Annotated in this window: 57 protein-coding genes, 1 rRNA gene and 1 riboswitch (1 of these 59 running past the window's edge); of the genes, 2 read left to right on the top strand and 56 right to left on the bottom strand. The window is 49.5% G+C overall.

The genetic code is table 11. The features are described 5' to 3' along the window. The 44 genes from hslO to C557_RS0119285 form a co-directional block, all read right to left on the bottom strand. Positions 1–669 carry the 5' portion of an Hsp33 family molecular chaperone HslO gene (hslO, locus tag C557_RS0119505; RefSeq protein ID WP_026263582.1) on the bottom strand. The gene continues 231 nt to the left of window position 1, outside the view, so only the first 669 of its 900 coding nucleotides appear in the window; it begins with the start codon at positions 667–669; the stop codon falls past the left edge of the window. 32 nt (positions 670–701) lie between these two features. Further along, entirely contained in the window at positions 702–1466 is a 765-nt protein-coding gene (locus C557_RS0119500) for a type III pantothenate kinase (protein ID WP_018753555.1), read from the bottom strand. A 7-nt stretch (positions 1467–1473) separates the two neighbouring features. Continuing rightward, complete coding sequence (gene nadC / locus C557_RS0119495; RefSeq protein WP_018753554.1) at positions 1474–2340, bottom strand: carboxylating nicotinate-nucleotide diphosphorylase; 867 nt, start codon at positions 2338–2340, stop codon at positions 1474–1476. Continuing rightward, positions 2330–3946: an L-aspartate oxidase gene (nadB, locus tag C557_RS0119490; RefSeq protein WP_018753553.1), complete on the bottom strand. Its 1617-nt coding sequence runs from the start codon at positions 3944–3946 to the stop codon at positions 2330–2332. The genes nadC and nadB overlap by 11 nt, the downstream gene beginning before the upstream one ends. A 37-nt stretch (positions 3947–3983) precedes the next feature. Further along, positions 3984–4922 (bottom strand): quinolinate synthase NadA, encoded by a 939-nt coding sequence (nadA, locus tag C557_RS0119485; RefSeq protein ID WP_018753552.1) that lies wholly within the window; start codon positions 4920–4922, stop codon positions 3984–3986. A gap of 837 nt (positions 4923–5759) precedes the next feature. Further along, on the bottom strand, positions 5760–7844 hold the full coding sequence (gene ftsH, locus C557_RS0119475) for an ATP-dependent zinc metalloprotease FtsH (protein WP_018753550.1): 2085 nt from the start codon (positions 7842–7844) through the stop codon (positions 5760–5762). 99 nt (positions 7845–7943) lie between these two features. Continuing rightward, complete coding sequence (gene hpt, locus C557_RS0119470) at positions 7944–8483, bottom strand: hypoxanthine phosphoribosyltransferase (RefSeq protein WP_018753549.1); 540 nt, start codon at positions 8481–8483, stop codon at positions 7944–7946. Positions 8484–8557: 74 nt separating this feature from the next. After that, the gene (tilS, locus tag C557_RS0119465) at positions 8558–9991 is read right to left on the bottom strand and encodes a tRNA lysidine(34) synthetase TilS (RefSeq protein ID WP_018753548.1); all 1434 of its coding nucleotides are present in this window, start codon (positions 9989–9991) and stop codon (positions 8558–8560) included. Positions 9992–10012: 21 nt separating this feature from the next. Next, the gene (locus C557_RS0119460; RefSeq protein ID WP_018753547.1) at positions 10013–10966 is read right to left on the bottom strand and encodes a serine/threonine protein kinase; all 954 of its coding nucleotides are present in this window, start codon (positions 10964–10966) and stop codon (positions 10013–10015) included. Further along, on the bottom strand, positions 10938–11681 hold the full coding sequence (locus C557_RS0119455) for a vWA domain-containing protein (protein WP_018753546.1): 744 nt from the start codon (positions 11679–11681) through the stop codon (positions 10938–10940). Before C557_RS0119455 ends, C557_RS0119460 begins: the two co-directional genes overlap by 29 nt. A gap of 157 nt (positions 11682–11838) precedes the next feature. Beyond that, on the bottom strand, positions 11839–12306 hold the full coding sequence (locus C557_RS23820; protein WP_018753545.1) for a hypothetical protein: 468 nt from the start codon (positions 12304–12306) through the stop codon (positions 11839–11841). A gap of 47 nt (positions 12307–12353) precedes the next feature. After that, entirely contained in the window at positions 12354–13319 is a 966-nt protein-coding gene (locus C557_RS0119445; RefSeq protein ID WP_018753544.1) for an ABC transporter ATP-binding protein, read from the bottom strand. After that, positions 13312–14295: an ABC transporter ATP-binding protein gene (locus C557_RS0119440; protein WP_018753543.1), complete on the bottom strand. Its 984-nt coding sequence runs from the start codon at positions 14293–14295 to the stop codon at positions 13312–13314. The genes C557_RS0119445 and C557_RS0119440 overlap by 8 nt, the downstream gene beginning before the upstream one ends. 10 nt (positions 14296–14305) lie before the next feature. Further along, positions 14306–15232 (bottom strand): oligopeptide ABC transporter permease, encoded by a 927-nt coding sequence (gene opp4C, locus C557_RS0119435; RefSeq protein ID WP_026263580.1) that lies wholly within the window; start codon positions 15230–15232, stop codon positions 14306–14308. Positions 15233–15253: 21 nt separating this feature from the next. Next, a complete protein-coding gene (locus C557_RS0119430) occupies positions 15254–16210 on the bottom strand; it encodes an ABC transporter permease (RefSeq protein ID WP_018753541.1) in 957 nt (318 codons plus the stop codon). Positions 16211–16274: 64 nt separating this feature from the next. Beyond that, positions 16275–18026 (bottom strand): ABC transporter substrate-binding protein, encoded by a 1752-nt coding sequence (locus C557_RS0119425; protein WP_018753540.1) that lies wholly within the window; start codon positions 18024–18026, stop codon positions 16275–16277. A gap of 217 nt (positions 18027–18243) precedes the next feature. Beyond that, positions 18244–19155: an ArsR/SmtB family transcription factor gene (locus C557_RS0119420; RefSeq protein ID WP_018753539.1), complete on the bottom strand. Its 912-nt coding sequence runs from the start codon at positions 19153–19155 to the stop codon at positions 18244–18246. A gap of 102 nt (positions 19156–19257) precedes the next feature. After that, entirely contained in the window at positions 19258–21759 is a 2502-nt protein-coding gene (gene spoIIE / locus C557_RS0119415; RefSeq protein ID WP_018753538.1) for a stage II sporulation protein E, read from the bottom strand. Positions 21760–22156: 397 nt separating this feature from the next. Then, the gene (locus tag C557_RS0119410; RefSeq protein ID WP_018753537.1) at positions 22157–22636 is read right to left on the bottom strand and encodes a S1 domain-containing RNA-binding protein; all 480 of its coding nucleotides are present in this window, start codon (positions 22634–22636) and stop codon (positions 22157–22159) included. A 116-nt stretch (positions 22637–22752) separates the two neighbouring features. Next, positions 22753–23115 carry an FtsB family cell division protein gene (locus C557_RS0119405; protein WP_018753536.1) on the bottom strand — a complete coding sequence of 121 codons (363 nt, stop codon included), beginning with the start codon at positions 23113–23115 and terminating at the stop codon, positions 22753–22755. 18 nt (positions 23116–23133) lie between these two features. Next, positions 23134–23721, bottom strand: coding sequence for a spore cortex biosynthesis protein YabQ (gene yabQ / locus C557_RS0119400; RefSeq protein WP_018753535.1), 588 nt, complete (start codon positions 23719–23721; stop codon positions 23134–23136). Continuing rightward, positions 23718–23999 (bottom strand): sporulation protein YabP, encoded by a 282-nt coding sequence (gene yabP, locus C557_RS0119395; protein ID WP_018753534.1) that lies wholly within the window; start codon positions 23997–23999, stop codon positions 23718–23720. Before yabP ends, yabQ begins: the two co-directional genes overlap by 4 nt. A 134-nt stretch (positions 24000–24133) precedes the next feature. Beyond that, the gene (locus tag C557_RS0119390; RefSeq protein ID WP_018753533.1) at positions 24134–24415 is read right to left on the bottom strand and encodes an RNA-binding S4 domain-containing protein; all 282 of its coding nucleotides are present in this window, start codon (positions 24413–24415) and stop codon (positions 24134–24136) included. After that, positions 24415–24687: an HU family DNA-binding protein gene (locus C557_RS0119385; RefSeq protein WP_018753532.1), complete on the bottom strand. Its 273-nt coding sequence runs from the start codon at positions 24685–24687 to the stop codon at positions 24415–24417. The genes C557_RS0119390 and C557_RS0119385 overlap by 1 nt, the downstream gene beginning before the upstream one ends. A gap of 183 nt (positions 24688–24870) precedes the next feature. Further along, positions 24871–26370, bottom strand: a complete 1500-nt coding sequence (gene yabN / locus C557_RS0119380; RefSeq protein ID WP_018753531.1) for a bifunctional methyltransferase/pyrophosphohydrolase YabN — start codon at positions 26368–26370, stop codon at positions 24871–24873. 100 nt (positions 26371–26470) lie between these two features. Next, complete coding sequence (locus C557_RS0119375; protein ID WP_018753530.1) at positions 26471–28168, bottom strand: putative polysaccharide biosynthesis protein; 1698 nt, start codon at positions 28166–28168, stop codon at positions 26471–26473. A 158-nt stretch (positions 28169–28326) separates the two neighbouring features. Then, positions 28327–28869 (bottom strand): stage V sporulation protein T, encoded by a 543-nt coding sequence (spoVT, locus tag C557_RS0119370; protein ID WP_018753529.1) that lies wholly within the window; start codon positions 28867–28869, stop codon positions 28327–28329. Between the two features lie 311 nt (positions 28870–29180). Beyond that, positions 29181–30284, bottom strand: coding sequence for a peptidylprolyl isomerase (locus C557_RS0119365; RefSeq protein WP_018753528.1), 1104 nt, complete (start codon positions 30282–30284; stop codon positions 29181–29183). Next, positions 30271–33795 carry a transcription-repair coupling factor gene (gene mfd / locus C557_RS0119360; protein ID WP_018753527.1) on the bottom strand — a complete coding sequence of 1175 codons (3525 nt, stop codon included), beginning with the start codon at positions 33793–33795 and terminating at the stop codon, positions 30271–30273. The genes C557_RS0119365 and mfd overlap by 14 nt, the downstream gene beginning before the upstream one ends. 157 nt (positions 33796–33952) lie before the next feature. Further along, the gene (locus C557_RS0119355) at positions 33953–34183 is read right to left on the bottom strand and encodes an anti-sigma-F factor Fin (RefSeq protein ID WP_018753526.1); all 231 of its coding nucleotides are present in this window, start codon (positions 34181–34183) and stop codon (positions 33953–33955) included. A gap of 105 nt (positions 34184–34288) precedes the next feature. Then, positions 34289–34849, bottom strand: coding sequence for an aminoacyl-tRNA hydrolase (gene pth, locus C557_RS0119350; protein WP_018753525.1), 561 nt, complete (start codon positions 34847–34849; stop codon positions 34289–34291). A 110-nt stretch (positions 34850–34959) separates the two neighbouring features. After that, positions 34960–35913 (bottom strand): ribose-phosphate diphosphokinase, encoded by a 954-nt coding sequence (locus C557_RS0119345; protein WP_018753524.1) that lies wholly within the window; start codon positions 35911–35913, stop codon positions 34960–34962. 98 nt (positions 35914–36011) lie between these two features. Further along, entirely contained in the window at positions 36012–37415 is a 1404-nt protein-coding gene (gene glmU, locus C557_RS0119340; protein ID WP_018753523.1) for a bifunctional UDP-N-acetylglucosamine diphosphorylase/glucosamine-1-phosphate N-acetyltransferase GlmU, read from the bottom strand. Between the two features lie 136 nt (positions 37416–37551). Continuing rightward, the gene (spoVG, locus tag C557_RS0119335; RefSeq protein ID WP_009226349.1) at positions 37552–37836 is read right to left on the bottom strand and encodes a septation regulator SpoVG; all 285 of its coding nucleotides are present in this window, start codon (positions 37834–37836) and stop codon (positions 37552–37554) included. Positions 37837–38012: 176 nt separating this feature from the next. Then, the gene (gene purR, locus C557_RS0119330; RefSeq protein WP_026263578.1) at positions 38013–38849 is read right to left on the bottom strand and encodes a pur operon repressor; all 837 of its coding nucleotides are present in this window, start codon (positions 38847–38849) and stop codon (positions 38013–38015) included. 125 nt (positions 38850–38974) lie between these two features. Then, entirely contained in the window at positions 38975–39829 is an 855-nt protein-coding gene (gene ispE, locus C557_RS0119325) for a 4-(cytidine 5'-diphospho)-2-C-methyl-D-erythritol kinase (protein WP_018753521.1), read from the bottom strand. A gap of 199 nt (positions 39830–40028) precedes the next feature. Beyond that, entirely contained in the window at positions 40029–40205 is a 177-nt protein-coding gene (locus tag C557_RS0119320; RefSeq protein WP_018753520.1) for a small, acid-soluble spore protein, alpha/beta type, read from the bottom strand. A gap of 174 nt (positions 40206–40379) precedes the next feature. Next, entirely contained in the window at positions 40380–40655 is a 276-nt protein-coding gene (veg, locus tag C557_RS0119315) for a biofilm formation stimulator Veg (RefSeq protein WP_018753519.1), read from the bottom strand. Positions 40656–40867: 212 nt separating this feature from the next. Beyond that, positions 40868–41770 (bottom strand): sporulation peptidase YabG, encoded by a 903-nt coding sequence (yabG, locus tag C557_RS0119310; protein ID WP_018753518.1) that lies wholly within the window; start codon positions 41768–41770, stop codon positions 40868–40870. A 38-nt stretch (positions 41771–41808) separates the two neighbouring features. Next, entirely contained in the window at positions 41809–42705 is an 897-nt protein-coding gene (rsmA, locus tag C557_RS0119305) for a 16S rRNA (adenine(1518)-N(6)/adenine(1519)-N(6))-dimethyltransferase RsmA (protein ID WP_018753517.1), read from the bottom strand. Further along, complete coding sequence (rnmV, locus tag C557_RS0119300) at positions 42696–43256, bottom strand: ribonuclease M5 (RefSeq protein WP_018753516.1); 561 nt, start codon at positions 43254–43256, stop codon at positions 42696–42698. The genes rsmA and rnmV overlap by 10 nt, the downstream gene beginning before the upstream one ends. Positions 43257–43396: 140 nt before the next feature. Next, complete coding sequence (locus tag C557_RS0119295) at positions 43397–44530, bottom strand: 3D domain-containing protein (protein ID WP_018753515.1); 1134 nt, start codon at positions 44528–44530, stop codon at positions 43397–43399. A 262-nt stretch (positions 44531–44792) separates the two neighbouring features. Further along, a riboswitch (cyclic di-AMP (ydaO/yuaA leader) is annotated at positions 44793–45005 on the bottom strand. A 213-nt stretch (positions 45006–45218) separates the two neighbouring features. Continuing rightward, complete coding sequence (locus tag C557_RS0119290) at positions 45219–45992, bottom strand: TatD family hydrolase (RefSeq protein WP_018753514.1); 774 nt, start codon at positions 45990–45992, stop codon at positions 45219–45221. Positions 45993–46006: 14 nt separating this feature from the next. Further along, positions 46007–47296 (bottom strand): HD domain-containing protein, encoded by a 1290-nt coding sequence (locus C557_RS0119285; RefSeq protein ID WP_018753513.1) that lies wholly within the window; start codon positions 47294–47296, stop codon positions 46007–46009. A 311-nt stretch (positions 47297–47607) separates the two neighbouring features. On the opposite strand from C557_RS0119285, the gene C557_RS0119280 reads away from it, so the two are divergent. Further along, positions 47608–47862 carry an AbrB/MazE/SpoVT family DNA-binding domain-containing protein gene (locus C557_RS0119280; protein WP_018753512.1) on the top strand — a complete coding sequence of 85 codons (255 nt, stop codon included), beginning with the start codon at positions 47608–47610 and terminating at the stop codon, positions 47860–47862. Positions 47863–48007: 145 nt separating this feature from the next. Here the strand turns inward: C557_RS0119280 and rsmI are convergent, their stop codons facing one another. The 10 genes from rsmI to C557_RS0119230 all read right to left on the bottom strand — a co-directional run bounded on the left by rsmI (position 48008) and on the right by C557_RS0119230 (position 55888). Continuing rightward, positions 48008–48907, bottom strand: coding sequence for a 16S rRNA (cytidine(1402)-2'-O)-methyltransferase (gene rsmI, locus C557_RS0119275; protein WP_018753511.1), 900 nt, complete (start codon positions 48905–48907; stop codon positions 48008–48010). Continuing rightward, entirely contained in the window at positions 48904–49659 is a 756-nt protein-coding gene (locus C557_RS0119270) for a tRNA1(Val) (adenine(37)-N6)-methyltransferase (protein WP_018753510.1), read from the bottom strand. Before C557_RS0119270 ends, rsmI begins: the two co-directional genes overlap by 4 nt. Positions 49660–49721: 62 nt before the next feature. Beyond that, positions 49722–50093, bottom strand: a complete 372-nt coding sequence (locus C557_RS0119265) for an initiation-control protein YabA (protein WP_018753509.1) — start codon at positions 50091–50093, stop codon at positions 49722–49724. Between the two features lie 49 nt (positions 50094–50142). Continuing rightward, positions 50143–50943, bottom strand: a complete 801-nt coding sequence (locus C557_RS0119260; protein ID WP_018753508.1) for a PSP1 domain-containing protein — start codon at positions 50941–50943, stop codon at positions 50143–50145. Between the two features lie 162 nt (positions 50944–51105). Then, positions 51106–52089, bottom strand: a complete 984-nt coding sequence (holB, locus tag C557_RS0119255; RefSeq protein WP_018753507.1) for a DNA polymerase III subunit delta' — start codon at positions 52087–52089, stop codon at positions 51106–51108. Between the two features lie 56 nt (positions 52090–52145). Next, positions 52146–52589 carry a YaaR family protein gene (locus C557_RS0119250; RefSeq protein WP_018753506.1) on the bottom strand — a complete coding sequence of 148 codons (444 nt, stop codon included), beginning with the start codon at positions 52587–52589 and terminating at the stop codon, positions 52146–52148. A 285-nt stretch (positions 52590–52874) separates the two neighbouring features. Further along, entirely contained in the window at positions 52875–53204 is a 330-nt protein-coding gene (locus C557_RS0119245; protein WP_018753505.1) for a cyclic-di-AMP receptor, read from the bottom strand. Positions 53205–53258: 54 nt separating this feature from the next. Continuing rightward, entirely contained in the window at positions 53259–53909 is a 651-nt protein-coding gene (gene tmk, locus C557_RS0119240) for a dTMP kinase (RefSeq protein ID WP_018753504.1), read from the bottom strand. A 45-nt stretch (positions 53910–53954) separates the two neighbouring features. After that, positions 53955–55550 (bottom strand): aminotransferase class I/II-fold pyridoxal phosphate-dependent enzyme, encoded by a 1596-nt coding sequence (locus C557_RS0119235; protein ID WP_018753503.1) that lies wholly within the window; start codon positions 55548–55550, stop codon positions 53955–53957. A 152-nt stretch (positions 55551–55702) separates the two neighbouring features. Continuing rightward, positions 55703–55888 (bottom strand): sigma factor G inhibitor Gin, encoded by a 186-nt coding sequence (locus C557_RS0119230; protein WP_018753502.1) that lies wholly within the window; start codon positions 55886–55888, stop codon positions 55703–55705. A gap of 215 nt (positions 55889–56103) precedes the next feature. Here C557_RS0119230 and C557_RS0119220 point away from each other — a divergent pair, with 215 nt between their 5' ends. Next, on the top strand, positions 56104–56628 hold the full coding sequence (locus tag C557_RS0119220; protein WP_018753500.1) for a hypothetical protein: 525 nt from the start codon (positions 56104–56106) through the stop codon (positions 56626–56628). Positions 56629–56708: 80 nt separating this feature from the next. Here C557_RS0119220 and C557_RS0119215 read toward each other — a convergent pair whose 3' ends face one another. Together C557_RS0119215 and rrf are read right to left on the bottom strand one after the other, a co-directional pair. Then, a complete protein-coding gene (locus C557_RS0119215; RefSeq protein WP_240472987.1) occupies positions 56709–57086 on the bottom strand; it encodes a hypothetical protein in 378 nt (125 codons plus the stop codon). Positions 57087–57396: 310 nt separating this feature from the next. Further along, positions 57397–57513: ribosomal RNA gene (rrf, locus tag C557_RS0119210) — 5S ribosomal RNA — on the bottom strand. Positions 57514–57671 lie beyond the last annotated feature (158 nt).

Raw genomic sequence — 57671 nt, 5'->3', positions numbered from 1 at the left:
CAATATCCATCTCAGCATTTCCTCTAGCTCCAAGCCCTGGTCCAGCAATGAAGTCACTGGCGGAAGCTGGCCTACGGCACGCTCAATTTCATCAATTTCTTCATCCTTTAACCCCGGCAGCAATTGAATAATAAAGCCACCCGCGACAATAACGGAGTTATCGACATCCACCAATACGCCCAGACCTACCGCCGACGGAGTTTGCTCCGATACAGCAAAATAGTAAGTGAAATCCTCGCCCAGTTCGCCGGAGATCAAAGGGACACTGCCCCGGTATGGCTCCTTCAAGCCTAAATCCTTGGTAACGTTGATAAAGCCTTCGGTCCCTACGGCCCCGCGCACATCCAATTTGCCCTGGCTATTGCTTGGCAACTGTACATGAGGGTTCTTAACATAGCCTCGAACCTCGCCACGCGCATTGGCATCCACGACTATTTGCCCAACAGGCCCATCGCCTTTGACTTGTATTGTTAACTTCTCATCACCCTTCAGCATCGCGCCCATCATGGCGCCAGCCGATAATGTGCGGCCAAAAGCTGCGGTTGTGGTGGGATAAGTATCATGACGGCGGCGCAATTCTTCCACCAATTCTGTGGTCCGTACCGCGAATGCACGCACCTTGCCTCCCATGGCAATCCCCCGAATCAACCGATCCTTTTTCTTGTTTATGCTAGAGTCCATCGCTTGGACCTCCTTCCCGATTATTGATTCCGTTCATAAATGAGACGAAGCCCCTCCAGCGTAAGCTGAGAATTGACCTCTTCAATCGTGCGGGTCTCACTGGCAATCAGCTCAGCCAAGCCGCCCGTGGCTACTACCTTCGGTTTGGCATTCATCTCGCGGGCAATACGTTCCACGATCCCATCCACCTGACCGGCATAGCCGAAAATAATACCCGCTTGCATGGCATGCACGGTGTTCCGCCCAATGACCTTCTTTGGCTTCTCCAATTCAATACGCGGCAGCTTGGAAGCTCGTTGGTAAAGTGCCTCGGTGGAAATTCCAATTCCCGGTACAATGGCTCCTCCCAAATAGCTGCCCTCGGCATCAATGCAATCAAAGGTTGTAGCCGTTCCGAAGTCGACAACAACAAGGGGTCCCCCGTATTGCTCAATGGCAGCCACGGCGTTAACAATCCGATCGGCGCCTACCTCGCGGGGATTCTCATAACGCAGGTTAAGTCCCGTTTTGATGCCAGGTCCTACGATTAGCGGCTTGCGGCGCAAATATTTCACACACAGCTCCTCCAGCGCATGCATCAATGGAGGGACTACAGAGGATATAATAACTCCCTCAATCTCGCTTTCGTGGATTCGGGCCATGTCAAATAAATTATGAATCAGGACGCCGTATTCATCCACCGTCGCCTGGCGATTGGTGCTGATACGGAAATGGTGGAGCAGCTCCTTGCCCCGATACACCCCTAATACGATATTGGTATTGCCTACATCGACTACAAGGAACATCGGCTGGTTAACCCTCCTTCTTAGCGTTCAGATCCAGACTGATATCCAGGCTCTCGAACGAATACGTCAGCCGTCCGACGGAAATGACATCCACACCACTCTCGGCGATGTCGCGAATGGTCTCCAGCGATACGTTGCCGGAGGCTTCGACGATCACATGCGGCGCCACTTGCTTGATTCGATGAACCGCTTCCTTCATGAGCACAGGCGCCATGTTATCCAGCATAATAATGTCAGCGCCCGCCTGCAAGGCTTCATTCACCTGCTCCAGATTCTCCGTCTCCACTTCGATCGTCATCGTATGCGGAATAGCGGCGCGAGCACGGCTGACCGCCTGGGCAATACCGCCAGCTCCCTTAATATGATTATCCTTAATCATCACCGCATCATACAACCCGAAGCGGTGATTCGCTCCGCCCCCGGTACGCACCGCATATTTCTCCAGCATCCGGTGGCCCGGAGTCGTCTTGCGCGTATCCACCAGCCGTGTTGGCAATCCCCCCAGCGCTTCCACGAAAGTACGTGTACGCGTAGCAATGCCCGACATCCGTTGCAGCAAGTTCAGGGCCAGTCGCTCTCCGGTCAAAATCCGGTGTGTGCTGCCCTCCACTTCGGCAATTACGGTCCCCTTCTCCACTCGCTGACCGTCCTTCACAAGCGGTGTAAAGCGAAGGCTGGGGTCTACGATTTCAAACACCAGACGGGCCGCTGGCATTCCGGCAATGACCCCATCTTGTTTGGCGTGAATAATCCCCTTTGACTCGTGACCTGTCGGAATCGTTACGGCGGTTGTGACGTCGCCGGAGCCTACATCCTCTTGCAGCCAACCGCGAATACAGCGGGCTATCTCTTCATTATATCCGTTAAACATCATCGCTAACTTCCTCCATCATTCCTTTTTCCCGCTGCCATTGAAGATGCTTGAGCCACTTCTCGTCGCCGCGCTCCGGAAAGTCCTCGCGGTAATGACCACCCCGGCTTTCTTCCCGTACCAACGCCGACTGGGTTAATAGCAGCGCACAAGTTAGCATATTTGCGTATTCCCAGTGCTCCCGGGTACGAAGGGATTGGCCGAAAATCGGAATCTGCCGTTCCAATTCTTGAATGGCCTTGGCAAGCTCTTCTCCCGTACGGCGCAATCCGACCCGGCGAACCATCACCTTTTGCAGTTCAAGCCGTTTGGCCGTCATGGACACCGGAGCATCCTCTATACGCCCTCCCTGATAGGAGATCGCTTCCCCTGTGCGAGTCAACGGCGACAACTGGCTAATTTGTTCAATGATGCGTCTTCCAAACACCACTGCTTCAGATAGCGAGTTGCTGGCCAGACGGTTGGCTCCGTGTACTCCGGTGGACGAAACCTCCCCGCAGGCAAACAGGCGATTCACACTGGTCTCCCCGTGCTGTCCTGTCCGAACTCCCCCCATCATATAATGCGCGGCCGGGGCGACCGGAATCCAATCATTGGTCATATCCAGCCCATAGCTCATACACGTTTCATAGATTGTCGGAAAACGACGCCTTACCAATTCGGGGTCTTCATGGGTAATATCCAGATACGCCATGCTTGCACCCGTAGCCTCCATCTCGCTTACGATGGCCCGCGCCACAATATCCCGTGGAGCCAGCTCCATCAGCTCATGGTATTTGCTCATAAAGCGCTCGCCTTTAATATTGCGCAGCACAGCACCTTCGCCGCGAACAGCCTCGGAGATCAAAAATCTCGGTGCACCTGGGTAGCAAAGGGCCGTCGGGTGAAATTGAATAAATTCCATGTCCCGAACTACGGCACCTGCTCGGTAAGCAATCGCCACGCCATCCCCGGTGGCTACCTCCGGATTGGTTGTATACCGGTACAACTGTCCGGCACCCCCGGAGCATAGAACTGTTGCCTTGGCACGCAGGAATAATTGTTGCCCGTCAGGTCGCTCAACTAGTGCACCTAGACACTCGTTAGCTTCGGTCATTAAATCAATTACATAATGATTTTCCCACACTTCGATATGAGGATGCGAGGCAACCTGAGCCGATAAGGCTCGTACAATTTCATAACCTGTTGCATCGCCATTCGCATGCAATATCCGGCGGTGGCTATGCGCACCTTCCCGCGTCAACGCTAGCTCCCCATTCTCCAGATCAAATAAGGTGCCCATCGCCATCAATTCTCTGACGCCCTCAGGCCCTTCATTTGCCAGAATGTCTACCGCAGTTGAGGAACAAAGGCCCGCCCCCGCCAGCAGAGTATCCTGACGGTGATAAGCGGGCGAATCCTCTTCGGAAATCACCGCAGCAATCCCGCCTTGTGCATAACGGGTGTTGCTGTCCAGCAGCGATTTCTTGGTGATCATAATTACACGATGATGCTCACTGGCCTTAATGGCTGTGAACAGGCCAGCAATGCCCGAGCCAATGACAATAACATCCGTATCAACTTTGGGCAGCTTGCCAAGCTCAAAATCAGTCAAATATTGTGGAATCACGATTCGTCACCTATCTTAGACAAGAGAGTAGCGCATGCTATTGAACCTGCAGCATGCGCTCTAGAGATAATCTGGCTTTATCGGCAACGACCGGTGGTACATAAATCTGCGGTTGCATTGTCTCCAGACATTTGACCAGCTTCTTCAAATTGTTAACCTTCATATTAGGACACACCAGGAATTTAGTGGCAAAATGAAATTCTTTATCCGGGCTATCCAAACGGAGCTGATATCCGGTTCCATCCTCGGTGCCCACGATAAACTGCTTGGCAGAAGAATTTTTACAATAATTTAAAATTGCCGTAGTGCTGCCTACAAAGTCTCCCATCTCCACAACCTCAGGGCGGCACTCCGGGTGCACTACAAATTCAGCATTTGGATATTTAGCCTTCATTTCGACCACATCTTTAACCGTCAGCATATCATGCGTGTTGCAGTAACCTTCCCAAATAATCAGCTTCTTGTCTGTATGCTGCTGTACATAGTGGCCCAGGTTCTTGTCCGGTACCCAGATAATTTCATCTGCGTCCACGGAATTAATCACTTGAACGGCATTGGATGACGTACAGCAGATATCCGTCTCCGCCTTAACATCAGCCGATGAGTTAATATAAGTCACGACCTTGGCTTTGGGATGCTGGGCCTTTAGCTTCCGCAAGCCATCCACGTTAACCATATCCGCCATGGGACAACCGGCCCGTTCATCCGGAATAAGCACGGTCTTGCCAGGCGCCAGAATTTTGGCACTTTCCCCCATGAAATGTACACCACAGAAGACAATGGTCTCCGCATCTGTAGAAGCCGCCTTCTGGGCGAGTAGAAAAGAATCGCCACGAAAATCAGCCACCTCTTGAATTTCATCACGCTGATAATAATGCGCCAATATAATTGCGTTGCGTTCCTTTTTTAGCTGAGCCAGCCTTTCACGCAGTTCACGATTCATTTCCGCTTTCCGCTCTAGTGCTAAAGCCTCCACCTGAATTCCTCCCCCATAAGGTGCTTGACTTGTAGCAACGGTAACCCGCTGCTTCCCGTCCCTCTCGCATCGGCTGGCTTCTATTCTCTATACGCCACTCTTCCGCATCATCTTACAAGAACGTATCAAATTTCACACGGTGTTTAAGAACTAATTTACACAACGTCCATGACACTGTCAATGTACCAGAGAGGAGCGGATACCGGTGCTATCCTTGATTTTTGGCAGGAAAACCAGCATTACCACGCAGATACGACGATTGAGCATTTATCTAAAATTTTTAGCTTTCTGATGTCTTATGTAAGATGCAAAAAAGAATAGGGCCATTGCGGCCTTATTCTTAACTCGTTACTACTCTAATTACTATAAATAACGTGAAATAAATAAAAGTGAATACACCAATAGGGATTTTAGTTCTAGTACATATTTTTTTGATCACAATCCCTAAATAAGGATTAACATATTGATACAATAGGATAATTAAAACGAACTGAATGAGTCCAACAATAATGATATTTTTAAACGTAAATAATAAAAAATGATCTAGTCCCAAAAAAACAATCGTAATACTGACAAAGTTCCAGAAATTTGAATAGGAGTTATTTCTGTCAGCTTTCTCAACATTCTTCATAATGTAGTCCCCACTATTTGTCTTCCAATTTGCAAGTTTCAGATCCAACCTGGCCATATTCAGCACTAATAGTTAGTTAGATTGAGTACCTCATCGAGTTTAAAATAACCCATTATGTTCATATACCCTTATAGCATAAAAACGCAAGATGTTGGGATTTACATCACGAACATCTTGCGTTTTTTTAATGTATATAGTCATAGCCTTTATACCGTTGGCGTACTGCCTCCGTTATGGGAACCTTTATCGTCATCCGCATCAGGGTTCGTTCCCTCGGATGCCCCGTCGCCTGCCGCACCTTCTGGTGCATCGTTGGGAATATCTCCCGCAGGTGCGGAAGATGTCGTATCCTCAGGTTTGCCCTGAATGCGAACACGCACATCGCCCAGACTATCGACGGTTGGTTCGCCGGATTCCGAAGAACCGCTATCTCCACGCGGAACACTTTCGTAGCCTTCCAGTGAACCGTTCTCGATCAGGTACTTGATCTGATCCAGTTCCAACGTTTCCACTTCAAGCAGTGTTTCCGCAATGAGTCGAACTTCCCGAGCATGCTCGGTTAGCAGTGCACGACAACGTTCATACGATTCATTAATAAAACGTTGCATCTCTTGGTCGATATCATAAGCGATTTGATCGCTATAGTTCTGCTCATGCCCGATATCACGGCCCAAGAATACCTGGCCTTGGGATGTGCCGAACTGCATCGGTCCAAGCTTCTCGCTCATCCCGTATTCAACGATCATGCTACGCACAATGCTAGTTGCTTGCTGGAAGTCGCTATATGCACCGGTACCAATTTCACCGATGTAGATTTCCTCCGATACGCGTCCGCCAAGCAGGCCGGTCACTCTATCCAGCAATTCGTTTTTCGTAGCAAGCATACGATCTTCCTTCGGCAGCATAATAACATACCCGCCAGCGCGTCCCCGCGGAATAATCGTAACCTTGTGTACCATATCGGCATGCTCCAGATAGTAACCAACAATAGTATGACCCGCTTCGTGATAAGCAACGATACGCTTCTCGCGGTCGCTGATCACGCGGCTGCGCTTCTCTGTACCCACGATTACCCGGTCAATTGCTTCATCGACTTCCCGCATGGAGATGTCTTTCCGGTTCCGCCGCGCTGCAAGCAACGCCGCCTCATTCAGCAGATTCTCCAGATCGGCACCGGTAAAACCGGTGGTCCGCTTCGCAATGACATCCAGACGGACGTCCTTGGTCAACGGCTTGTTGCGTGCATGAACCTTCAACACCGCTTCGCGTCCCTTGACATCCGGACGGTCTACTGTAATTTGACGGTCAAAACGTCCCGGACGCAGCAAGGCAGGATCCAAAATATCCGCACGGTTCGTAGCGGCTATCATGATAATGCCTTCGTTGCCACCGAAACCATCCATCTCTACAAGCAATTGGTTCAACGTTTGTTCACGTTCATCGTGACCGCCGCCCAGACCGGCGCCACGCTGACGTCCAACCGCATCGATTTCATCGATAAAGATAATACATGGCGCATTCTTCTTCGCATTCTCGAACAAATCGCGAACACGTGATGCCCCGACCCCAACGAACATTTCCACGAAATCGGAACCGGAAATACTAAAGAACGGAACTCCGGCTTCACCCGCAACGGCGCGAGCCAAGAGGGTTTTACCTGTCCCCGGAGGACCTACGAGCAGAACGCCCTTTGGAATTCTGGCGCCCACTGCAGAGAACTTCCGCGGATCTTTCAGAAACTCAACAACCTCCACCAATTCCTGCTTCTCTTCGTCAGCCCCGGCCACATCTTCAAAGGTAACCTTCTTCTTCTCTTCATTGTAAAGACGCGCCCGGCTCTTGCCAAAGTTCATTACTTTGCCGCCGCCACCCTGCGCCTGATTGAACAGGAAGAAGAACAAGATGAACATAATCGCCAGCGGTATGATCGATGTCAGGAAGGTCAGCCAAATACTTTCCCCCCGCATCTTCTCCCAGTTAACCTCAAAACCGTTTTGTTCACTCAGGTCGGTAATTTCCTTCAACACATTCTCGTCATAAGGAACATACAGCGAGAACCTCTTTGTTTTCGCATCCCCAACCTCTTGTTTATATTCACCGGTTACCAGATAAGCATAACCGTCGAATTTACCGGTTAGTTCATTCACATTGTTATCCTTCAACTGCTGACGCAGTTCGGTATAACTAGGGGTGACAGTCGCTTCTTGTCCGCCGTTGAGGAATTGGACGATGCCCACCACGACTAAGAAAAGTATCAAATAAAAACCAGAATTCCGGATGAACCGATTCATCCCCTACCTCCTCTCAAGACCTTTAGTTATTTTAACATAGCCACTCTCGCGATTTCAAAACTCCGGCGAGTGGTTGTTTGCCCTAACAGGGCGCTGAGATTAATGGGTGTAAATTTCAGATTTCAACACGCCAATAAAAGGAAGATTACGGTATTTCTCCGCATAGTCAAGACCGTAGCCGACCACAAAGGCATCAGGCAGTACAAACCCCGACAGATCGGCCTCCAGCTTTACAGTACGGCGTGCAGGCTTGTCAAACAGCGTTACGATTTTGACAGATTGTACGTTGCGCCGCTCCAAAACATCGACCAAATAGCTTAGCGTTAACCCGCTGTCGATGATATCCTCCACAATCAACACATCGCGCCCTTCTACCGAGCTGTCCAGATCCTTGATGATCTTTACTTCTCCCGAGGAACGGGTCGAAGCCCCATAGCTGGAAACAGCCATGAAATCAAGCTCGATGGGTACGGTGATCTCTTTAACCAAGTCAGCCATAAAAATAAAAGCGCCCTTCAGAATACAGATGACCAGCGGGTTCCGGCCCGCATATTCCTCGCTCAGTTGTTTGCCAAGCAACGCAACCTTCTCCTGTATCTGTTCCTTTGTAATCAGCACTTCTTGAATATCGTTTAGCAAAATAAGTGAACCCCCTACGTTATACTATGAATGCCGGTCTTTCGCTAATCCTGAACTGGACATCGCTACTCTTACTACCCGAAAACCATGTGCACGACACAAATTGTGTCTCGATTGACCGCGGCAATCGCGGAACGCCGAACGCCAGGTATCCATAATATCCGGCCCGCAGCATCTGTCACGATGGGAATGCGGAAGCGAAGGGAAGGAGGTATTTTCGCATCGATGAAAATATCTTTTACCTTTTTGCTGCCGTTTAATCCCATGACTTTCATGACATCTCCCGGAAGGCGGGAACGTACTGTAAGCGGATAGACCAGCTCATCCGCATCAAATTTCGCCTCGTCATTGCTAGCTGCCACTATTCTTGCCTCATTCCTGTCAACCACAAGCCGCGTCATGCGCAAGCTTTGCCCCATACCAGCAATAGGCACTTCTGCCGGAAATTGCTCCACTAAATATGTATAGTGAGGAATCTGACTCTGCACAGCAGCGGGGACAAACCGGATTATGCCATACTCACGTAAGCACTGTATGCCGCCGCCCAGATCAAGACTCCACGTCGAGGGCTGATGCTGAATTGTCCCTTGACGAATGGCCTCAATCTTAACAAAATCGCTTTCATCTGTACTTAAAGGCAGATAATTTAATATTAATTTAATCAACCTCCGTTGTAAAGCAACATGTAGCTCGTTAAACACAGAGACTTCAAACAAGGGGTAATCATCTTCTTGCTGAATGATTTCGTTATAAAGCCGGAGCGACTCCTGGCCCAAATAATCATCCTCGGCAGATGCCAGTTCTGCCAACCGATTCAGCGATTCGGGTAGCTGACCATTATATTGCCCCAAAAATGGAAGTACATCCAGCCGAATTGCATTTCGTGTAAAGTCTGTTTGTTGATTGCTGCTATCCTCGACAAAGGCTATGCCCGATTCTTGACATGCCCGGAGCAAATCCGTCTTGTATATACGAAGCAAGGGCCGAATTAGTTCCACATTTTTTTCCTGCCGCTTAAACCTCATTCCAGCTAGACCGGACAACCCGCTACCACGTAAGAAACGCATCATTACAGTTTCGGCTTGATCATCTGCATGATGGGCTAAAGCGACGGAATTCGCCCCGTATTTCTGAGCAACATCCCGCAAGAAAGCATACCGGACCTCCCGTGCGGCAAGCTCCAGGCTCTTTCCTGTTTCCTTACTATAGGAATATACGTCGGCAAGCCCCAGTTCAAAGGGAATTTTCAACTCTTTAGCCAGGCTCTGGACAAACTCAGCATCCCGGTCCGCCTCTTCACCACGCAAGCCATGGTGCAGATGCGCACAGATTAATTCAAGCCCAAAGTTCGGGTCCATACCCAATTCTTTCATTATATGTAGCAGCAGCGTCGAATCTGCTCCACCGGAAACGGCAACCACGATACGATCTCCTGGATTCCACAGCCGCTCCTGTCTGGCCGTTCGCCGAACGATCTCTACCAGGCGGTGCATCATTCGTTCCTTCATCCCGAGAATTCCTCCATTCGTTCAGAAGCGCAAGGTTAAATAGATGGCACAAGCAAGCAGACCTAGGGAGACGGCAAAAGCCCCTACCATCCACTTTGGCGTCGTTCCCCGCTTACGTCGCGGCCGGGAAGCGAAGCGTTCCGCCACCTGCTCCCGCCATAAACGGCAAGCCTCCGATGTATCGCGGAACTCCCCCCGAAGAGCAAGTTGCAGCCACGCCCTATAAGGCTGGAGCGCCTCGTGATGGTCCACAATCGCAAGCAAGTCCTGCCTGCTGCGCATCTGCGGTAATTGCGTCGCCGCCCTCTTAAGCGGCTGCTCTGCAAGCATATGCAGACAAACTACAGCAAACGAAAACAAGTCATAGGACGGATCAGCCGTCCGGTTGCCTGCGTCCCAGAAGCCGCGATCATACCATTCCGTGAACTGCTTCACGCTTCTCCCTATACTGGTGGCGCCGCCGTAATCAATCAGTTCAACCTCGCCGTAGGGACCAACGAGCATATTCTCCGGCTTAAGGTCTCCGAACACCCACCCTGACTCATGCAGACGCTTTAACTGCTGAAGCAATTGCAGTCCCGCTGCATCCAGCCAGCGTGGTCCACGCCGGGCCAAGAACGCCCGCAGCGGCTCGCCCTGCACATAGCGCATAACATAAAACGGAACCTCCTTGCCTTGGTAAGCATAGTCGTCTACCTCCACCAGATAAGCAAGATCCCGTTCCGTTGGTCCCCGCCGCCTTTGACGTTGCAGCGCCTTCAGCACATTGATCTCCGATTGGATATCAAGCGTATCGAAGCCCAGCTTCAATGCATATAATTTGTTGTTTTTCTCCCGCTTTACCAGATATACAACGCCGTTCGCACCTTGTCCCAGCAAGCGCTGAATGATGTACTTCCCGCCATGCCAGCGTCCGCGAATTTGCGTCCCCTGCGGCAAGCTGATTTTAAACGACGTAGCCACCGAGGATTCCATCTTGTCCATCCGTCTCCTCACGCCAAGACTTTCCATGTCCATTCAGTGTACCATATTGAATAAATTCCATCACCTTCAAGATGGCCGGGCCTGTAGGAGTAGCGCCCTTCATGGCAATCCGCTGGAATATGGAGCGTGCGGCTCCCAGATCATCCGTCCAGTCCACATCAAGAACCGCATCCTCACCACTGTGCGAGCCTGGAAAGTGAAAAACGGCCAGCTTGCTCTCCCCTGCTCTTGAGCTGAGGCTCAACATCATGTCGCGAATCGCTTCCTCTACGGCACGCAGCTTGGGCTTCATACTCGCGCTGGCATCAATCAGAAGCGCCACCTGCAATGGACTGCTCTCGCTCAGTTCATCAATGACTTCGACAACCTGCGACCGGGTCTCCGGGGGTAAATCACCCACCGATTGGTCACCCAGAATATGCCTGATCTCCTTATTAACCGCATGTTGTATTGTCTGTACCACCGTTTTGCGCGTAAGCATCTGCATCGTTTGAGCCAAGTTCTCCGTACCGGCAATTCGGCTCATACCACCCCCAGCCTTAGCGATCTCACTGATCTCCAAGCTGCCCAGTTCCCCGATGGTACCGTAATCGACAATGCCGATCACGTTGACCGTAATCCCTTCCTGTCTAGCCAACGCCGCTGCCATAACCGGACTATCGCCCACGTTGGAACAACCATCCGTAATCAACATAATTTGCTTCATTCTGTTTCCCGCCCTTCTCGGATATAAAAAATACCTACTCTCGTATCTAGCATTTCCAGAGCAGGTAGATTTCAAACGAGTCAGGTGTAACGTTAGCGGGACATTCCCTCAAGGCAAAAGAACCTAAGGCCATGGCCTTAAGTTCTGTAGTCCTCAATTATTCGGTTGATGTTGCGTAGCGGTGCTCAATCCGGACTTGGAAATACCCTACTACAGCAGGGTCAGGCTGACTATCGATGACCCAGTAATCTGGAGTCAGTTGTTCTAATAGTTGATAGCTTGAGGTATCCAACATCAGCCCGGTTAATTTCGTAGCGTGCAGTTGATAATCTCGCTCAGGCTGGAGTCCGAATTTGATATCAAGCAAGCTGCGAAGACCACCTATCGTCATAAATTTGAACGTATAGCCACTCCGGACGGCTTCCGCGAACTCCGCAGCATGGACACTCGTATATTCCAGAAATTCAGTCCACCCCAGTTCCGCACTAATCCGTTCCTTGAACTCAGCTTCATGCCGGCGCCCAACCAGGTCCAACACCTCACGATTTGAATATCCCTTAGCCCGAATGAGCTCCAGACGGAGTGCATAAGGCTGTGGCAACCCCGCAGTCAATCCATCTCCCAAAAAGATCTCCCCTTCATCAAAAAGTAAAAGTAACTAATACATTCCAGTCAGACCCAGTGACAAGCGACGTAGTGATTACTGCCAACATTGCGCATGTTCGGTATTTGCTCCCGGCACTCCGACGTGGCGAACGGACACCTTGTATGGAATTTGCAGCCGGAAGGCGGATTCGCTGGGCTAGGGATATCCCCCTTCAGAATGATTCGTTCCCGCTTCAACCGCGGAATGGGCATCGGCACGGCCGACAGTAATGCTTTGGTATACGGGTGAAGGGGATGAAGGAACAATTCGTCCCGGGTCGCCGTCTCGACCATTCCTCCCAAATACATGACGCCTACATGCGAGCAAAGGTGCTCTACCACGCTAAGATCATGAGAAATGAACAGATAGGTCAGGCCCTGGCTCTCCTGTAGCTTGCGAAACAGGTTGATGATCTGTGCCTGAATGGACACGTCAAGCGCAGAGACCGGTTCATCAGCAATCATTAAGTCAGGATTCAGAATGAGCGCCCGGGCAATGCCAATTCGCTGACGTTGTCCACCAGAAAATTCATAGGGATAGCGGTCAATATGATATGAGGATAACCCGCAGGAGCTCAGCACCTCCAACACCCGCTCTCTGATCTCCCCTTTGCCCAGCAATCCGTGATCCAGCAATGCTTCCCCGATGGCATCGCCTACTCTAATTCGTGGGTTCAGGGAGCCGTAGGGGTCCTGAAAAATCATTTGCAGCTTCGGACGCAGTCTGCGCAATTCATCGCCTTGCAAGCTATGCAGATCTGTTCCCCGGAACAGGATTTCGCCATCCGTCTTCTCGGTAAGTCGAACGATGCTTCGACCCACCGTGCTTTTACCGCTGCCCGACTCGCCGACGAGCCCAAAGGTCTCTCCTTCTTGAATTGTGATGCTGATATCGTCAACAGCCTTGACTTGACCCGTCGTTCTTCCTAACAATCCCGTTTTGATAGGAAAATACTTCTTCAAATGCCTTATCTCCAACAAGGGTTCAGCCATGATGTGCTACCTCCCCATATAGCCAGCAGGCCGCCTTCTGCTGATGACCCACCGCGCCTAGCTCCGGCTCCTGCATCCGGCAAATCGCCATACAATGTTCGCAGCGGTCGTGGAAATAGCAAGACGGCTGTAATTCCAATAAATTAGGCACCTGGCCAGGGATAGAGAATAATTCCTCCTGCCGCTGGCCCAGCACAGGCTTGGACCTCAAAAGACCTTGCGTATATGGGTGCTTTGGGTCTTCGAACAGCTTGGTCACTTCGCCCTCCTCCACAATCTTGCCGGCATACATCACGACGACATAGTCAGCCATTTCGGCAACGACACCCAGATCGTGCGTAATCAGCAGAATCGCCATGCCCGACTCCTCCTTGATTTGACGCAGCATATCCAGAATCTGCGCCTGAATCGTAACATCGAGGGCCGTGGTTGGCTCGTCGGCAATCAAGAGCTTGGGGCCACAAGAGATCGCCATAGCAATCATAATCCGTTGCAGCATACCTCCACTCAGCTCATGGGGGTAACTATTCATGATCTGCTTGGAACGCGAAATCCCCACTTGTTCAATAAGTGCAGTCGCCCGTTCCCTTGCTACTTTTTTACTTAGCTTCAGGTGCTCCATCATCGGCTCGATTAACTGTTCACCAATGGTCAACACCGGATTTAACGAAGACATCGGCTCCTGAAAGATCATGGCAATCTCATGACCGCGAATCGCTCTGATCTCGGCTTTGTCCAGAGATAGCAAGTCGGTGTCCTGGAAGGTAATTCGCCCGTCAATGGCTACGCCAAGCCCACCTTGCAGCAGTCCCATTACGGACATAGCCGTAACACTCTTACCACAGCCGGATTCACCGACAATACAGACGGTTTCGCCTTGGAGAATTCGCAGGCTCACCTCGTCAACCGCCTTGATTCGGCCTTCTTCCGTGATGAAATGCGTGCTTAATCCTTCGATCTTTAGCAAAGCTGACATGATTGTTCACCTACCTCTTCAATTTGGGGTCCAGTACGTCCCGCAACCCGTCACCAAACAGATTAATAGCTATGACGGTAGCAAAGATGGATAGTCCCGGCGGAATCCATAACCAAGGCCGTTGCTGGAAGTCAATCATATTGTTGGCGGCATCGATCATATTGCCCCAGGTCGGCGTAGGTGGCATAACGCCAAGTCCGAAGAAGCTTAACACCGATTCGCTGAGAATGGCTCCGCCAATATTAAGCGTAGCCATGACGATGATAAGCGGCACCAGGTTGGGCAGCAGATGATGAAGCAGCTTGCGGCGATCTCGAAGTCCCAGCACCACCGCAGCATGCATGAATTCCTGTTCCCGCAGGCTAAGCAATTGACCCCGGATCATTCGGGCAAGCCCCGGCCAGTTCACCAGGCTTAACATCAGCATGACGATATACATCCGGTAGTCTGTAGGCACTTTCCATTCGGATAGCAGGGCCCCGGAAATAAATAATAGCGGCAAACCGGGAATGGTTAGCAGCAGATCTGCTATTCTCATAATGATCTGATCTACCATGCCGCGATAATATCCTGCGAGAGCCCCTAACAAAGTACCAAGAAAAACGGATAACGCCATAGAAGCGAGGCCAACGGTAAGCGAAATTCTGCCCGCTTGCAGCACACGCGTAAGCACATCCCTTCCCAGCTTGTCTGTACCTAACCAATGCTGCCAGCTAGGCGGCTTGTTCATGATGGACATATTGATCTTATTGTCGGCATAAGGCGAGAATAGGGGTCCGATAAAGCAAGCCAAGAACATAAAGGCAACAACGATAAAGCCCGACACCGCCAGCTTGTTGCGAAGTAAATGGCGTAGCGCTTGCTTCCAGAGCGATGGCTTCTTGTACCTTGTTTCCGATTTCTGTGATTCTGCTGCCCGCGCCGTGTGCGGTTCCATTAGTGTCATGTTGACTCCCTCCTAATGTAATCTGACACGCGGGTCAGCGAGATGATAGAGAAGATCAGATATTAAGGTCCCGATCACGGTCAGGATAGCAATCAGCATCGTAAACCCCATTAAGAGAGGATAATCCCTCACGGAGAAGGAAGACATATATAACTGCCCAATTCCCGGCCAATTGAAGATTTTCTCTATAATTAAAGAGCCTCCAAACAGTGCGGGCAATTCAAAACCAACCAAGGTTATGGCCGGAAGCAGGGCATTACGCAAAGCATGGCGATACAGCACCTTGCCCTCCTTTAACCCTTTAGCCCGGGCCGTTCTTATATAGTCCTGCTTGATCACCTCGATCATGTTGGTACGGAAATACCGTGTCAATGAACCTACACCCAGAATGGTCATGACGATGACCGGCAGCGCCATATGATGAATGACTTCCTTGATATAGGCCATCCCCGTTGCATTACTCCCCGTGGTCAGCATCCCCCCAGGCGGCAGCCATTTAAAGTCCACAGCAAGAACCTTAATTAGAAACAGGCCGATAAAAAAGGACGGTAGCGACATGGCTGCGAAGATAAGTACAAGCACCAACGTATCGAACCAGGAATACTGCTTATAGGCCGACACTACGCCCACAACCACCGCTATGAACCAGGTCAGAAAGGTAGATACCGCCGCTAGTAAGAAAGAGTTCCAAATATAATCGTTAAACAGGGTCAAGACCGGTCGTTGCTGAGCCAGCGAATAACCAAAATTCCCATGAAAAGCGTTGGTCATCCAAGTAGCATATCGCTCCAATAAAGGCTTGTTGAGACCATAAATCTCGCGGAGCTCGGCTTTTCTCTCAGGAGTGAGCTTGATGTTTCCGCTAATGAAATCCCCAGGGGTCAGGGCATATAGACAAAATATCAACAACGAAGCGGCAAGGAGAATGACCGCCATGTAGATCAACCGTTTGGTGATGTAAGTGCTCATAAGTAGCTCCTTAGACAAGCCACCCCCCTCGCGCGTTCATCAACGCGAGGGGGGGCGGATTTTTTTATTTAAGAGTCCAATTCGGCAGGCTGGAGGAGAGCCCCGTAAACGGACTAACAGATAAATTCTCGATCCGGCCATTGTAGGCGTAGACCGTCTTCTTGTAGTTCGTGAATATCACTGGCAACTCATCATTAAGGAGTTGGAATAGCTCCTGATATGCTGCTTTACGTTGCTCGATATCGCTGGTAGCCAGGGCTTTGTCGTACAACTCTTTTACCTTGGGATTGTCATACCCTTCAATTTCCCCGTTCACAAACTTCTGCACGCCCTCGGAAGGATCGGTGAGCATCGGTGTTGAGAATGAAGCGACATCATAATCTCCACTTTCCACCTTCGAGATTAATGCGTTGAAGTCGGCAAAGACCTCAGGTTGAAAATCAACCCCGATGGCCGCCAGGTTCTCGGTAGCGACGGCGATAAAAATATCATTTTGTGCATTCTTATAACCCAGGTAATGAAGCGTCAGCTTCTGACCATCCTTCTCACGGATACCGTTCGCTCCTACCGTCCACCCTGCCTCATCCAGCAGTTGGCCCGCCTGCTGAGAATCAAAGGCATAGCTATTGATCCCCTCTTCGGTGTAAGCCCATGAGATTGGCGATGCCGGGATGTTAGCCACACTGCCAGCCCCCTGGTTAGCATCGACATAGATACTTTGACGATCCAGGCCAACTGCCAGCGCTTGTCTTACTCTCTTATCCTTCAACTGTTCATGTTCCAGATTTAATTGCAGATATCCATAGGTGCTTGGCGTATACGGCAAAATATTAACAAAACCCAAGCTCTTTAATTTCTCAATATTCTCCGTAGTTGCACTGAAGGAAGAATAATCAACTTCACCTGTCTCCAGATACTGCCACACATCCCCTTCAGAGGTTTTATAAATAAAGCGCGGTGTTTTTGGAGGTCCCGCATAATAGTGCTCATTAGCTACATAACGAACCTCTTGGCCGGGAATAAACTTCTCCAGCACATAGGGACCGTTGCCCAGCGGCTTCTCATGTAGCTTCTTGATATAATCCAGTTCACCAAATGTATAATCCTTGCCATAATACGCCTTGGACAAGATATCTCCGCCAAGAATAACCAATGCGGTCGCATTAGGACTCTGTAATTGGGCCGAAACGGTCAACGGATCGGTAATGGTGATTCCAGAGATACCATCGGCAGTACCGGACTTGTAATCCTCCCCACCCTCAATACCCAGTGCCGGAATTTGAGAGTCTCCATCATAAGACTTGTCATGCAACAAGGTCCAGGTGAACGCAACATCCTCTGCGGTTAGTGGCGACCCATCGCTGAACTTTAAATCCTGACGTAAATGGAAGGTATAGGTAAGCTGATCGGATGAAACCTCCCAGCTCTCCGCCAGTCCCGGTGTAGGCAGGCCGCTATCATCGACGGTAACCAATGGCGTATACAGCAGAGACGAAACATTGCCATCGTAGCCGCTTTGCTGGAAGTACGGAGTGAATGCCCCACTTGGATCAGTTAACCCGACAATAATGGTATCCGTTCTCTCCTTGGCTACGTTGGGTAGCTTGGATAGATCGCTAGCTGCAATAAGCTGTAAATCCTCCGTTAAATTCTCGGTATCGCCGCCCGTCTCCCCCGCTGTATTTTGGCTATTTTGAGCTTGCATTGCTCCTGCGTTCGGTGCAGCAGAATTGCCCCCTTTACTCGCGCAAGCCGACAATAGCAGCACCCCAACCAGCATAATGGTAAACCATACCGTAGATCTTTTTCTGTCCATCTCCCTCACTCTTCCCCTTTCGCAAGCTAATTTCCAAAATTCAATACTCTTAAATTCCGATAAGATAACAAGGCTATATGATTTCAATATTATACGCAACTCTATATGTTCTGTAAATAGAGAACTGTTTTATTTTTCTTTATATAGAGAATAAACAAAAAACTCCCTTCCGTCCTCGGAAGAGAGTCACTTATGCGTTTCAATCTGTAAATAATGGCTAATTGGTCAAGATAAAGTCCATCAGTTTGCCATGCATCTCGCTTAGCATCTCGGGCCGCAGGCTATATTCAGCAACCGTCTCACCTTCAAAGTGGGCCCGGATAAAACCTCCGCTCCGCAGTTTGGATACATGATCATGCGTAATCCCCTTGGATAGCTTCAAATGGCGAACAATCTCGGTAAAGGTCCGTGGGCCTTGACTTAAATATCGTAAAATTTTCAATCGACTTTGCTCGCTCAAAGCACGAATCATTCGGTACTCCTGTGGAGGGAAGTTCTTATCATCACCTAAATAAATCCTTGCGGAGTAGTGACACAGAGTGACTTGACCAAAATGATAAATGACATTCATAGGTTGAAAATGATATTGCGGGATTAAGACCAGCCTCTCCAAGCCTTCTTTTGGCCTAAATGCCAGCCCGTTTGTCGTTCGGTCTACAAATTGATCCGTCTTCATAGAAGGTTGCTCTTTCTTCCGTTGTTCGACCTCTTCACGCAAAGCACTCAGTACAGTGGGGTCCAGCCGGCAAAAATATTGCTCGTTCCAGCCTGACAGTAATTTCAAAGTACGGGAGCGAAACTCCCCCATATCCTTGGGAAATTGCTGGCTATATGCCGCAATCTGCTCGTACAAATCTCCTGGGGATTGAGCTTCAAGCCAAGCCAAGAAGCCTTCCGGAGACAACTCCCCCGGACAGACATAGTTCAGTAGGTAGGTTGTCTTCCAGTCGCTATCAATTTCTGCCTCGCCAAGCAAAGTAGCAAATTCCGGGGTTAGCTGATTCAGTGTGTCCTTAACCCATTTGGAGGAGATATCTATTTTTTTATGTGATTTACGGCAAATCATGGTATGTAAGCTGCTAAGCAGTTCGAACCGTGGCTCAAACGCTGTGTCAACAACGTAGTTCATTTCTTCAAGCCCCTTTCTGTCTCTATTATAACTTGCTCCCCCAATTTAGAACCAAGCTTATGACAAAAAAAGAGCTTGAGGTTTTCCACCCCAAGCTCTTGACTAACTGACCGTGCGCGGCCGCTCCAAGCGGCTGATGCCCGGAATATGCAGCGTAGACCACTGCGGACGAAAATGATCTATGGTCGCCACCACAACCGTCATATCATCATGAACTACATTCTTTTGATAGCGAATGACCGACTCAAGCAGACAATCGGCAATCTCTTGTGGCTCCTCGGCTCCAATCTCCTGAATCAGCCGTTTGATCCACAGCTCCTTGTTGACAGCCGGTCCTGGTGCATCATAAATGCCATCGGTCATCATAATCAACGTATCCCCAGGATACAATTGTACCGATACCAGATCCACCTCGATATCCTGAATAATGCCAATCGGCAGATTGCTCGCAGATATAGGAATGACCTCCTGACCCCGCTTGATAAAACTCGGCGATGAGCCAATCTTCATAAATGTCGTTCGTGCGGTGTACTGGTCAATCAGCGCCATGTCCACCGTAGCGTAAAACTCATCCGGCGAGCGCAGCAGCAGCACCGAGTTCACCGATTTGATCGCCAGTGTCTCTTCCATTCCCGATTGTAATAGTTGCTCTAAAATATTCAACGCGGTACTGCTCTCCAGCCTGGCCCGTTCCCCATTACCCATTCCATCGCTAATCGCTACCGCAAAAGTGCCGTTGCCCAGTTCCTTGGCACTGAAGCTGTCCCCGGATAGAATATCGCCCCCCTTGGCGGTTCCTGCTACGCCGGTCATAATCTCAAAGGTCTTGGCCGAGCCAAAGGTCACGGTGGCCAGCCCATCCTTGCCCTTATGCAGTGTCTCGTTCATGACGGCAATATGTTCTCCCAGAATATCAGACAGCAGCGGACCGATTATTTTCCGGCATTCATCATATCCTCGGGTATACGCATGCACGATCTCAATTTCCACATTGCCGTGATCCAGATTGATGATATCAATACCATGTATGGATAAGCCCATCTGCTCCAGCGCTTCGCGAATTTGCGCCTCCTGCCGGTACATCGCTTGTCCTTCGCGTTGAATCTCACGCGCCAAATCCTCCATCACTTGCGAGACACCGGATAACTGCTCGGCCACAAGCTGGCGGCTATCGTATATTTGCCGTTTCCAGTGCATATCATGTTGATACAGGCTGTACTCCTGCTTCATAATTTCCAGCACCTGGTCCGTCTTGACGCACAGCTTGGTCCATTTTGCCGGAATCTCTGCGGACGTAATATCCGGCTTCTCCTCGATCTCCGTCATCATGTCGGTCATCAGCTTGTAGGTTTGATAGAACTTCCCATCCCAGCACGTATTCCGCCGGAAGCAGGTAGCGCAGGCTCCTTCTGTCACCGCATTCATGAAATGGTCCATTTCCTCGCCCCGCTTGGCGATCTCCCCCGAGCTGGATACCTGTCCGAAGCTACGCGCCAACTGCTTGAACACCTGGGAGAATTGGGCCACGCGTTCTGCCGTGATATCACGTACCCGCTTGGCATACTCATGCTGCGTCTTGGCATGCTCCTGCGTACCGGGCACATACCCGGCAATAATTTGGATCGTTTTCTTTGGGGTCAACAAGAAGAACAGCACGGCGGCACAACTCTCCCAAGTGGAGGACATTACATCAGCAGGTCCGGCAATGTGAACAGATAGAATAGAAGAACCCAGCAGCATCCCGAATCCAACCGCCCATTTGCGGCCTTCCTTCAGCATACCGGCCAGCAGTCCTGAGAATGCCAGCAGACTCATCTGATATAACGCTCCGGTATCGGCCAGACTCAGGATGAGTCCGGTAATCACTCCGACAGACGCCCCCAAGGGCGCTCCCCCTACAAAAGCAAATAATAAGATCAAATACCGCGACAGCACATGCTCCGCCGACAATCCGCTAATCTCCCAGCCCACCGTCCCGGTCATGACCGAGGCTAGCAGAATAACCAGACACAATATCTCCTCGCCGCGTAATTGATAGTGCTTCTTCCTGTGCGTAAACACCGGGATCGCTTGAATAAAGACCAAGGTCAACACAAAGCTTAACAACGCATCCATAATGGTCATTGTCAAGGCATACCACGTCAATGAAGGACCAATGACCGCACTGAATAATCCAACAAAGAAGGTACTGGTAAATACCATGATCGGAGCATAGGAGATATCAGCCCGTTCAAACGATTCAAGTCCCCGATGGATGAGATAAAAAATCAGCAGCTCGATGGAAATCTGCAGCACATGAGCTTGAGTACCAGGCGCAAACGCTGCGCCAGCCAGCATAGCTACCCCTGTAATCCAGGCGATGTCCCCCCTCATAAACAACATGACTGCGAAGAAAGCGACAGCAAATGGAGCAAGCTCGTCCAAGATGGTGGCTTTACCTAGCAGGAAGCTCATCATAATCAGCAATCCATTCCATTTGTTGGCATTCAGCATGTGCTCAACTTTTTGTACGGCAGGCAGTTCAGCTATCGCTTTTCTCCACGCGCCTTGGTCCCACATTTTTCTCATCCCCATAAACAGGGTAATATTCCACTTGCTCAACATCCCGGCACCACCTTTTCCAGAGTTATTAAGGTATGTCCCATTATAGGAGGCCGCAAGCGGAAAGTTTGTCAGATACCGGAGCTTGTCCCAAAGAAATTTCCGACAAATTGAGAGCGAAGGGCGACAACAGCGCGAACACATGCGTCTCTAAAGGTTGAATGGACTGGGGGGTGCTTATGTTCGCATAAAACGGGTCAAGTCGGAAGCAAAAACACATTTTCCTTCACGCAGTCCTCGTAAAAACCCGTAACAACCTGTCGGCAAAAGTGGAGAGGCGACAAAAGCTGCTTTGTTTATAAAGAAAAAAATAAAGCGGCCTTGAAGAAAAGCCGCAAAGCATACAAAAAACCGCAGGCTAGTCACGCTGCCTGCGGTGGGTCTGATATTGGATTAGGGATTACATTCGTTTGGCTCCGCGTCCTCCACGCTTCCCTTCTGTATTCTTCTTCAACGAAGATATACGCTCCTCACTGTCCTTGAGGAAACGAGAAACCTTATCCTCAAAGGTAGCTTTGCCAGCAGGGGGCTTGAAAGAACGTCCTCCACGATCCCGGTTAAATCCGCCGCCTGGACGGTCTCCGTCTCTTCCGCTAGGCCGATCTGTTCTCGGTGCGCGAGGCGGTCTGCTAGCCTCTACCGGTTTGTCAACAGCCTGCTTGATGGAAAGTCCGATCTTGCCGTCCTTGTCGACATTGATTACCTTCACGGTAACTGTGTCGCCGATCTTCAGATGATCGTTGACGTCCTTGACATAGTTGTCGGCGATCTCCGAGATGTGAACGAGACCCGTGACACCTCCTGACAGATCCACAAATGCTCCGAAGTGTGTAATGCCTGTCACTTTTCCTTCTAACTTGGTGCCCACTTCAATTGCCATAAAATAAAATGATCCTCCCTTAAAAATATACAGCCAGGCCTCGAAATCATGACTGCGGTGATTTGATTATACCGAATGACTGAAACAAGGTCAACAGACGTCTATCCCGCACGGGGTCAGTCATTTTCGGCTTCAGACTCGGATATCCGAACCGGAATTTCACCGGGCTTGTACAGACCGTATTTCTTCATGGCAATTTGTCCAATATATTCGGGGTCATTCAGACGGTTAATTTCATATTTGAGTTGGTTCAGACTTTGCTCACTTGCATCCCTGGAAGCCTGCCGTTGTGCAAGCTGCTCGGATTTGGCATTGATCTCCCCGGATTGGGCGAAGAAGGTGTAACCGGCCCAGCCGAGAAACAACATCATCAATGTCATCCAGAGCCGCAGACGCCGCTGGGCTGAGACCGAGCCATTCTTGGTAGAAGACTTGGAACTGTTTGAATTTTTTGAACTTGTCGGCACAGCACGCCGCATCAAGGCACCTCCAGATGGTTATTCTTTATTGAACCAACGCAGCAAACGCAAGCTGCGATCCCGCCACATGGCCGCCCAATGCTGAACCTTGGTCCACCCTTCCGGAACTCTCAGCTTCCTCCAAATAGGCCCAAATGCCCACCGGATTAATTTCCAGACCGGCAAGAACGTTATCCGAAGCAAGAACACTATTCCGGTCCATAGGAAACCAAGCATAAGCCAGATCAAATTGACCAGCCATTTCAGCGGAGCGATCAATAAAATCTCAATCGTTCGTACGAGCATGCGATAAATTTTGTTAGATATCCTCATTAACATTAACACAAAACGCTCTGTTATAACACTTAGGAACAAAAAATAAATCCAAATGCCTATAAGCAATCCCAAGAAAACATAGAACCTCAATTCTCCCTGATTGCTATGATACAACACTCGAAACACAAACAAGGCCGCCGCTACCCAGTACAACAAATCGAGGACATGAATGCTCCACCGGGGAAAGTGAAGTTGTCCAGATATAACCCGATAACTGTCGAAGACTACCCCCAGTATGCCTCCAGATGCGAGCATCCATAGCAAAGTGATCCATTGTGTCTCCAGATTCATCGGAACAGCTTGCCGAGCAAGCCTTTCCCGGACGACTGGGAACCCGGCTCCAGATAGGACAGCGTATGGACCAAACCTTCAATGCTGACCAATCCTTGCTCTAAATTTAGATTTTTAATATGTAAATTCTGCCCTCGGATCGTTAAGTGCCCTAGCTCGGTCTGAAGCAGGAACTCCTCACTGTCAAAGCTCTCCACATTGAGAACCCCCGAAATCTCCAATAGCTTGCGATTTATCAAGTGCAGTTCCTGATGCTTGCCTTTATTAAGCTCGACCATAGCATGTACCCCTCCTTCTTATCCCTAGCTTATGGGGAGGAGGGAGGGTTTAGAACTCCAGAAGAACACTAAGTCTGAGTAGTAACACAGAAAGCCCCGCACATCATGTGGGGGCTTTCTGTCAGCTTCTCGCCTTACATCCAGTCGAGACCGGACTCCTTGGCGATTGGCTCTTCCTTGACCAAGGTATACATGGTGGCAGCTTCGTCCTTACGAGTAGTTTCGACCAAGCGTTCGACACGAACGGTCACCAGCTTTTGGCCGAATTGAACCGTGATCTCATCGCCTATCTTGACGTTACTGCTCGGTTTGGACTCACGTCCGTTGATCAGGACTCTGCCTTGCTCGGAGACATCCTTCGCCACCGTACGGCGCTTAATCAACCGTGACACCTTCAGGAACTTATCAAGACGCATTATTTTACAGCTTCTTTAAGCTTGTTGCCCGCTTTGAATGCCGGAACATTGGAAGCCGGGATTTCAATAGTTTTGCCGGTTTGCGGGTTGCGACCCGTACGACCGGAGCGTTTGCGAGTTTCGAACGTACCGAAGCCGATCAATTGTACTTTGTCTCCGCCAGCGAGCGCTTCGGTAATTTCACCGAGGAAACCGTTCAATACGGATTCAACGTCTTTTTTAGTCAAACCGCTCTTACTGGAAATGTTGTTGATCAGATCTGTTTTGTTCATTAATAATGCCTCCCAATAATAAAAGAAATAGGTGATACCTTGGTACTATAGGCATAAGCGCCTGATCTAGGCCCGTCGATATCTTTGTAAGAGTATTCTTGCTTGAGATGAAAAATCCTGCACCATCTGGAATTTTTTTTTGTTTTTTTCGCAAAAAAACCGATATTTAGGCCTTTTATCCCATTATTCCCGTTCTTTCGACTTAGCCTCATCCCATAGCTTGTCCATCTCCGCTAAGACGCTGTCATTCATGGTTTTTCCCCGCTCGCTCAATCGCTGCTCCACATACTGAAACCGACGGGTGAATTTACGAATCGTTTGCGTAAGTGCCTGCTCCGGATCGGCCTTGATATGACGAGCGACATTAACGACGGAGAACAATACATCGCCAAGCTCCAGCTCCTGTGCCTCCGGCTCCTGTCCTTCGGCTACTGCTGTTCTTAGTTCACCGATCTCTTCCTCCAGCTTGGCCCATACGGCATCAACCTGATCCCAGTCAAATCCCACCTTCGCCGCTTTCTTCTGCAGCTTGTAGGCCTTCATAAGAGCTGGCAAATCGCGGGGTACCCCGTTCAGCGCAGAAGGCAGTTCGGCAGTTACACCCTTGCGCTTCTTCTCTTCGGCCTTCATCGCCTCCCAGTTATTCAAGGCTTCTTCGGCATCCTCGGCGCTCAATTGCCCGAATACATGCGGGTGGCGATAAATCAGCTTCTCATTCAGCTCCTGAATGACATCATATACCGTGAAGACGCCTTCTTCCTCTTCCATTTGTGAGTGGAGCATAACTTGCAGCAGCAAATCGCCTAACTCCTCGCGCATATGGTCGGGGTCATCGTCGTCGATAGTTTCCAGAACCTCGTAGGTTTCCTCAATTAAATTCTTGCGGATCGATGTATGGGTTTGCTCCCGGTCCCAAGGACAACCACCCGGGCTGCGCAGGATGGATACAATCTCATGAAGCCGCTGAAAGCTGCGCATACGCAGTTCTTCATCGTTGCTTGCAGGGACATAGACCAAGCTCAGGTTGCCATATCCCTGGATACGGTCCAGCTCGTACAACGGAATTCGTTCAATCTGCTCCTGCCCTTCTACGCCCAGAGAATGTCCAACAACAATGGGATAATCATCCGGCAGCAGCTCCATCAATCCGAGCTTGACCTCAGATGCTGTATGCACATCATATACCTGGCCGATTAGCGTATGCTGGCGTGGATCAATGGCCCAGCCGCTACCAAGTGCGGACGCATCCAGTAATTGAAAGCCTTCAATGGGGTCAAAGCCCAGCCGGAGGAATGCTTCGTCCAAGAAGCTCTCTCCCCCAATGATAGAAAGGGGAATCCCTCTGTCCTCACAGCGCTCCCGCAGCAGCTTCACTGTGGCCTCCGCCACCATGGGGTGCCCGGGAACTGCATAAACAAGCTCGGAGCCCGGAGGGCCCGCCTCAGCATAGCCCAACAAACGGGCAGCAATCTCCTCGTATACCTCAGAGAATTGATCCTTGGCTTCATATATCTCATCAAACGAGGTAAACGTCACTCCCGTCTCCTCCAACCAGGAGACGACCGGATGGTTCTTCGTTCTTATGTAACGCTCCCTGGCGCCCTGTAGGCGCTTCAGACTCCCTAACGTTAGCTGATCGGGATCACCGGAACCGAGACCAATGACCGTAATGGTTGCGCTCATGCTCTTCTCTTCACTCCCTGTCCGTTCGTCATGTCCTTACTATACCATTGCCGGAGCCGAATATGAAATCGGCGAAGGTAATAGCGCTTGCTTAGCCGCATCAGGATGGCGGCAGCAAGCGCAGCTTCCGAAGCAGCGACAGCAGCTTCGGCCCCACCCGCGGCAGGGCGCCCAGCTCTGCCGCTGTGAGCAGCCGTGTGCGCAGCACGGCTGCAACAAATACGGCTGCGCCCAGCAGCACGCCGAGCAGGCTCTCAGCCGCCGCCAGGCTGCGGCCTGGGGGCAGCTCGGCGGCGGCGAGGCGCAGCAGCCCGAGGGCGGCGGCCATCGCCAAAGCGGCCGCCAAAGGGCGCAGCAGCGCGTCCCGCAGGCGCGGTCGCTGCCCGGTGCAGCGTAGCAGCAGCGCCAGGTTCAGCGCAGCTGCTACACCATAGGCGGCGATACCGGCCAACGCCGCCCCGGTAATGCCAAGCTGCGGCACGAGCAGCACGTTCAACGTGGTCTTCAGGATCGCCGCAGCGAGCAAGTGCCAAGCAGGGGCTCGTACATGCCCTAGCCCCTGCAGCAAAGCGCTTGTCACGGCAACCATAGCGCCCGGTGCCGCCGTCCAGGCGATCCAGGCTAACGTGCCGGTGCCTGCCGCATCCTCGTACAACATCACATTGATGGGCTCCGCCAGCATGGATAAGCCCAGCGAAGCCGCAAGCCCAATCAGCCAGAACCAGCGAAGGGCCAATTGCACCTGCTTACGAATAGCGGAGGTATGCCCTTTGATTTGCAATTCGGCCATTGCCGGAATAAATAACACCGACAGAGAACTGGCCAGCATCGTTACCAACTGTACCAGCGGAATGCCCCGATTATAGACCCCTACCTGAGCCATGACCTGCAACTCCCCGCCATGCCCAGGCAAGAGCCGCGGCAAAGTAAACGTATCTACCAGGCTTATCAGCGGTACAGCAAGCGCGGCAAGGCTAATAGGCAAGGCATACCTCCATAACGCCCTTAAGAGGGATATTCTGTCCATAGAAGACGCGGCAAAAGACTGCCCTGATCCATCTTCAAGCTTCACACCTGACTTCGCTACAGGATCCTTACCGCGAGGTACAGAGAGTCTTTCGTCAAATATCGCCCCTGCTGAACGCCACCCATGGTTTCGCCAATAAATCAGGATCGCCATCAGGCCTACCGCGGCTCCAGCGGCCGAGCCTGCCAGGGCCCCTCCGGCAAGTACATGCTCCGGCCTATGAAGCCCACTCAAGTAAAGCAATAACAGGATCATAACCGCCACGCGGGCAGCTTGCTCCGTTACTTGAGACAGAGCGGTCGGTATCATATTCTGTAAGCCCTGAAAATAGCCGCGCAACACAGCCGTCAACGGCGCAAATAACAGCGCTGGAGCGGCCCCCTGCAAAGCTGGAGTAAGCAAGCTGCTGCCGATAAGCCGAGACAACCCTGGCGCTCCAAAATACAGCAGAGCCGCGCAGGCGCCTCCAAGCAATGACATACCAATCATAGCTGTCCCCAGCACATCGCGTTGTTCGTTTTCCCGGCCACTAGCTTGTCGCTCTGCCACAAATTTGGCAACTGCCGCCTGGAAGCCTGTAGTTGTTAAAGTTAAAAATAGCAAATAAAAAGGATAAACCGTATTATAAATACCAAAAACACCGTCTCCCCCAATATTTTGCAGCGGAATTTTCTGCAGCATCCCGAGCAATTTGGTCAGCAGAGCCGCCGCGCTAAGTACAGCCGCCCCTTTCAACAGCTTGGAGGACAGGTTGTCCTTCGTCTTCATCATAAGTTACCTACTTTACCCATTAAGATGATCTTGCTTCACTCGCAGGTTTCATTATAAGATGAAACGCAAAAAACTTACACCTCCGTCCCTGTGGCAGACTAACGCCTTAGTACCCGGATGTGTAAGTTTATAGATGCCCTGCTTAAATCCCAATCGTCCTACTGCTCCATTTGTTTAGCCAGAAAACCTGCTGCTGTCTCAGCCATTTTAGACTCCAGATCAGACATCTTCACTGAGTCGTCTTTGTTGAGCAGTATCACCGTGCCAATTGGGTCGCCACCAGCGATAATGGGAGCGATGACAAAGGAAGAAATATTCTCAGGTTTGTCCTTGGTAATTTCATAAGATCCCGAATCGGTGTCCACAATGATTTTCCGGCTTTCCATACTACTCTCAAGGAGCAAGCTGATTTGCTTGTCCATATACTCTTTCTTGGAAGCTCCCGCTACCGCAATGATTGCATCACGGTCGGAGATCAGCGTGATATGTCCTGTACTCTCATACAGAGATTCTGCATACTCTTTAGCAAAATCGCCCAATTCACCAATCGGTGAGTATTTCTTCAGAATCACTTCTCCATCCCGGTCTACAAAAATTTCTAACGGGTCTCCTTCACGAATACGCAAGGTCCGGCGAATTTCCTTAGGGATAACGACACGGCCCAAATCATCGATACGGCGTACAATACCAGTAGCTTTCATTTACTTGTTGCCCCACTTTCTTCAGAAGTTTTGAACTACGGCTTTATAGACGTTCTCTATGCAAATCGGATGAACGCAGCTTTATGCGTCTTACACTTTAGCCAAAGCGCTGACCGAGGTTCGCGAATAGGGAGAGATGCCTCTGTGATTCTGACCATAGTATTCATCCGCGGGGAACACCTTATTCATCATAATGCACCATGATTTTTTATTATTGACTGTGCATAAGGATTTGTGTTTAGGGGAAAAGAAAACAGCACAAAACATGTTTGCGCTGTTTCAATTCCTTGCTCATGATCCGAGATTAATGTTTATTTACCCGCATTACTGCTGTTGCCTTCGCCATCAACGCCGTCGGTAGCACCATCGGTATCAGTACCTGTACTTCCAGATCCCTTGTTACCGGCATTAGTTCCCGCATCCGTACCTTCATCAGTCTTCACTGGAGGCAGTTCAACCGTCTTAATAATGTTCTTCTCCAGGTCCCCCGCCATGAACTCATCCAATTTATTCGAGGCCAGGTTCGTCTTAATCATTTCCTTCTCTTGTTCGCTCAAAGCATCGTATGTCTTCTCCGTACGTGCTTCAACACGGACAATGTGATATCCAAATTGGGTTTCGACAGGTTCGCCAATTTCATTCAACGGTTGTGTCAAAGCAGCTTCCTTAAATTCAGGAACCCATTGATTCACTAGAGCGTCAGCATACAATCCGCCATTATCGATATTCTGTTGCCCGTCACTGGAATACTCTTTAACCAGCTTAGCAAAGTCTTCACCTTTATCCAGCTTTGCCTTTACTTCATTAGCCAGCTTCAAAGCAGCTTCCTTAGAACGCTCTTTGCCTTCCTTATCGGTTAACCCAATCAATATATGACGCACTGATGCCGTAGTGTAATTATCCTTCGTAGCATCAAATTCCTTCTTCACATCATCTTCAGTTATTTCCTGCTGCTCGCCTTCCATGACCGTAAAGATTCGAGTCATATAACTGGCGAACTGAGCTTCGGTCAGCTTCTGGGAATCAAGCATTTGCTTAAAGCTGTCCTCACCATAAGCAGCCTTCATTTCTTTAAGCTGATCTTCAGCTTTTTTCTTGCCTGCATTCTTCGTCTTCTTATCAGCCTTGCCTTCCAGATATTCGTAAGCAATTTCCTGCTTGATCAGGAATTCCCGGAAATCCTCCATCTGAATCAACTGCTCCATTTGCGGTTGAAGAGCCAGGACCATGCGTTGCTCGAGGTCAAACTCATTCTCGGTAATCTCGCCGCCCTCATAGGTAGCAATCACTTTGCTGGTATCCTTGCCTTCTGTGCCAGCTTCTTTTTTCCCGCATCCCGCCATCACAGAGAAGGCTAGTACCGCCACGAGGGCAATCATTAGCGTTTTCCAAGAACGCTTTTTACTTTGAAACATCTTGTAGTTCCCCTTTCGCTTTGAACGCATCTTTTAGAGCATCCAGAAATTGTTCCAGTAAACTCATCAACTCTTGGTCGTTCATCCCTTTGACTTTAATGCGGATGAGCATCACGGACCCTTGACTAAATTGTACACGTCTTCCGAACAGATTTCCAATTTCCGCAAGTTTGCCCGGAATGACAACTTTCTCTCGCCCATCGTGGAACTTGAGAACAACCTCATCAGCACGTAGCGCGATGGACTCAATACCGAATTGCTTGCCATACAGCTTGACCCGAGCCACAGACAGGAGGTTGCGTACCGCATCAGGAAGGTCTCCGAACCGGTCCAACAGCTCGTCTTCAAGCTCGGCCACGTCCTCGAAGGATGTAACGGAAGCTGTTTTCTTATAAATCTCAATCTTCTGAATACTATCATAAATGTAATCAGACGGTAAATAAGCATCAATTCCGAGATCAATGGACGTGTTCCAGCTCTTATCGGTCACATCGGTCTCGCCCAGCATCGTCACTTTGCGTTTCTGAATTTCCTCAGCCAGCATTTGTGAATACAAATCGAAGCCCACTGATGCGATAAATCCATGCTGCTCGGCGCCAAGCAAATTACCCGCACCACGAATGGCGAGGTCACGCATGGCGATTTTGAAACCCGAGCCAAGTTCAGTGAACTCTTTGATCGATTGCAGCCGCTTCTCGGCGACCTCTGTCAAAGATTTATCCCGTTGATACGTAAAATACGCATAGGCGATTCGGTTGGACCGTCCAACCCGGCCCCGTAATTGATACAACTGGGACAAGCCCATTTTATCGGCATCATGGACAATCAACGTGTTCACGTTGGGAATGTCCACCCCGGTCTCGATGATGCTCGTGCTGACCAACACATCGTATTCCCCGTCCAGGAAATCAAGGATGGTCTTCTCAAGCTCCTGCTCCGACATCTGACCATGGCCTATCCCTACCCGAGCCTCGGGCACGAGCATAGATATTTGCGCAGCCATCTCCTGAATTCCTTGCACACGGTTGTACAAATAATAAATTTGGCCGCCCCTTGCCATCTCGCGTTCAATGGCTTCCCGCACCAGTGCCTGGCTATGCTCCACCACATAGGTCTGTACGGGGAAGCGGTTCTCCGGCGGCGTCTCGATAACGGACAAGTCGCGCACACCCAGCATCGACATATGCAGCGTCCGCGGAATAGGCGTTGCCGTCAACGTCAACACATCGACATTGGTCTTCAGTTTCTTGAGCTTCTCCTTATGAGTTACGCCAAAGCGTTGCTCCTCGTCAACAATCAGCAGTCCCAGATCCTTAAATACCAGGTCCTGTGACAAAATCCGGTGGGTTCCGATTACAATATCCACTGTACCTTGACGCACGCCTTTAATCGTCTCATTTTGCTCCTTGCGGCTGCGGAAGCGGCTTAGGGTCTGGATATTAATCGGATAACCGGCAAAGCGTTCACGGAACGTCTCATAATGTTGCTGAGCCAGAATCGTCGTGGGTACCAGTACCGCCACCTGCTTGCCCTCGATGGCTGACTTGAAGGCAGCCCGAATGGCCACCTCGGTCTTGCCATAACCGACGTCGCCGCAGAGTAGCCGGTCCATCGGACGGCTCTTCTCCATATCCTTCTTGATCTCCTCGATGGCCCGAAGCTGATCAGGAGTCTCATCGTATGGGAACATTGCTTCAAATTCATGCTGCTCCGGTGAATCCTTCTCGAAGCCGTAGCCCGGCGCCGCCTGACGTTCGGCATACAGCTTAATCAGATCATCGGCAATATCCTGTACCGAGGAACGAACCTTGTTCTTCACCCGGGTCCATTCGTTACCGCCCAGCTTGTATACCTTCGGCTCCTTCTCTTCCGAGCCCACATACTTCTGAATCATGTCGATCTGTTCGATCGGCACGGAAAGCTTGTCGCCCCCGGCATATAAAATATGCATGTAGTCTTTATGAATACCGGCAACTTCCAGCGTACCGATCCCTAAATATTTTCCGATACCGTGATTTTGATGGACCACGTAATCGCCCACTTTAAGCTCGGTGTAGCTTTTGATTCGCTCGGCATTATCCATACTCTTGGAGACTCTGCGCGCCTTGCGCTGCTTTTGGGAGAACATCTCACCCTCAGTGATGACAACCAGATGCACGGAAGGAAGCTCAAAGCCCGATTGCAAGTTACCCTGGAGTAGGGTAGGCTCTTCGATTCCATAGTCCTGCAGCACCCGCCGCATGCGCTCCATGCGTTCCTCACCGCTAGCCAGCATCATGACGTTTGCGCCGCTTTTTTTCCAACGCTCCATCTCGGCCTTAAGCACATTCATTTGACCGTGAAAGTCCTGCATCCCCCGGCTGACAAAATTAATAATGTTTTGCGGCTGAGAATGTGGCACTTGTCGCAGGAACAAGGACAAGAACAGGGTTTGGAACGGTCGATGGTACAAGGCATGGTCTCCATCCACACCCAACGGCAAGTCCGGCAAGCTCTTTCCGTTCTGGAACAAATGCAGATTCCATTCCGCCTCATCACGTTCAAGCTGCTTGGCCGTCTCCAGCAGTCGAGCTGGCTCATCCAGAATGAGCAGGGTATCCTCAGGCATATAGTCATATAGAAGACTTCTCTCAGGAAAAATCAATGAGATATATTTGTACATTTCAGGAAAATGAACATGCTCCCGTAGCATTTCCATTTCCTTGAACAGCTCTTCACGCAAGCGATTCTTCGCTTGACGGTCGGTCATTTTATCCAATTGAATTTCCAGCTTTTCGGCCACCGCTTGCGCCGCTTGTTCCAAGCGTTCCGCCGAGGCGATCAATTCCTTGCATGGGGGGATGAAAACTTCCTTTACCTGGTCCACCGATCGTTGGTCTGCCGGATCAAAGGTACGGATGGAATCCACCTCGTCATCAAACAATTCAATTCGATAGGCCATGGAGGAAGTCAGCGGGTAGATATCAATAATACCGCCACGCAGACTCATTTCGCCGCGAGACTCTACACGTTCAACACGCTCATAGCCAAGCTCAACCATATTTGTCAGAAAAGTCTCTAGCTCCACCATTCCACCCAAGGAGATGTGTATGCCTGCTTCAGCCATGGCTTGCGGGGTTGGAATATACCGCCGAATGCCGGAATAAGGCACCACTACAATGCCCCGAAAACCTCGAGAGCATTGGAGCAGTACCTCAATCCGCTGCGCCAGCGTTTCCGGACTGGACACGGCTGACTCCGCAGCCACCAGCTCGTTAGCTGGATACAGAAGCACATCATCCGGTGTTAGCGCTTCCTGTAAATCTTCAAATATTTTCTGAGCAGCAAACATATTGTGGGTCACGACAAGCAGGGGACGACCCGTTTCCTGCTGCAAAGCCGCCAGCATGACCTGTCTGGATGACCCCGACAAGCCGGAAATTAACTGCTCCTTCATGCCCGAATGAATACCCGCGACTGTGGTAGCAAAGTCAGCATCGCGGAAAAAAGCCTGAATAAGTGCTTGTAACAAAATGAGGCACCTCTCTTACTGCTTATTAAATCTATATCGTTTCCGTACTCGAACCAAAAAGGAGCCTCAGCAAACGTGCCAAGGCTCTACAACCGTAATTTCCCCTGAAACCCGGTAGACTGCTTTGGGGTAGAACGCGCTGCCTGATACGCTCTAGTCATTGCAGCAGATTTGAAAGCAGCAGCAACTCCGGGTTATGGTCAATGGCTTCCCTGCAATAATCGCAAGTAACACGAACCGTCATTTCACCATTAGAATCATACGCTATTATATCTCTACGCTCATCGGGGGTCAAGGAATGAAAGCCTAATTGGGCTTCTGTGACCCCGGCAGCCTCTATTCTACCTATCAGGGTACGACAATGCCGGCAAACATAATTTATAGCCATCCTATGCCTCCTGGAGAAAGGTTATGTCTCCAGTATGCCCCGTGTCAAGCGTTTTAAGCCTTATTGAGGCAGTTTAAAAAAGGCAGTTTTGATCACGAAGCACTATTATCCGTTAAACTTGGCCATGGTCTGTTCAAAGGTATGATCCAGACTGAATTCAAGCGCATCACACGCAGCCGTTATCGACTGTTCCAGCAAGGGCTTGTCTTTCTTGGCAAAGCCAGACAGAACATAATCCACCACGGCATACCCTGGTTCGGGACGTGATATTCCCATACGGATTCGATTGAAGGTCTGTGTACCCGTATGCTGAATAATGGATTTAATTCCATTATGCCCGCCCGCACTACCTTGATAGCGAAGCCGGTTACGGCCGATTTCCGTATCTAGATCGTCATACACGACGATCATGTCTTCCAAGGAGGCCTTATAATAATCCATATAAGCCCTAACCGCTTCACCGGACAGATTCATATAGGTCATCGGCTTAATCAGCACCACCTTCCCGCCGGGCAATGTACCCTCGCCAATCAATGCTTTGCATTTGCTCTGCTTGATCTCAATTCCGTGGCGGCGTGCCAGTTCGTCCACAGCCATAAATCCGATATTATGCCTCGTCTTTGCATATTGGGCTCCGGGGTTACCCAGTCCGACGATCCATTTCATCCTACAATTACCTCCACCATGATCTGCTTACCGTCATACACCGATAGGGGTTGCATCCCGGGGAAAGGAATGCAACCCCTATACAAGTCCAAGAGCATCGCCGAAATCTGCTATTCGATCTCAAACAGCTTGCTGATAGACAATTCCTCATGAACGCGAATAATTGCTTCGCCCATCAATGGGGCCACGGACAACACCTTCAGCTTGCTGGTCGGATTCGGATGTGTAATCGGAATCGTATCTGTAACAATGACTTCTTTCAACGGAGAGTTCTCCAGCCGGTCCATGGCCGGCCCGGACAGCACCGCATGCGTACAGCAGGCATAGACCTCCTCCACGCCGCCTTCCTTTAGGGCATTAGCACCAAGGACGATCGTACCAGCGGTATCGATGATATCATCGACCAGAATTGCTGTCTTTCCTTCGATATTACCGATAATGTTCATGACTTCACTGACATTTGGCTCCGGACGACGCTTATCAATAATCGCCAGAGGGGCATTGAGGAAATCAGCCAGTTTACGTGCACGGACAACCCCGCCATGGTCAGGAGATACAACTACCGGATTAACAATATGCTTGGAACGGAAATACTGAGCCAAAATAGGTACGCCCAGCATATGATCCACCGGAATATCGAAGAAGCCTTGAATTTGCATCGCGTGCAAATCCATCGTAATTACCCGGTGAGCACCGGCCTTCTCGATAAGATTGGCAACCAGTTTGGCCGTGATCGGATCGCGCGAACGAGCCTTCCGGTCCTGACGGGCATAGCCATAATACGGGATAACCACATTTATACTTTTGGCCGAAGCTCTCTTCAAAGCATCCACCATGACGAGCAGCTCCATCAAATTATCGTTCACGGGCGCGCAGGTGGACTGAACCACATAGACATGGCAACCCCGAACACTTTCCGATAGTTTGACTTGAATTTCGCCATCGCTAAAGCTCGTCGTATCCGAATCTCCCATGGGAATACCAATGTAGTCGGCGATTTGATGGGCCAGTTTGGTATTGGAGTTACAGGTGAATATCTTTAATTTAGAATCGCAATAAGTCATAAATTCAAAACCCTCCGTGCTGTGTAGATAGCGAAAGGGAGCCTCAATTAACCCGCCTTCAAGCTACCCCGTCATTGAAATGGTCACTGCTAAAAAATTTACTCCGACCCTTGCTGTCTTTGTTTCTTGGCTTTCGCGCGGGCACGAATCTTCTCTGCGTATCCCGGCTTGTTCTCTTGTCTTGCTCTGGCAATGGCCAAGTCATTCTCGGGAACTGCTTGGGTAATTGTTGAGCCAGCCACGACATAGGCGCCCTTCCCCACCTTAACGGGGGCAATCAGATTGACATTGCTGCCCACGAATGCATCGTCTTCAATCTCCGTAATAGACTTATTATAACCATCGTAATTGACTGTAATCGCGCCGCAACCGATGTTGACGTTCTTCCCAACCTTCGCATCCCCTACATAGCTAAGATGCGATACCTTTGACCCATCGTCCAGCGAAGCGTTCTTGATTTCGACAAAGTCGCCCACCTTGACCTTGGAGCCAAGCTTGGTCCCGGGACGCAAATAAGCGAACGGCCCCACGGTCGATTCCCGGCCAACTTCCGCCTGACTGAGAACGGACTGCTTCACCTTCGCACCGTCAAGAATTATGCTATCCTCAATTTGAGCCGAGGGTCCGATGATGCAATCTTCTCCGATCACCGTTTTGCCAGACAAGAATGTCCCTGGATATAACACGGTGTCAGAACCAATCTTTACTTCCGCGCCGATATAGGTCGAGCTTGGATCGATTACCGTTACCCCGCCAAGCATATGCTCCCGCACAATGCGTTCGCGCATCATCTGCTCAGCCTCGGACAACGCAATCCGGTCATTAACGCCAATTGATTCGCGAACATCGGGCACTGCGTACCCTTCGACCACTTCGTTGTCTTGAACCAAGATGCCGATCACGTCGGTCAAGTAATACTCCTGCTGGGAATTATGATTCGTTACCTTCTCCAGTGCAGCAAATAATTTTGCATTATCAAAGCAATAAGTGCCTGTGTTGATCTCCTGCACGGCCGCTTCCTCAGACGAGCAATCCTTCTGCTCCACGATTCGTACGACGGTACCGCTCTCCCCTCGAATGACGCGTCCATAACCGAAGGGTTGGTCCATATGGGCAGTCAATACCGTAGCCGCTGCACTCTTGCGGGTATGATGATTAATCAGCGCTTCAATCGTTTCAGCAGTTACCAGGGGCGTATCTCCACAGATGACAACGGTCGTCCCTTGTTCTCCACCTAGCAATGATCCGGCCTGCTTTACCGCATGTCCGGTGCCCAATTGCTGCTCCTGAAGCACATATTCGGCCGATGAACCCAAATAGGATTTCACTGCCTCCGCGCCGTGACCAACCACCACGATGCTGCGCTGGCATCCAGCCTGGTTCACCGCATCAAGCACATGCCCAACCATCGGCTTACCACATACAGGATGAAGAACCTTATAAAGCTTGGACTTCATGCGCTTCCCTTGCCCTGCGGCAAGAACAATCGCTAACCTTTTCAAAGCCCTGGCCTCCTTACCTCTCACTTAAACTCATTACTGAATATATCTCATTTAGGGAAAAAAGAAAAGGGAGCCATGCACAGGCATGACTCCCTTTTCCTCGAACCCCAATCGAGCATCAAAAAATGACTACGACTTACGCCCCTTCTTCAATGGCTTCCTCTTGCTCGGCAGCGCGTTCATATTCAGCCAGAACTGCAGCTTGAATCTTCTCGCGAGTGCCTGAGGAAATCGGATGCGCGATGTCCCGGAACTCCCCGTCCGGTGTGCGCTTGCTAGGCATAGCTACAAACATTCCATTATTGCCGTCGATGACGCGAATGTCATGAACAACAAATTCGTTGTCGATGGTAATGGATGCGATCGCTTTCATTCTGCCTTCAGAGCTGACTCGGCGGAGCCTTACATCCGTAATTTGCATGTGTGTTCACCACCTTTTTCCATCAGAGACTTGGTGTAATATTCCACAAAGCAAACGGAAATCCTTTTTTTTGAATCAATAAAATAGGCTAAATTCACGATTTTTTTAAAATTTATGGGCTTTTCGACAGGTTTCGTCGGAATTTCCACAATTTTGAGGTACAATCGACACAGTTCTTATTGTCCTATTTTTGAGAAATAGTTGCCAGGCTCCACCGAAATCTCTTTGCCTTTGGCGTCCACTGCCCGAAGTGTTGCCAAGGAGATATAATCATGCAACAAACGCTGTTCCGTAGCAATCTCGCCAGACTCTACCAAAACGCCGACACCGGCCACCTTGGCATTGAACTCTGCCAGCAGATCGACCATCCCCTGAATGGTTCCCCCCGCCTTCATAAAATCATCGACAATCAGTACCCGGGAATTCTCCTTTAAGGCTCTACGCGACAAGGTCATCGTGTGCAAGCTCTTATGGGAGCCGGATACATAATTGATGCTTACGGCCGAGCCTTCGGTCACCTGATGGTCTCTGCGCACCAGAACGACCGGTAAGTTGAGTTCTGCCCCCGTTGCATAGGCCAGCGGAATCCCTTTCGTCTCCACCGTCATGATGCAATCGATATCCAGGTCACCAAAGGCGGTAGCGAACAATTTGCCCGCTTCGTTCATCAAGGCAGGTTGGCCCAGCAAATCAGACATGTATAAATAACCGCCCGGCAAGATCCGGTCCGGCTGTTCCAGTTTGTCGCACACTTGCTGAATAAAGGCCAACGCCTGTTCCCGAGCAACCCGGGGAATATATTTTACGCCACCAGCAGCGCCAGCAAGCGTTAACAGCTCTCCCATGCCCTCTTCCTCAAATACTTCCTTGATAATACCAAGATCCTCACTGATGGAGGATTTGGCAGCCCCATAGCGCTGGGCAAAGGTTGTTAATGGAATCAAGTGATGTGGGCGGGATAATAAGTAGTGGGTCATCTCCACTAAACGAGCGCTTCTCTTTAATTTTTTCACGAAGTACCCCTCGCTAAATCCGAATATTTTAAAGAAACTATAACATTTTTGTACGGATTTGTCCAAGCCTTAGTCAGCATTCACTCAGCAATTTTATTGGCCTGGGCAGGTTTGAAAAGAAGCACTCAGGTCAACAGCCGCACAGCGTATACCTCTTTACAGAACCCTCGCAGCCCATTGTATATACGGGATACCTTGGATTCTTTGGATACCAGGCCAAATACAGTCGGACCACTGCCCGACATCAAGACGCCATCGGCTCCCAGGCGCAGCATGGTCTCCTTGAGATGGGCTACATCCGGGTGAATTTGCAGCGTGACCCGCTCCAACACATTGCCAAGCTCCTGACAGATGTCCTGGAAAGAGCGCCTCTCCAGCGCCGCCTGCATACGCCTTGCAGATGGATGGTCGGTGATGCCCTCGCTGCGCAAACGGCCGTACACCTCGGCTGTTGACACGTTAATCGGCAGCTTAGCTAGCACCACCCAGCATTGGGGTGGATTCGGCAGCGGCGTAAGCAACTCGCCCCGCCCCGTCGCCAGAGCCGTCCCTCCGGCGACGCAGAAAGGGACGTCCGAGCCAAGCTCTGCCCCAAGCTTCTTAAGCTCCTCCTCGGCAATACCCAGCTCCCACAGTCGATTCAGCCCTCTGAGTGTGGCGGCTGCATCGCTGCTGCCACCCGCCAGGCCGGCAGCTACCGGAATTTTTTTGTCCAGATGAATATATACACCGCTACGCACATTATAGCGCTCCTTGATCAGCTTTGCCGCCTGGAAAGCCAGATTCTTCTCGTCGAGCGGAATATACCCCGCCTGGCTCGATATAATGATCGTATCCCGGGGGAGAGCGCTCATTTCCAATCGATCAGACAGATCCACCATCGTCATAATCATCTCAACTTCGTGGTATCCATCCGGACGCTTATGAAGAACATCAAGCATCAGATTTATTTTAGCCGGTGCCTTCTCGTAAATTTTCATGGCGCTTCCCCACCTTCAACAAGTCCGTGTAGTTCCTCAGGTTTCCCTCGATCTACCTTTATGTTTATCTATTCTAAAAAAATGTTAGCTCTATGTCTATGTACGAAAGACAAAAATACCTGATTCTATCTTACTTCATAAGGCGCATAAGGCGCAAAAAACGAAGCTCCTCGTATGAGGAACTTCGCTCTGGCTTACGCTACTGCCGCTTTGCAGCTTGCTCGGCAAGCTGGATCGCCCGTTTCACCATGTTGCCGGCGTCCTTCGCTTTAATGCCTCCCCAGCCTTCCTGCTGAACAGTATCATAAAATCCCAAGTCCTTGGCAAGTTCGACCTTGAGGTTCTCCGACATAATGCTACGTCTTCTGCGCGACATGGTCAGCCTCCTCCTGTGATCTTGGATAAGGAACAAGGTTAGTATATGTCCCACCGTCCCCTTCATACAAGGGAAAGCTGTCCACTCAGGTGCTAACAAGATAGGACGGCACGAAGGCAAGAAAAAAACGGCCTTCGCGAAAGGCGAAAGCCGTTTGCTGACTCTTCATGATGTTCACGGTTTAATATACGAAATCCGCATCTCATCGTTGTCATTGCAAATCATGACCTCAACAGATTCGGTCAGTATATCGGCATAACTGTAAGACACACGCTTAAAGGTTTGCTGCTCTTGGTCCAGCCTCACAATGAAGACCGAAGGATAGGTCTCTTCCAAGACTCCGGTACGTTCGACGGTCTTGCGACGACCTCCATTGGCCCGAAGCATAATTTTCTGTCCTACGTGAGCGTCGAGACTATGCTTAATTTCCGACAGCGCATTTTTAGCCATTGCCTGTGACCACCTTCTTTCTTTGTCCATTATACAGAAAAGCCACAGGTTTGTCAATTCAAAACAAATAATTATATCAGCAGGTAAAAAGCTATGTCAACGTTTTTTTTTCGACAATTCAAGTTTGATACCGATTAAGCCTAAAGTAAAGAACCGGAAGGCCTCAGGCTGTTGCCAAGAGTCCTTCCGGAATGGACAAAATCATGAACATTCTATACTGAAGGAACAACATGCAGGGTCGATAAATCCTTCAGCTTTGGCAGGCCGATTCGATAACTGCCCCTTGTTTCAATCCCGCCTACGCCTTGAGCCCCGCTAATCGTGTGATTCAACACATCGGTAATTTGAATCGTCTCCCGTATGGAGGTTAAAGCGGCCTTTGCCGCGATATAGACCGGGTCCAAAGCATGAATCAAAACACGCCCCGGGGAGCTGGCGAAGTTCGCCCCTGCTTGCAATAGCGCTTCGAAATGGGATTGGCAAGCTCCCGCCACGATGGTGAGCGTATCGAAATTCCGTTCATATTCGCGAGCACGGCTGATCGCCTCAACGAAATACCGGGAATTTTTATAGCTGGTCAGCTGGGACAAATCACCCGTAGGACGCGACTTCAACACGCCGTCATGCCCTGTAAGCACTACAATATCAGGCTTAACAACGGGCAATAGCCTATACAACGCCTGGGCCATCTGTGCCTCTGTCACATAATACCCCTGAGCCGGCACACGCAGCTTCTCGTATAAGCTCAAGCTCTTTTGCAGGTAACGTTCATCCCCATCCAGATGCAGCACTTTACCAGGAACCTCAAAATAAGCAGGCTCCCCTTGCGTATAATACGCCCGGCCAATGGTCGTACGGTTTCTTTCCGTCAGTTCCTCGCGGTCTTGCGTGAGCCGCTTGAGCGATTCTGTCGCTTTGATACGAACCCGCTGTGTCTTCTCTCCTGGGGAAGCCGGGTCAACCTTGACCAGATCGTTCAAGGGCGCATCCGCCAGCAGTCGGAACTCCGTTCCTTTGATGATAGCTTCGCTCCGTTCAATTCGTTCAATTCGGAACGTCACGTCTCCACCATAAGATTTGCGGACGACCAAGTCTCCCAAATTCGTCAAATCCATCACCTCTACCCCATCGTATGGGCGTAAAGCGCGAATGGTTACAAGCGGAGTTCCTTTACACCAGCCTCCAGCAATACATCCGATAGCTTGGCAAATTCCTCAAGACTCAGCGTCTCGGCCCGCCGTGAGGGCACAATTCCCGCCTCTGTCAGCATTTGGTCCAGTTGTTCCCGCCCTTCCTTAGGGAAGTAGCGACTCTTCAAGTTGTTGGAAATCGTCTTGCGCCGTTGAGCGAAGGAGGCTTGGACAATATCGAAGAAAAAGCCCTCGTCTTGTACAGCAACAGCCGGCTGCTGGCGAACGTTCAGACGGATAACAGCAGATTCCACATTCGGTTGAGGAATGAAGACGCTGTGAGGCACCGTACAGATCAACTCAGGTATGCTGTAATACTGCACGGCAATGCTCAAACTTCCGTAATCCTTGCCCCCCGGGGACGCCGCCATCCGCTGCGCCACTTCCTTCTGAATCATGACCACGATATGCTCCAGTGGCAGCTTCTCCTCCAGCAGTCTCATCAGAATGGGCGTCGTCACGTAATATGGCAAGTTCGCCACCACGCTAACGCCGCTCACACCACCAAATTCCGCAGCAAACAACGCCTGAAGATCCAGCTTCAATACATCCCCGTGCACGACGCGAACATGCGGATACGGCTCCAATACCTCCTCCAGGATGGGGAGTAGCCGCTGATCAATCTCTACGGCGGTAACCTTGCCTGCTTCACGGGCAAGCTTTTCCGTCAAAGCACCAATCCCCGGTCCTATCTCCAGTGCTCCTTTGCAGGAATCCAATTCTGCCGCAGCTACGATCTTGCCGAGTATATTCTGATCGATCAAAAAGTTCTGTCCCAGGCTTTTTTTGAATGAGAACCCATGCCGCTGGATAATTTCCTTCGTTCTGCGGGGCGTTGATATATCCTCCTTCATACCCATGTCCCATTAACTCCTTTGTCTTCCAGCTTCACAAGCGCTGCTGCGAATTCTTCCCGGCTAATGCGAAATACAGTTAGCCGTTTGTATAACTGCTTTCCATTGCAATATCCGATACCCAACAGCTCTCCCAACGCCTTTCTTCGCGCAGACGCCTGCGGATGAACGATAAGTCCCGCTGTGATCAGGTCCTCCCAGGCAATGATCGGTTCCATCCCTGGCACCTCATTATGGAGGCGTGCCAGCGCTGTACGAATCGCCTCTGGCGTGGCATTCTCTACACCGATATCCCCGCGCTTGGTGGCTTCCGCTTCTGGCAGGAAGGCATGCTTGCATCCCGGTACCCGGGCTGCCACGATCTTGCGAATCCGTTCTCCGGCGTGATCGGGATCGGTAAATATAATAACGCCCCGGCGTTCCTGCGCCAGAGCAATCTTCTTCAGCGTAGTCTCGTTGATGGCTGACCCGCCCGTCTCAATCGTATCCGCCTCAACGGCTCGCTTGACGGCTACGGTATCATCCCGGCCCTCCACCACGATGACTTCCTTGATCATCTAAGTTACCTTCTTTCCATCGCCTCTACAACAAAAAGAAGAGGATGGTTATCCTCTCCTAATCCACTGTCTTTATCATCATCCTGAATACTTCGTGTACCTATTGTATCCCACTTCCTCCGCATTGTAAAACGGAGAAGCTAGTTTAATTCCGGCTTCGTCGGGCCGATGACGTATACGGTACGACCTTTCTTACGGCCAAAGTTTTTAGCCGTCTTCAAGCTGTCATAGTAAACGTCCATTTTATTTCCTTTGATGGCTCCTCCGGTATCTTCTGCCTTGCGAAACCCGATTCCTTCAATGTAAACCCACCAGCCAAGCGGAACAACGGACTTGTCAACGGCAATCGTCTTGCCCTCCGTCACACGAGTGCCAGAAGCCGTACGAGTACCGATTCCTTCCTGCTCTGAAGAGTAGGCGGTCAGTGTAACATTTTTAAGCATCTTTTTATATTTAAAAGAGACACCGTTCTTGGTGGCATTGCCGCCAATGTTCACCTTATGGGCACTGCGGCTGATGCTAGCCGACAGAACGGCTGTCGGTTCCTTCGTACCTACGGCCACGACTTTGGGCTGGGCCTCCTTTGAGACCTTTTTGCCAAGCCAGCGCTTAGTCACGAATACTCCGTTCTCATAGGTTTTCTCAATGTTGTGAATGACCATACCCTCACTGCCCGGCTGAACGACCTTCGTCGTTCCCTTCAGCAGTTCCTTATCGGATGTCTTCACGACGCTAAAAGGCACAGCTTCCTCGGTTTGTACCAGATGTTTGCTCACCCGAACGACTTTGATTCCTGCATTCATACCGAGCTTGCTATTCAGGGCAGGGGTTACCTTGTCATCTTGATTCAAAGTGACACCTAGCTCTTCTAGCACATCTTTGACCTTCTCCTTGGTGGTGAAAGTCGTTTTTGTCTCTCCGTCCACACTCACCTTTACCGGAACCGCACGCACAATGACGACACGGTCTCCATCCTCCAGCAAGCTACCTAGCGGATGCGATAGTGAATCTTTGGGATGCAGATTGATGGCCTGTTCATCCAGCAGGCCAGCCAGACTGTCTTCCCGTGTTTCCACCGATTGAACGTTACCGTCGACAACCAGAGAGATTTTTTTATTTTGCTGGCCATACAGCCAAATGAGGATGATGATTACCGCGATGGTCAGTACGCCGACGAGCGCAACCTGACGAATATTTAACTGCTTCCATCGCAATGCGTAAGACATGCTGGATGAGCGTGATTCATGGGTCTCCTCTTTGGGGAAAATGCCCATATCTTCCGTCCTCCTTCATAGTCCCGCCGTCAAGATCGATGCACAATTACATATGACGCGACTACATTCTTGATTTACGAAATGAAGCTATAAACCACTTGCATTTCGTATCCTTTCCCAGTCTGCCCTGCGGGCGTCACCTCCTGTTTATCAACAGTATGATGACCCTACTACTTTTATTCAAAACAAAAGAAGCCCAAAGAAAGAGTTAGAGGAACTCCTTCGTGGCTTCCTGATGGTCTTGGTGTAGTAGGCTGCACGAGTTACCTCTCTTGTTACGCTTACGAGGTTAGCTGTCGGGTTAGGACGAAAGAGAGCCGCCCCTTCTCAGAACATTCGCTCATGGCGCAATGACCTCGAATTCACCCCGTAGACCCTGATAAAGAAATCAATTACGAGCGCAATTGGCAATTCGCCGCAAGCCGCTTGCATTGGTTCCCCCGTTCTCCATTAGGAGATTCAGCGAGACTGGTTCATGGAATCAAGCATCGAATGATCCGAATTTCGATAGTGCGAAACGGACCAAAGCGATCACTGAAAAAATTCTATCCTGTTTCGATGCATGTTGTAAAGGACGAATCAACCACGTTTTTTTAAAAAAAAGGTTAAAAAAATGTAATTATATCTGTTTTAATGGTTAAAATGTATTAATCTTTCCGAAATCCTCGTTTTTTCATCTGTTTATCTCTTAAATACTCTTAATTCCAAATCGTTCCAGTGCATTTCGAGTGGTAATTTGGGCAATTTCCTCAAAAGTCAGACCTTTTAGCTCAGCAGCCATTTCGGCAACTAAACGCACATGCGCAGACTCATTTCGTTTTCCTCGATATGGATGAGGAGTTAAATAAGGGGAATCTGTTTCGATCAATAAATGATCAAGAGGGGTCTTCGCCAAGACTTCCTTCGGCTGCTTTGCATTTTTAAACGTAATGGGTCCGCCAAATGACAAATGAAATCCCAAATCCAGACACATTTTGGCAATTTCCCAGCTGCCAGAATAAGAGTGCATGACGCCTCCCACTTCATGAGCTTTTTCTTCGCGCAAAATTTTGACTACATCCTCATGGGCATCACGATTATGGATACAAATCGGCATACCAAGACTGCGAGCCAACCCAATCTGCTTGCGAAACACCTCATGCTGTACCTCTTTAGGTGAGGTATCCCAATAATAATCCAGTCCAATTTCTCCAATAGCTACTACCTTCTGATGCTTGCATAATTCGGCAATCCAGTCCAAATCGCTCTCCTGCATCGTAATGGCATCCTGAGGATGCCACCCTACAGCCGCATAAATGAAATCATAGGACTCCGCCAACTGTATCGTTGTCGGGATGGTCTCTCGGTTAAATCCAATATTGATCATACGCGTAACCCCTTGTTCTACGGCACGCGCAATCACTTCCTCGCGGTCCTCGTCAAATTGAGCTGCGTCCAAATGGGTATGTGTATCAAATAACATGATGACTTAACCTCCTAAAAACGTTGTTTGAAAATTTGCGCTATTTCTCTGGGCAACTGATCCATGACAGCACATAACTTATTATCGGGATAATACAAATGATATTTCCCCCGCTGCAGTCCGCTGATCGACCGGACAATATCGGAGACCTCCGAAATCTCCCGCAACCGCTCTTGTCGGTCTAACAACAAGATTTGCTTCTTCCCGATGCCCTCGTCCGGACGGAACACATCATAAGGTAAATCAGTTGGAAAATCAATTTCCATATCGTAATCCGGGTCTAGGCCAACTTGTTCAAAAGCAGTGCGAATTTGTCCTAGCATTTCCAGATCAATCGTTTCAACCTCTACATATTTATACAATTTCCGATTTAAAAACCGGATACACAAATCACTAAGCCGTTCATCCGTTTCCCGGGTCCACTGCATGAAAGCCGTTTGCATCAATGCTTCATCCAACTGCAGGTAATCCCGAACGGTTATATCTCTGTCAAAGAGGCTTGGGAGCGGATAGGGTAGAAATGCAAAGTCATAATGATCCCGATATAGTTCTTTGGCACGGCGGAGAATTTGGCGGAGAATAATTTCCGAGCTGCGTGTCACTGGATGGAAATATACCTGCCAATACATCTGATAACGGGACATCAGATAATCTTCCACCGCATGCATCCCTGACTCCTTCACTACCACCCGCCCCTGAAAAGGACGCAGCATTCGCAATATCCGGTCCATATCGATCGTACCGTAATTCACTCCGGTGAAGTAGGCATCACGTAGCAGATAATCCATCCGATCCGCATCGAGAGGACTGGATACCAAATTGACAACGATCGGATTATCATAATCCTTGCGGATTACGGAAGCCACCTTTTCCGGAAAATCAGGAGAAATTCGGCGTAACACGGCGCTCACCTCGGTATCTCCCAGCAAAATCTTACAGGTCCAGTCCTCATGGTTCATCTCGAAGGCCTGCTCAATAGAATGCGAAAATGGACCATGGCCCAGATCATGCAGCAACGCCGCACACAAAGCAACCAGCTTCTCCTCCCCGGGCCAATCTGCGTAACCACCCCGTTCAAACTGGGAGATAATCCGGCGCGTGATTTCATAAACGCCAAGTGAATGTGAGAAGCGGCTATGCTCTGCGCCATGAAATGTCAGATACGAGGTGCCTAACTGGCGGATTCGACGAAGCCGTTGGAACTCGGACGTATTAATCAACGACCAGATCACTTCATCTTGAACATGAATATAATTGTGTACGGGGTCCTTAAACACCTTTTCTTCACGAAGTTGACGATGCATGGTTCACACACTCCTCTTCATTTTTATTAAAATGATAAAAAAACACTAATGTCGAAGGATTTTGTCGAATAATGTCGTATAAAGTCATATCTAGTCTTTACCGTTTGTCGAATTATAGAATAACACTAACTTCCCAGGTATAATCATGGTTCTCAGAGATATTTATCAAAAAAATTTAGAAATAAAAAAGAACTCTACCATAAATAGGTTGACTATTCTGGCAATCGTTGGTATTATAAATATCATAAAAGATAGAACAATGTCGAAAAATGACGATTAAAAAAATGAACTGAAAGGGGCTATCATCAGTTATGTTGAAATCAACAGGTATCGTAAGAAAAGTCGACGAGTTAGGCCGAGTTGTTATCCCTATCGAATTGCGTCGCACCCTGGGCATTGGCGAGAAGGATGCGCTTGAAATTTATGTAGATGGCGAGCGGATCATGCTCAAGAAATATGAGCCAGCCTGCATCTTTTGTGGCAATGCCGAAAACGTAACATACTTCAAAGGCAAAATTGTTTGCCATGAATGCATTACTGAGCTTCCTACCCCTGTGACAAATTAAGAATTATAGTATATAATAGATTTACTGAAACTGTTAATTCTAACCTTTTTCATATCTCCTTGGTGCCTTCCTTGGCTTGAACCCGGCCTAGCGAGGGCACCCTTTTTTTGTCCAAAATTTCCTATTGATTAAAATGGCTTACATATTATAAAAGCTGATTGTAAATATCCCGTTTTGACACACCGCGATCAAGTGCTGTTTTTTTCATCGCCTCCTTCCGCGTCAGATCTTGCTGCTCCTCATAATACCGTACATGCTCCTCCAACGACAACGGTTGCCACCAGGCGGCCTGTCTTTCCTTAACCTCTTCGACTCCAGCTCCCTCAATAACGAGGCAATACTCTCCAAGGGGAGGATGCCCTGACAGCCAGTCCAGACATTCCTGAATTGATCCACGCATTAACTCTTCATACCGCTTCGTCAGCTCACGAGCTAAGACAATACGTCGGTTGCCCCAAATTTCAACTAGAGCCTCCAGCGTCTTTATCACACGATGTGGGGATTCATACATCAAGAGCGTACCTAGTTCATTCTCCAATGATTTTAGTAATTGTCCCCGTTCTTTTGAATCGCGGGGCAGAAAGCCCAGAAACATAAAGCGTTCTGTAGGCAAACCCGAAACAATTAAAGCCGATAGAGCCGCATTAGCACCAGGTACAGGAATCACGGAAATATCCGCCTCCAATGCTAATTTTACCAAATCGCTGCCCGGGTCAGAAATTGCCGGCAAACCGGCATCACTAACTAGTGCCAAATTTTTTCCTTCTATTATAAGACGTATTAATTCAGGCCCACTGGCAGCCTTATTATGCTCATGATAACTGACCAGTTTGGCAGGAGAAACATCATAATGGGTTAGCAGCTTCCTCGTCTGTCTTGTATCCTCCGCAGCAATAATATCTGCCTCCTGTAACATACGTACTGCCCGAAAGGTCATATCCTCCAAGTTACCGATTGGCGTACCAACCAGAAATAACTTTCCCTTCCCCTCCATGACTGGTTCTTCAGAGCTTGCAATAAAACTTTTCTGTACCTGTATACTCATGATCTACCCTCTTTTGGCCCGTAATAAATGTCCATGACTTCTTCCGTATATCCCCCATTTTCTCCGTATACAATCAGTGGGGGCAGAACCCGAATATCCGCTTTGCCATCGCGCAAAGCTTCAATTAGTACCATATTGGCCTCTGCTCCGATTCTGGGATGCACAAAGCGAATCACCTTGGGCTCCAAACGGTACTGGCGTAATACAGTAATAATCTCTCCCAGGCGTTGTGCCTTATGTACCATCGAGACCTTGCCTCCAGGACGTACCAAACGCATGGCAGCAGCCGCTACTTCGTCCAGTGTACAATAAATTTCATGGCGCGCGATGGCCTGATGCTCATTAAGCTTGGTCTCCCCTGTTGTCAGGGGCATATAAGGGGGATTGACGGTAATGGCATCATAAGTTCCATGTCCGGTAATATGTACAAGCTCCCGCAAATCCCCTTCACGGATATAAATACGATGCTCCAATCTGTTCATGGCCACGCTGCGACGCGCCATATCTGCCACCCGGGGCTGAATTTCAATCCCTTCAATAGTAGCTTGCGTCCGGGTAGATAATAGAAGCGGCACTACTCCATTGCCCGTGCATAAATCAAGAATTTTCCCGTATTTAGGAACAGCCGCAAACCGCGAGAGCAGCACGGCATCCATCGAAAAGCTAAAGACCTCATCGCTCTGGATGATCGAAAGCTGATGGGTGAGCAAATCATCGATCCGCTCCTGATCATATATAATTACCTTGTCCATAAATCCTGATTTCCGTCCTTCCTGAAACTTTAAAAAAACCGTAGGGAATCCCCTACGGTTCACTATTTATTCAAAAACGACAAACAAAACAGGCAATCGCCTTCCGTACGAAGATGTCCATAATAAACATTGCAAATATGAAAGCCTTCATGGTATAGACGTGCTAAGTTATCATAACCCTCACCCACCACGTCGATGGTCTCTTTGCCCTGCGGTATTGGTCCATCCATGCCTTCGGCTATGCCGAGAGGTAAGCGCCCCTCCGTGCTTTCCAGCTTGAGTATTTTGCGCAATTGCTCATTCTCAAGCAAGAGCCGTTGGTTCTCTTCCACCAGCTTCTTGACCTCCAACTTCAGGCTGCCCAAATCGCCGTGTACCTTGCCCATTTGCGTTTCCAGCGTCTGCATATGTGTGAAAATATCCTTGTTCTCCAAGTTCCCACCCCAGAGTCATCTCTAAAGTCTTTCTTTATGAGTAAGCTCCTTATTTGACAACAACCTCGTCCATGGGGAGCTCCTTCACCTTACCTACTTCAAACAACTGCACATGCACCGTACGCGACCCGGCGTTGATTCCTACTACCTTGCCGTCGCCTAGCGAGGTAATGACCATTTTCCCCACCGATGGAAGCTCTTCTTTGACACTTTCGTAGTTATCATGCTCATACTTCAGGCAGCACATCAAGCGGCCGCATAACCCGGAAATCTTCGTCGGATTCAGCGATAGGCTTTGATCCTTGGCCATTTTGATCGATACCGGCTCGAAATCGCCCAGCCAGGAAGAACAACAGAGAATTCGTCCACAAGGGCCAATACCACCCAACATCTTCGCTTCATCTCGGACACCTATCTGTCTTAATTCAATACGTGTTCGGAAGATACTGGCCAAATCCTTAACCAACTCGCGAAAATCGACGCGTCCCTCTGCCGTAAAGTAAAATATAATCTTGTTGCGATCAAAGGTAAATTCCACATCGACCAGCTTCATCTTGAGTTCGTGGTCCTTGATTTTATTTAAACATGTGGCAAAAGCATTCTTTGCCGCAAACTTGTTCTCTTCGACAACACGGGCGTCAGCGTCGTCAGCAATCCGAATGACTTTCTTCAGTGGAAGAACAACATCGGATTCTCCAACCTTCTTCTTGCTGATCACCACTTTACCATATTCAATCCCGCGCGCGGTTTCGACAATCACGCTCTGGTCCTTCTCCACAGGAAGCTCCAGTGGATCGAAATAATAGATTTTGCCCGCTTTTTTAAAGCGAACACCCACTACAGTATACAAAAACTAACCCCCTCGTATAGCTCCAAACTGGTGAACCGCTTTCGTTAATTTATCCCTGCTCTCTCAGGGGAGGAAGTTACCTGACGGTCTGCTCTGCCTTGCTCTATATCTGTTCTTTCCCTACGTCGTCTTTCCTTGCTCTGGCTACTCCAACTCTGCGGGTTACCGCAACCCCTCCACCGCAATCACGAATTGCTCTACACAAAGTTGGGCATTCATATGCTGGCGAAGCTTCTTCTTGCCTTCCGCAGCCATCGCCATCGCATCAATCCATTGCTTTGTGCTTAGCGAGGATGCGTGCCGATTAATAAACTCAAGCTCATCTATGAAAACGATCTGATCATGTTTATGATAAAGCGCATGGATCATATCCTTGAACCACAAATGAAAAAGATTAAACAACATGTCCAAATGATCGGATAACCCGGATTTGAACAATTCCTGTTGTGCTGTAATTAATGGAGAACCGCCACGGCCTGCGATTTCCTTCCCTAATTGTAACACTACGTTTCTAATTTCTGCAAACCAATTCTGACTAATGAGATCACGGCATGATCCCAGTCCTGCCGCAACATGTACGGCACTTCGCGCTAATGTTGGCGAAAATCCCTCATCCGCCAAAATCTGGAGCATACGCATAGGGTCAAGTGGTGAAAAGGGAACCCACTGCGAACGGGATTGGATAGTCGGCAGTAAAGCCCGTCCATTATCAGACAATAGAATAGCTACCGCTGGAGAAGGAGGCTCCTCCAGGAACTTCAACAGGCTGTTGGCAGCCTGCACCGTCATTTTGTCCGCTTCATCAATAATATAAGCCTTGGGATTACCACTCTCCGAACGATATGAGAAAATCCGCTGCAATTGGCGGATTTGTTCTATTTTAATCGTAGCCCCGTCGGGCTTTATCGTGAATAAATCCGGATGATTGCCATGCAGCACCTTGCGGCACTCCAGACATTCTCCACATGCGTCGTCGTCCTCGCCCTGAGTGCAGAACAACGCCTGGACGAAAGCCATGGCCATTTCCATTTGCCCACTTCCAGGCGGTCCGCTAAACAGATAGGCATGGGATATTTCCTGGCGCTTCAGACTGCTCTGCAATAGTTGCTTCGCCTTATCCTGCCCAATGATTTTCTGGAATGACATTGTAATTATTTCGTCCTTTCACCAACCCAATACTAAGGCTTGTTCTCAGGCTTGCCCTAGAAGCAAAGATTAATCAGCATGCCACGAATTTCACCAATTTTCTGTAGCAGTTCAATTTTGCCTTGCTCTGTCTCCAGCAATTCCTCTGCCATGGCAAGCAACGCCGAATCCACTTCATCCAGCAGCTTGTAGCGTTTGCCTCGGCCCCGGCGATCCCAGCCCTTCGACTCCTTGATGGTCACACCTCGCCGAACGGTATCCTCCAGGAACCGCTTGACCAGCAGTCGATAGGCCTTCAGTTCACGTACCGTCATTGACTTCGCTAACCGGTCGCCCTGCATCTGAATCTCCTTGAATTTGCGGTTCAATTCCTCTTGCGTGGCCTGATGCCCGTGCTGCTGCATCACATCCGAGAAGCTTTTGGATTGCACCGGTTTGGCAGGGCTTTCGCTTACCCCCAAACCGCTCTTGAGCGGCCGATATCCCGGATCAATTTTCAAAGCCCTCACCACCTATTCTGAAATATGGTTTACGTTCAAACTCGATGCCGACTCCGCTCCCTGAGTTCCTTCGTGATCGGAAGCTATATTTTAGATTTCCTAGTTCAATAAGGATCTAAATTACAGGTTTCTAGCACCGAGAAGGTTGATCGATACCAGGGACTGAGCAGCGCAGCGTAGGTATATCCTACGTGAGCAGCGGAAGGCGCGGGGAGAGTTCAAGATTCGATGCCGACTCCACTCCCTGAGTTCCTTCGTGATCGGAAGCTATATTTTAGATTTCCTTTAAAAGTGTTCGAAGCGGTCTACTGGGAGGACAAACACCGTCGCTCCCCCCACCTGTACCTCTACAGGCAACGGTAAATACGAATCCGTAGTTCCACTCATCGGCGTAACAGGTGTCACTAATTGCTCCCTCACCTTGCAACTGGTACGAATTACACTCAGAACAGAATCGACCTGATGATCATCCACACCAATCAAAAAGGTGGTATTGCCTGCCCGAAGAAACCCACCGGTGCTTGCCAATTTGGTGGCACGATAATTTTCCTTCACTAATGCACTGGACAGCCGGTTGCTGTCTTTATCTTGAATAACCGCAACGATCAGTTTCATTTCAGCGCCTCCTCGTTCTTATTAAAGAATGTACCACATTAAACTATTAGACGACTAGATCATGAAATCCTTTAATGTTGCCGAAAGTTGCCTGCGAATCTCAGCAGCCACCTGTTCTTTGCTACGGGAAGCATCCACGATGCGAATTCGCTCCGGATACATCTTGGCGATAAGCAGATACCCCTCCCTCACTTTCTGGTGAAAATGAAGGCTCTCCATGTCCAGCCGATTTACCTCTCGACTCTGACTGGAAGCGATCCTGGCCAATGCAGCCTCCGGTGTAATGTCCAGATAGAAGGTCAGATCGGGAAAGCGCCCCTTGGTCGCAAATAAGTTAATCTCCAGAACCTCATCCATACCAAGTCCCCGCGCATATCCTTGATAAGCCAAGCTGCTATCGAGAAAACGATCACAGAGAACGGTCATCCCCTGTTCCAGCGACGGCTCTACCTTTTCCGCCAAATGCTGTCTTCGGGAGGCGGCATATAGAAGTGCTTCAGTACGTGCATCCATCGCTGTATGCTGTGGATTCAGAATAATATCGCGGATTTTCTCAGCAATTTCAATGCCACCAGGCTCACGAGTAGTGATAAACTCCACTCCCTGATCTCTGAGCACTTGCTCCATTTCCCGCATGACGGTGGTCTTGCCCGATCCATCACCTCCTTCAAGCGTAATGAGCAGTCCTTTGGCTTGATAATTCATGTAGTCTTGTACCTGCTTTCTATATCAAAAATTCTACTGCGAGCCTCATAGTTTTAAAACTTGAATGGTGAGCAACTGTGAATCTGCGGCCCCCTGGCACTTAGCACCGCTATTCCTCAGTCCAACCAATCGCTCTGCAAGTATCTCCGTAATCTTCTCCCCCGGGTACAATAATGGAATTCCTGGGGGATAAGGAATCACCATCTCTGCGGCCCGTCGACCCGCACTATGCTCTACAGGAACTGACTCAATCTCTTTGGGCAATACAGGAGTCAGATTAAAAGCAACAGATTCAGAAATAGCAAACTGCAAACCCTCCCCTTGCCACACATCCCTTAGGGGCGGCTGTACCCCATCCTCTACATTGTTCCACGTGGAAATTTGTCGAGAAAAAACATCTGAGACCTGCACAGGCTCGGAAAAATTGGCAGATAATGCAGATTTATCAGCTTTACGGCCCGACTTCAATTCCACTTCTGCAATTCGCTGCAAAGCAGTCAGCAAATGAACGGCATGTTGTGACGTAGTCCCTGGACCCAGAGCAAGCACAACATAACGATCATCACTCATCTCCGGAACGCAGCCTTCTGCCTCAAGGCGTTCCTGTAATTCATAACCGTTTAGACGACCTGCTGCATCGTAAATAACAAGCTTCCAAGGATCTTGTATAGTATATGCAGTAGACTCTCCGCTGGCGCCCGGTGGCTCCACAACGGCAAAGCGTGACAATTGCTTCAACCCCTGCCGAATCTCCGCTGCTGCAGCCAGTCCTTCTTCTAACAGGTCTGGACCGTGGGCCTGCAGCAAACTACGACTCCAATCAAGCGAAGCCATGATGGGATAAGATGGACTGGAGCTCTGCAACATAGCTAGGCGCTGTTTTAGTAATGTGCGGTCAAGCAGCCCGCCTTGAACATGCAGCATGGCACCCATCGTGAGCGCAGTCAGCATTTTGTGCGTCGACTGCACAACCCCATCGGCTCCTGCGGCCAGCGCGCTCTCCGGCAGTGCCGGGTGCTGCCCAAAGTGAGCGCCATGCGCCTCATCCACAAGCAGCGGCACCCCATGCGCATGGCAGATATCAGCCAGCGGCCGAAGTGGTGCGCCCATCCCGTAATAGTTGGGGTGCGTGACCAGCACCCCCTTGGCGCCGGGATAGCGGCGTAGAGCCTCTCCCACCACCGCTGTACTCGGGAGGGTACTAAGGCCGCTGCCGGGATCCTGCTGCGGCGCCAAAAATACCGCGTGAGCTCCCGCAAGCATTAATCCGTGAATCACGGATTTATGAACGTTTCGCTGCACGAGCAAAACATCCCCTGGCGTAGTACATACGCTCAGGATCAAAGCCAGGTTGCCGGCCGTGCTGCCGCCGACCAAAAAACAGGTCTCCTCCGCCCCAAACTGGATGGCGGCCAGCCGCTGCGCCTCTTGTATCACCCCCTGCGGATGGTGAAGATCATCAGTCCCGGTAATTTCCGTAGCATCAATCCCCATTACCTGGGCAAGCTCTTTCTCATCGCCAGAATATGCTTGCCAGGCCTGTCCATCCTTATGGCCTGGTACATGAAACGAAGTATCTTGTCTCTTCCTGTATTCCCGCAATACTTCAAGTAATGGGGCATTATATGTTTCCTTGAACATCTATTTCCTGACCCTTCCGGCTAAACATGATCTATGGATCAGCATAAGCACAACCTGCTTATACCTTGGCTTCATTTTACCGCTTCTTGACCTGATAGAGCAATATAAAAGGACCTGCTCCCTTAAAGAACAGGTCCTTTCAGTCAATATTTCTATGCATTATTCTGCACCCAAATCTGCTTCATTTGATGGATAAAGAAATGATATTTGTCCTCCTGCACATCCGTATGCACCATTTCAGCTTCACATGCATCGCAGATAAATTCTGAAACAATATGAATGCCCTCACTTTTTGGTTCCCCGCAAATAATGCAGGTTCTGACCGCTAAATCATCCATGCCCGATCCCACCTTGTTTGTTTTACTATCAGTATGACACAGATTCTATTATTTTAAACCTTTTCATAGTCCGTTGCCCTACTTTATCCTATGTCACTTTGGGCATACCTGTGTTTGTACTCGGCATCTTCATTATTCTTTTTTTTATCCGATATATTAAGAAGAGCTTGTCCGCTGTACAGGGCTACGAATCGTTGAAGGAGGAGCATTCATTAATGTCTGCTGAAACCGAATCCCAACCAACCTTTTATCACTATAAATTGCTCAAAAAAGTCATGTTACCTAAATCCTTAATCAGTAGCCTAATCGTTTTACCCTTCATTTGGCTTGCTGCCGAAATGTTCTTTATCTCCTGGACCAGCTTATTCTATTTTTTGCTGGCCGCTCCACTTACCGTATGGATTCAGTATGTGATGTCCAGGTCATTTCTGATCCTGACAAGTCCCTCGTACCGAAAACGTTGGTATTTCTGTCGTCGTCTGCCCTGGATCGGTTATATGCCCGATCAGCATGTGGCTTACTCTACATATCGCAGAATTTATCTGAATTCAGCCTGGATTGGCTGTATGATCATTCTGATATTAATCCCTTGGTCACCCATTGCCTTTGTGCTCTCGCTGATGTTCTGGCATGGCTGGCTCATTTTTCCCCGTTTTATTGTATTTGCGGTACTTCGAGGCCAGCGCAAGGATGGAATGATCAAGATCACCAATTTGGATATCTCCTATTACATGCAATAAAGCAATCGCCTATTACTATACGATTAAAAGCCTGTCCCTACCTCAGGAACAGGCTTACTTCATTCAACCAAGCCACTTATTTAAGGGCTACTCTCCAAGCCTTGAATCACCATTTTTTTCTCCGGCTTAGGTATAAGCACCGTAAAGGAATTTTCATGAATTGTCAATTGCACGATTTGTTTTCCCTTTTCATATACCCAAGTCGTTCCTGTGCTTTCCTCTTTGTTTTCCTTCCAACCCCACTCTTCGATTACCTTCTCATACGCTGCAGGCACATCCTTGCTCTCTTGAAGTCCAGTCAGCGAATAATGTACATAATCCATCTTGGAGTTGTTCAATACCGTTTCACTTTGCTTGGCTTCCTTCGGGACCGGGAAACTTTTGTCTACCGCAGCACCTACAAAATCGGTCCACCCAGGCTCAGAAGATGTACAGCCAGCGATGACAAGTAACATCATCAAGACTCCTAACATGAAGCATAAGGAATGTTGTATTCCCCTTCGCTGCATGGTTGATTCCTCCTTGCCTTTATAATAAAAAATAGTCCAGTTGTCATTAAAAATGAGATTTATCATAGGATAAATGCCCTATTTTGCTAAGGCACCACCTTAATTATAGCGAGTGTTGCATAGCTGTCGGTAACAAAAAGGTTACATTCCTTTTGAAAGAGTCTAAACATTTGACACCTTTATTATGTCCACTCCATGTGGACAATCTACAATAGAAAAAAGCACCGCCGATTTATGATCGGCAGTGCTTCTCGTCTTTGCTTGGCAACGTCCTACTCTCCCAGGACCCTTCGGTCCAAGTACCATCGGCGCTGGAGGGCTTAACGGTCGTGTTCGGGATGGGTACGTGTGGAACCCCTCCGCCATCGCCACCAAACGATTCAAGCGTTTAATCGCTTGAAAACTGGATACGAAACGTCTTTGCGTGTTAGTTCTCTTGGAGTGCTCTTCACGGCTTGCTCAGCCTGACGCCACTCTTCAGAGTGATATTTTGGATAAGCCCTCGACCGATTAGTACCTGTCAGCTCCATACAT

Source organism: Paenibacillus sanguinis 2301083 = DSM 16941, assembly GCF_000374825.1.
Taxonomy (GTDB): domain Bacteria; phylum Bacillota; class Bacilli; order Paenibacillales; family Paenibacillaceae; genus Fontibacillus; species Fontibacillus sanguinis.
This window is presented reverse-complemented; position numbering and strand designations above follow the sequence as displayed.

What these genes read in the sequence shown, in the direction of transcription:
- yabG (WP_018753518.1), bottom strand. Translation starts at nt 41,770, where the DNA reads ATGGATTTGACGAATTTGGGAGACTTGGTCGTCCGCAAATCTTATGGT.
- tilS (WP_018753548.1), bottom strand. Translation starts at nt 9,991, where the DNA reads ATGAAGGAACGAATGATGCACCGCCTGGTAGAGATCGTTCGGCGAACG.
- C557_RS0119455 (WP_018753546.1), bottom strand. Translation starts at nt 11,681, where the DNA reads ATGAAGCAAATTATGTTGATTACGGATGGTTGTTCCAACGTGGGCGAT.
- opp4C (WP_026263580.1), bottom strand. Translation starts at nt 15,232, where the DNA reads ATGGAACCGCACACGGCGCGGGCAGCAGAATCACAGAAATCGGAAACA.
- yabQ (WP_018753535.1), bottom strand. Translation starts at nt 23,721, where the DNA reads ATGAATCTGGAGACACAATGGATCACTTTGCTATGGATGCTCGCATCT.
- C557_RS0119390 (WP_018753533.1), bottom strand. Translation starts at nt 24,415, where the DNA reads ATGCGTCTTGATAAGTTCCTGAAGGTGTCACGGTTGATTAAGCGCCGT.
- rsmI (WP_018753511.1), bottom strand. Translation starts at nt 48,907, where the DNA reads ATGAGTATACAGGTACAGAAAAGTTTTATTGCAAGCTCTGAAGAACCA.
- C557_RS0119425 (WP_018753540.1), bottom strand. Translation starts at nt 18,026, where the DNA reads ATGGACAGAAAAAGATCTACGGTATGGTTTACCATTATGCTGGTTGGG.
- nadC (WP_018753554.1), bottom strand. Translation starts at nt 2,340, where the DNA reads ATGATGTTTAACGGATATAATGAAGAGATAGCCCGCTGTATTCGCGGT.
- C557_RS0119230 (WP_018753502.1), bottom strand. Translation starts at nt 55,888, where the DNA reads ATGGATGATTTAGCGGTCAGAACCTGCATTATTTGCGGGGAACCAAAA.
- rsmA (WP_018753517.1), bottom strand. Translation starts at nt 42,705, where the DNA reads ATGGGTATGAAGGAGGATATATCAACGCCCCGCAGAACGAAGGAAATT.
- C557_RS0119375 (WP_018753530.1), bottom strand. Translation starts at nt 28,168, where the DNA reads ATGATGAAGACGAAGGACAACCTGTCCTCCAAGCTGTTGAAAGGGGCG.
- spoIIE (WP_018753538.1), bottom strand. Translation starts at nt 21,759, where the DNA reads ATGTTGAGCAAGTGGAATATTACCCTGTTTATGGGGATGAGAAAAATG.
- C557_RS0119320 (WP_018753520.1), bottom strand. Translation starts at nt 40,205, where the DNA reads ATGTCGCGCAGAAGACGTAGCATTATGTCGGAGAACCTCAAGGTCGAA.
- C557_RS0119410 (WP_018753537.1), bottom strand. Translation starts at nt 22,636, where the DNA reads ATGGCAATTGAAGTGGGCACCAAGTTAGAAGGAAAAGTGACAGGCATT.
- C557_RS0119220 (WP_018753500.1), top strand. Translation starts at nt 56,104, where the DNA reads ATGTCTGCTGAAACCGAATCCCAACCAACCTTTTATCACTATAAATTG.
- C557_RS0119270 (WP_018753510.1), bottom strand. Translation starts at nt 49,659, where the DNA reads ATGGACAAGGTAATTATATATGATCAGGAGCGGATCGATGATTTGCTC.
- C557_RS0119385 (WP_018753532.1), bottom strand. Translation starts at nt 24,687, where the DNA reads ATGAACAAAACAGATCTGATCAACAACATTTCCAGTAAGAGCGGTTTG.
- C557_RS0119500 (WP_018753555.1), bottom strand. Translation starts at nt 1,466, where the DNA reads ATGTTCCTTGTAGTCGATGTAGGCAATACCAATATCGTATTAGGGGTG.
- C557_RS0119440 (WP_018753543.1), bottom strand. Translation starts at nt 14,295, where the DNA reads ATGTCAGCTTTGCTAAAGATCGAAGGATTAAGCACGCATTTCATCACG.
- holB (WP_018753507.1), bottom strand. Translation starts at nt 52,089, where the DNA reads ATGTCATTCCAGAAAATCATTGGGCAGGATAAGGCGAAGCAACTATTG.
- C557_RS0119235 (WP_018753503.1), bottom strand. Translation starts at nt 55,550, where the DNA reads ATGTTCAAGGAAACATATAATGCCCCATTACTTGAAGTATTGCGGGAA.
- tmk (WP_018753504.1), bottom strand. Translation starts at nt 53,909, where the DNA reads ATGAATTATCAAGCCAAAGGACTGCTCATTACGCTTGAAGGAGGTGAT.
- veg (WP_018753519.1), bottom strand. Translation starts at nt 40,655, where the DNA reads ATGGCTAAAAATGCGCTGTCGGAAATTAAGCATAGTCTCGACGCTCAC.
- C557_RS0119290 (WP_018753514.1), bottom strand. Translation starts at nt 45,992, where the DNA reads ATGTTATTTGATACACATACCCATTTGGACGCAGCTCAATTTGACGAG.
- yabP (WP_018753534.1), bottom strand. Translation starts at nt 23,999, where the DNA reads ATGGTCGAGCTTAATAAAGGCAAGCATCAGGAACTGCACTTGATAAAT.
- ispE (WP_018753521.1), bottom strand. Translation starts at nt 39,829, where the DNA reads ATGAAAATTTACGAGAAGGCACCGGCTAAAATAAATCTGATGCTTGAT.
- C557_RS0119420 (WP_018753539.1), bottom strand. Translation starts at nt 19,155, where the DNA reads ATGAACTACGTTGTTGACACAGCGTTTGAGCCACGGTTCGAACTGCTT.
- C557_RS0119285 (WP_018753513.1), bottom strand. Translation starts at nt 47,296, where the DNA reads ATGCATCGTCAACTTCGTGAAGAAAAGGTGTTTAAGGACCCCGTACAC.
- ftsH (WP_018753550.1), bottom strand. Translation starts at nt 7,844, where the DNA reads ATGAATCGGTTCATCCGGAATTCTGGTTTTTATTTGATACTTTTCTTA.
- C557_RS0119280 (WP_018753512.1), top strand. Translation starts at nt 47,608, where the DNA reads ATGTTGAAATCAACAGGTATCGTAAGAAAAGTCGACGAGTTAGGCCGA.
- pth (WP_018753525.1), bottom strand. Translation starts at nt 34,849, where the DNA reads ATGAAATGGATCGTCGGACTGGGTAACCCCGGAGCCCAATATGCAAAG.
- C557_RS0119215 (WP_240472987.1), bottom strand. Translation starts at nt 57,086, where the DNA reads ATGATGTTACTTGTCATCGCTGGCTGTACATCTTCTGAGCCTGGGTGG.
- C557_RS0119430 (WP_018753541.1), bottom strand. Translation starts at nt 16,210, where the DNA reads ATGAGCACTTACATCACCAAACGGTTGATCTACATGGCGGTCATTCTC.
- yabN (WP_018753531.1), bottom strand. Translation starts at nt 26,370, where the DNA reads ATGAGCGCAACCATTACGGTCATTGGTCTCGGTTCCGGTGATCCCGAT.
- spoVT (WP_018753529.1), bottom strand. Translation starts at nt 28,869, where the DNA reads ATGAAAGCTACTGGTATTGTACGCCGTATCGATGATTTGGGCCGTGTC.
- C557_RS0119295 (WP_018753515.1), bottom strand. Translation starts at nt 44,530, where the DNA reads ATGGGCATTTTCCCCAAAGAGGAGACCCATGAATCACGCTCATCCAGC.
- C557_RS0119445 (WP_018753544.1), bottom strand. Translation starts at nt 13,319, where the DNA reads ATGGCTGAACCCTTGTTGGAGATAAGGCATTTGAAGAAGTATTTTCCT.
- C557_RS0119365 (WP_018753528.1), bottom strand. Translation starts at nt 30,284, where the DNA reads ATGTTTCAAAGTAAAAAGCGTTCTTGGAAAACGCTAATGATTGCCCTC.
- C557_RS0119355 (WP_018753526.1), bottom strand. Translation starts at nt 34,183, where the DNA reads ATGGCTATAAATTATGTTTGCCGGCATTGTCGTACCCTGATAGGTAGA.
- rnmV (WP_018753516.1), bottom strand. Translation starts at nt 43,256, where the DNA reads ATGATCAAGGAAGTCATCGTGGTGGAGGGCCGGGATGATACCGTAGCC.
- C557_RS0119460 (WP_018753547.1), bottom strand. Translation starts at nt 10,966, where the DNA reads ATGGAATCCTCGGTGGCTACGTCGTTTAAAATCAGCTTGCCGCAGGGG.
- C557_RS0119345 (WP_018753524.1), bottom strand. Translation starts at nt 35,913, where the DNA reads ATGACTTATTGCGATTCTAAATTAAAGATATTCACCTGTAACTCCAAT.
- C557_RS0119245 (WP_018753505.1), bottom strand. Translation starts at nt 53,204, where the DNA reads ATGAAACTGATCGTTGCGGTTATTCAAGATAAAGACAGCAACCGGCTG.
- C557_RS0119405 (WP_018753536.1), bottom strand. Translation starts at nt 23,115, where the DNA reads ATGCGGCGTGCTGTGCCGACAAGTTCAAAAAATTCAAACAGTTCCAAG.
- spoVG (WP_009226349.1), bottom strand. Translation starts at nt 37,836, where the DNA reads ATGCAAATTACGGATGTAAGGCTCCGCCGAGTCAGCTCTGAAGGCAGA.